General features: G+C 72.6%; 49 protein-coding genes (1 of these 49 running past the window's edge). 17 read left to right on the top strand and 32 right to left on the bottom strand.

Annotated elements, in window-relative coordinates; all coding sequences use genetic code 11:
• The 5 genes in view from ACGFZN_RS24300 to ACGFZN_RS24280 are tightly spaced (each overlapping or abutting the next) and all read left to right on the top strand, a layout consistent with a single transcriptional unit that may run on beyond the window.
• Positions 1–782, top strand: the 3' portion of a protein-coding gene (locus tag ACGFZN_RS24300) for a sugar phosphate isomerase/epimerase family protein (RefSeq protein ID WP_393860577.1). It extends 127 nt beyond the left edge of the window; 782 of the gene's 909 nt are visible here — the last part of the coding sequence; its start codon lies beyond the left edge, outside the window; its stop codon occupies positions 780–782.
• On the top strand, positions 779–2074 hold the full coding sequence (locus tag ACGFZN_RS24295; RefSeq protein ID WP_393860576.1) for a M20/M25/M40 family metallo-hydrolase: 1296 nt from the start codon (positions 779–781) through the stop codon (positions 2072–2074). The genes ACGFZN_RS24300 and ACGFZN_RS24295 overlap by 4 nt, the downstream gene beginning before the upstream one ends.
• Positions 2071–3231 carry an Ldh family oxidoreductase gene (locus ACGFZN_RS24290; RefSeq protein ID WP_393860575.1) on the top strand — a complete coding sequence of 387 codons (1161 nt, stop codon included), beginning with the start codon at positions 2071–2073 and terminating at the stop codon, positions 3229–3231. Before ACGFZN_RS24295 ends, ACGFZN_RS24290 begins: the two co-directional genes overlap by 4 nt.
• Positions 3228–4193 (top strand): Gfo/Idh/MocA family protein, encoded by a 966-nt coding sequence (locus ACGFZN_RS24285; protein ID WP_393860574.1) that lies wholly within the window; start codon positions 3228–3230, stop codon positions 4191–4193. The genes ACGFZN_RS24290 and ACGFZN_RS24285 overlap by 4 nt, the downstream gene beginning before the upstream one ends.
• Positions 4190–4624, top strand: a complete 435-nt coding sequence (locus ACGFZN_RS24280) for a DUF6917 domain-containing protein (RefSeq protein ID WP_393860573.1) — start codon at positions 4190–4192, stop codon at positions 4622–4624. The genes ACGFZN_RS24285 and ACGFZN_RS24280 overlap by 4 nt, the downstream gene beginning before the upstream one ends.
• A 91-nt stretch (positions 4625–4715) precedes the next feature.
• On the opposite strand, the gene ACGFZN_RS24275 is transcribed toward ACGFZN_RS24280, so the two are convergent.
• The 4 genes from ACGFZN_RS24275 to ACGFZN_RS24260 form a co-directional block, all read right to left on the bottom strand.
• Entirely contained in the window at positions 4716–5249 is a 534-nt protein-coding gene (locus ACGFZN_RS24275; protein ID WP_393860572.1) for an EF-hand domain-containing protein, read from the bottom strand.
• Positions 5250–5457: 208 nt separating this feature from the next.
• On the bottom strand, positions 5458–6717 hold the full coding sequence (locus ACGFZN_RS24270) for a nucleotide sugar dehydrogenase (RefSeq protein WP_393860571.1): 1260 nt from the start codon (positions 6715–6717) through the stop codon (positions 5458–5460).
• A 126-nt stretch (positions 6718–6843) separates the two neighbouring features.
• On the bottom strand, positions 6844–7152 hold the full coding sequence (locus tag ACGFZN_RS24265; RefSeq protein ID WP_393860570.1) for a hypothetical protein: 309 nt from the start codon (positions 7150–7152) through the stop codon (positions 6844–6846).
• 199 nt (positions 7153–7351) lie between these two features.
• Entirely contained in the window at positions 7352–9106 is a 1755-nt protein-coding gene (locus ACGFZN_RS24260; protein WP_393860569.1) for a tannase/feruloyl esterase family alpha/beta hydrolase, read from the bottom strand.
• Between the two features lie 288 nt (positions 9107–9394).
• Here ACGFZN_RS24260 and ACGFZN_RS24255 point away from each other — a divergent pair, with 288 nt between their 5' ends.
• Entirely contained in the window at positions 9395–10321 is a 927-nt protein-coding gene (locus ACGFZN_RS24255; RefSeq protein WP_393860568.1) for a hypothetical protein, read from the top strand.
• A gap of 32 nt (positions 10322–10353) precedes the next feature.
• On the opposite strand, the gene ACGFZN_RS24250 is transcribed toward ACGFZN_RS24255, so the two are convergent.
• From ACGFZN_RS24250 to ACGFZN_RS24195, 12 genes are all read right to left on the bottom strand, one after another.
• Positions 10354–11637, bottom strand: a complete 1284-nt coding sequence (locus tag ACGFZN_RS24250; RefSeq protein WP_393860567.1) for an FAD-dependent oxidoreductase — start codon at positions 11635–11637, stop codon at positions 10354–10356.
• Positions 11638–11855: 218 nt separating this feature from the next.
• Positions 11856–12830: an L-threonylcarbamoyladenylate synthase gene (locus tag ACGFZN_RS24245; protein ID WP_393860566.1), complete on the bottom strand. Its 975-nt coding sequence runs from the start codon at positions 12828–12830 to the stop codon at positions 11856–11858.
• 100 nt (positions 12831–12930) lie between these two features.
• A complete protein-coding gene (locus ACGFZN_RS24240) occupies positions 12931–13719 on the bottom strand; it encodes a gamma-glutamyl-gamma-aminobutyrate hydrolase family protein (RefSeq protein ID WP_393860565.1) in 789 nt (262 codons plus the stop codon).
• On the bottom strand, positions 13716–15233 hold the full coding sequence (locus tag ACGFZN_RS24235) for an aldehyde dehydrogenase (protein WP_393860564.1): 1518 nt from the start codon (positions 15231–15233) through the stop codon (positions 13716–13718). Before ACGFZN_RS24235 ends, ACGFZN_RS24240 begins: the two co-directional genes overlap by 4 nt.
• A complete protein-coding gene (locus tag ACGFZN_RS24230; RefSeq protein WP_393860563.1) occupies positions 15230–15949 on the bottom strand; it encodes a gamma-glutamyl-gamma-aminobutyrate hydrolase family protein in 720 nt (239 codons plus the stop codon). Before ACGFZN_RS24230 ends, ACGFZN_RS24235 begins: the two co-directional genes overlap by 4 nt.
• Positions 15946–16683, bottom strand: coding sequence for a substrate-binding periplasmic protein (locus ACGFZN_RS24225; RefSeq protein WP_393860562.1), 738 nt, complete (start codon positions 16681–16683; stop codon positions 15946–15948). Before ACGFZN_RS24225 ends, ACGFZN_RS24230 begins: the two co-directional genes overlap by 4 nt.
• Entirely contained in the window at positions 16680–18077 is a 1398-nt protein-coding gene (locus tag ACGFZN_RS24220; RefSeq protein WP_393860561.1) for a glutamine synthetase family protein, read from the bottom strand. The genes ACGFZN_RS24225 and ACGFZN_RS24220 overlap by 4 nt, the downstream gene beginning before the upstream one ends.
• A gap of 21 nt (positions 18078–18098) precedes the next feature.
• A complete protein-coding gene (locus ACGFZN_RS24215) occupies positions 18099–19319 on the bottom strand; it encodes an NAD(P)/FAD-dependent oxidoreductase (protein WP_393860560.1) in 1221 nt (406 codons plus the stop codon).
• Position 19320: 1 nt separating this feature from the next.
• Entirely contained in the window at positions 19321–19509 is a 189-nt protein-coding gene (locus ACGFZN_RS24210) for a ferredoxin (RefSeq protein WP_393860559.1), read from the bottom strand.
• Positions 19510–19562: 53 nt separating this feature from the next.
• A complete protein-coding gene (locus tag ACGFZN_RS24205) occupies positions 19563–20768 on the bottom strand; it encodes a cytochrome P450 (RefSeq protein WP_393860558.1) in 1206 nt (401 codons plus the stop codon).
• A 166-nt stretch (positions 20769–20934) separates the two neighbouring features.
• A complete protein-coding gene (locus ACGFZN_RS24200) occupies positions 20935–21684 on the bottom strand; it encodes a cache domain-containing protein (RefSeq protein WP_393860557.1) in 750 nt (249 codons plus the stop codon).
• Positions 21674–22447 (bottom strand): FadR/GntR family transcriptional regulator, encoded by a 774-nt coding sequence (locus tag ACGFZN_RS24195; RefSeq protein ID WP_393860556.1) that lies wholly within the window; start codon positions 22445–22447, stop codon positions 21674–21676. Before ACGFZN_RS24195 ends, ACGFZN_RS24200 begins: the two co-directional genes overlap by 11 nt.
• 200 nt (positions 22448–22647) lie before the next feature.
• On the opposite strand from ACGFZN_RS24195, the gene ACGFZN_RS24190 reads away from it, so the two are divergent.
• Positions 22648–24165: an APC family permease gene (locus ACGFZN_RS24190; RefSeq protein ID WP_393860555.1), complete on the top strand. Its 1518-nt coding sequence runs from the start codon at positions 22648–22650 to the stop codon at positions 24163–24165.
• 79 nt (positions 24166–24244) lie between these two features.
• Here ACGFZN_RS24190 and ACGFZN_RS24185 read toward each other — a convergent pair whose 3' ends face one another.
• Both ACGFZN_RS24185 and gabT read right to left on the bottom strand, forming a co-directional pair.
• Positions 24245–25768 (bottom strand): PucR family transcriptional regulator, encoded by a 1524-nt coding sequence (locus tag ACGFZN_RS24185; protein ID WP_393860554.1) that lies wholly within the window; start codon positions 25766–25768, stop codon positions 24245–24247.
• Between the two features lie 126 nt (positions 25769–25894).
• Positions 25895–27271, bottom strand: coding sequence for a 4-aminobutyrate--2-oxoglutarate transaminase (gene gabT, locus ACGFZN_RS24180; protein ID WP_393860553.1), 1377 nt, complete (start codon positions 27269–27271; stop codon positions 25895–25897).
• A 199-nt stretch (positions 27272–27470) separates the two neighbouring features.
• On the opposite strand from gabT, the gene ACGFZN_RS24175 reads away from it, so the two are divergent.
• The 4 genes from ACGFZN_RS24175 (at position 27471) to ACGFZN_RS24160 (ending at position 32336) form a co-directional block, all read left to right on the top strand.
• Positions 27471–28979, top strand: coding sequence for an aldehyde dehydrogenase family protein (locus tag ACGFZN_RS24175; protein ID WP_393860552.1), 1509 nt, complete (start codon positions 27471–27473; stop codon positions 28977–28979).
• Positions 28976–30130 carry a CaiB/BaiF CoA transferase family protein gene (locus ACGFZN_RS24170; RefSeq protein ID WP_393860551.1) on the top strand — a complete coding sequence of 385 codons (1155 nt, stop codon included), beginning with the start codon at positions 28976–28978 and terminating at the stop codon, positions 30128–30130. Before ACGFZN_RS24175 ends, ACGFZN_RS24170 begins: the two co-directional genes overlap by 4 nt.
• 31 nt (positions 30131–30161) lie before the next feature.
• Positions 30162–31340 (top strand): acyl-CoA dehydrogenase family protein, encoded by a 1179-nt coding sequence (locus ACGFZN_RS24165; RefSeq protein ID WP_393860550.1) that lies wholly within the window; start codon positions 30162–30164, stop codon positions 31338–31340.
• Between the two features lie 174 nt (positions 31341–31514).
• A complete protein-coding gene (locus ACGFZN_RS24160; RefSeq protein ID WP_393860784.1) occupies positions 31515–32336 on the top strand; it encodes a 3-hydroxybutyryl-CoA dehydrogenase in 822 nt (273 codons plus the stop codon).
• A gap of 66 nt (positions 32337–32402) precedes the next feature.
• Here ACGFZN_RS24160 and ACGFZN_RS24155 read toward each other — a convergent pair whose 3' ends face one another.
• The 3 genes from ACGFZN_RS24155 to ACGFZN_RS24145 all read right to left on the bottom strand — a co-directional run bounded on the left by ACGFZN_RS24155 (position 32403) and on the right by ACGFZN_RS24145 (position 34433).
• A complete protein-coding gene (locus ACGFZN_RS24155) occupies positions 32403–33230 on the bottom strand; it encodes an SAM-dependent methyltransferase (protein WP_393860549.1) in 828 nt (275 codons plus the stop codon).
• Between the two features lie 82 nt (positions 33231–33312).
• Positions 33313–33564, bottom strand: coding sequence for a DUF397 domain-containing protein (locus ACGFZN_RS24150; RefSeq protein ID WP_393860548.1), 252 nt, complete (start codon positions 33562–33564; stop codon positions 33313–33315).
• A complete protein-coding gene (locus ACGFZN_RS24145; RefSeq protein WP_393860547.1) occupies positions 33561–34433 on the bottom strand; it encodes a helix-turn-helix domain-containing protein in 873 nt (290 codons plus the stop codon). Before ACGFZN_RS24145 ends, ACGFZN_RS24150 begins: the two co-directional genes overlap by 4 nt.
• Before the next feature lie 311 nt (positions 34434–34744).
• Here ACGFZN_RS24145 and ACGFZN_RS24140 point away from each other — a divergent pair, with 311 nt between their 5' ends.
• From ACGFZN_RS24140 to ACGFZN_RS24130, 3 genes are all read left to right on the top strand, one after another.
• Positions 34745–35050 (top strand): hypothetical protein, encoded by a 306-nt coding sequence (locus tag ACGFZN_RS24140; protein WP_393860546.1) that lies wholly within the window; start codon positions 34745–34747, stop codon positions 35048–35050.
• A gap of 210 nt (positions 35051–35260) precedes the next feature.
• Entirely contained in the window at positions 35261–37771 is a 2511-nt protein-coding gene (locus ACGFZN_RS24135) for a Helicase associated domain protein (RefSeq protein WP_393860545.1), read from the top strand.
• Between the two features lie 118 nt (positions 37772–37889).
• The gene (locus ACGFZN_RS24130; protein ID WP_393860544.1) at positions 37890–38435 is read left to right on the top strand and encodes a hypothetical protein; all 546 of its coding nucleotides are present in this window, start codon (positions 37890–37892) and stop codon (positions 38433–38435) included.
• Between the two features lie 103 nt (positions 38436–38538).
• Here ACGFZN_RS24130 and ACGFZN_RS24125 read toward each other — a convergent pair whose 3' ends face one another.
• Entirely contained in the window at positions 38539–39198 is a 660-nt protein-coding gene (locus ACGFZN_RS24125) for a DUF1707 domain-containing protein (protein ID WP_393860543.1), read from the bottom strand.
• 504 nt (positions 39199–39702) lie between these two features.
• On the opposite strand from ACGFZN_RS24125, the gene ACGFZN_RS24120 reads away from it, so the two are divergent.
• Positions 39703–41880 (top strand): SpoIIE family protein phosphatase, encoded by a 2178-nt coding sequence (locus ACGFZN_RS24120; protein WP_393860542.1) that lies wholly within the window; start codon positions 39703–39705, stop codon positions 41878–41880.
• A gap of 33 nt (positions 41881–41913) precedes the next feature.
• Here ACGFZN_RS24120 and ACGFZN_RS24115 read toward each other — a convergent pair whose 3' ends face one another.
• The 5 genes from ACGFZN_RS24115 to kdpF all read right to left on the bottom strand — a co-directional run bounded on the left by ACGFZN_RS24115 (position 41914) and on the right by kdpF (position 48057).
• Positions 41914–43098 carry a type III polyketide synthase gene (locus ACGFZN_RS24115; RefSeq protein WP_393860541.1) on the bottom strand — a complete coding sequence of 395 codons (1185 nt, stop codon included), beginning with the start codon at positions 43096–43098 and terminating at the stop codon, positions 41914–41916.
• Positions 43099–43497: 399 nt separating this feature from the next.
• On the bottom strand, positions 43498–44166 hold the full coding sequence (locus ACGFZN_RS24110) for a potassium-transporting ATPase subunit C (protein ID WP_393860540.1): 669 nt from the start codon (positions 44164–44166) through the stop codon (positions 43498–43500).
• A 5-nt stretch (positions 44167–44171) separates the two neighbouring features.
• Complete coding sequence (gene kdpB / locus ACGFZN_RS24105; RefSeq protein WP_393860539.1) at positions 44172–46298, bottom strand: potassium-transporting ATPase subunit KdpB; 2127 nt, start codon at positions 46296–46298, stop codon at positions 44172–44174.
• Positions 46295–47959, bottom strand: a complete 1665-nt coding sequence (gene kdpA, locus ACGFZN_RS24100; RefSeq protein ID WP_393860538.1) for a potassium-transporting ATPase subunit KdpA — start codon at positions 47957–47959, stop codon at positions 46295–46297. The genes kdpB and kdpA overlap by 4 nt, the downstream gene beginning before the upstream one ends.
• A gap of 8 nt (positions 47960–47967) precedes the next feature.
• Complete coding sequence (gene kdpF / locus ACGFZN_RS24095) at positions 47968–48057, bottom strand: K(+)-transporting ATPase subunit F (protein WP_393860537.1); 90 nt, start codon at positions 48055–48057, stop codon at positions 47968–47970.
• 371 nt (positions 48058–48428) lie between these two features.
• Between kdpF and ACGFZN_RS24090 the strand changes: the two genes are divergently transcribed.
• Positions 48429–50006: a Na+/H+ antiporter gene (locus tag ACGFZN_RS24090; protein ID WP_393860536.1), complete on the top strand. Its 1578-nt coding sequence runs from the start codon at positions 48429–48431 to the stop codon at positions 50004–50006.
• A gap of 92 nt (positions 50007–50098) precedes the next feature.
• On the opposite strand, the gene ACGFZN_RS24085 is transcribed toward ACGFZN_RS24090, so the two are convergent.
• The gene (locus tag ACGFZN_RS24085; RefSeq protein ID WP_330336064.1) at positions 50099–50299 is read right to left on the bottom strand and encodes a cold-shock protein; all 201 of its coding nucleotides are present in this window, start codon (positions 50297–50299) and stop codon (positions 50099–50101) included.
• Between the two features lie 544 nt (positions 50300–50843).
• Between ACGFZN_RS24085 and ACGFZN_RS24080 the strand changes: the two genes are divergently transcribed.
• Positions 50844–51176: a hypothetical protein gene (locus ACGFZN_RS24080; RefSeq protein WP_393860535.1), complete on the top strand. Its 333-nt coding sequence runs from the start codon at positions 50844–50846 to the stop codon at positions 51174–51176.
• Positions 51177–51378: 202 nt separating this feature from the next.
• On the opposite strand, the gene ACGFZN_RS24075 is transcribed toward ACGFZN_RS24080, so the two are convergent.
• The 4 genes from ACGFZN_RS24075 to ACGFZN_RS24060 form a co-directional block, all read right to left on the bottom strand.
• Positions 51379–52470 (bottom strand): PP2C family protein-serine/threonine phosphatase, encoded by a 1092-nt coding sequence (locus ACGFZN_RS24075; protein WP_393860783.1) that lies wholly within the window; start codon positions 52468–52470, stop codon positions 51379–51381.
• An 87-nt stretch (positions 52471–52557) separates the two neighbouring features.
• A complete protein-coding gene (locus ACGFZN_RS24070; protein WP_393860534.1) occupies positions 52558–53178 on the bottom strand; it encodes a DUF6230 family protein in 621 nt (206 codons plus the stop codon).
• Between the two features lie 149 nt (positions 53179–53327).
• Complete coding sequence (locus tag ACGFZN_RS24065; RefSeq protein ID WP_393860533.1) at positions 53328–53552, bottom strand: hypothetical protein; 225 nt, start codon at positions 53550–53552, stop codon at positions 53328–53330.
• 125 nt (positions 53553–53677) lie between these two features.
• Positions 53678–57007 (bottom strand): lectin, encoded by a 3330-nt coding sequence (locus tag ACGFZN_RS24060; protein WP_393860532.1) that lies wholly within the window; start codon positions 57005–57007, stop codon positions 53678–53680.
• Positions 57008–57671 lie beyond the last annotated feature (664 nt).

Here is a 57671-nt window from a genome sequence, read left to right as displayed (position 1 = left end):
TCGAACTGCGATCGGTCGACGGCACCGCCCTGGCCGATCTGCCCCCACCCGACTTCCGCACGCTGACCCGGCGGCTTCAGGACGCCGGCGTCACGGTGGTCGCCGTGGCCTCCAGGATCGGCAACTGGTCCCGTCCCGTCACCGGCGACCTCGCCGCGGACCTCGCGGAACTGGACGTGCTCGCCGAGCGGTCCGCGGCGCTGGGCTGCCGGTTCGTGCGGATCATGTCGTACCCCAACGACGGCCTGGGCGAGACCGAGTGGGCCGACCGCGTGCTCGCCCGCGTCGCCGTTCTGGCCGACCGCGCCCGGCGCGCGGGCCTGGTGCTGGTGCACGAGAACTGCGCGGGCTGGGCCGCAGAGCGCGCCGACCGCACGCTCAGGCTGCTGCGCGCCGTCGACAGCCCGGCCCTGCGCCTGCTGTTCGACACCGGCAACGGCGTGCCGTACGGCTACCGGGCACTGGATCTGCTCCGCGAACTCGCCCCTTACGTGGCCCACGTCCACATCAAGGACGGCGTGCGCACCCCGGACGGGGACACCGCGTACACCCTGCCCGGTGACGGGGAGGCGGAGGTAGCCGCCTGCCTGCGGGTCCTCGCCGCCCACGGCTACACCGGCGCCCTCTCGCTCGAACCGCACCTCGCCGTACGCCCCCATGCGGGCCTGCTGCGGGCCGGTGCGGACGCCGCCGGCCTGTTCGTGCGGGCCGGGAAGGCGCTCACCCGGCTGCTGCGGACCCTGGAGCCGGCCCCCGCCCGCCGCCCGGACGGTACGGCGTGACCCCTCTGTTCACGGACCAGGACCGGAACCTGCTGCTGGAGCTGCTGCGGCTGCCCAGCGTCAACCCGCTGGAGGCCGGTCCGGACGATCCGCCGTCGCAGCTGCCCGGCGTCCTCGAACGGTACGCGGAGGCCGCGGCCGGGGCCGGGTTCCGCACCCTGTCTCTCGCCGCTCCGCCGGCCGCCTGCCTGGCACGCCCGGGAGTGCCCGCCACGGTCCGCGCCGCCGCGCGCGACCCGCGTTTCCTCGCCGGCCAGCCGAGCCTGCTGCTGCGGCTGGGGCCCGAACGGCCGCGCGCGGACACCGTGATGTTCAACGTCCATCTCGACACCGTCGCCGGGCACGTCCCGCCCGCCTTCGACGGCGTGACCTTCACCGGCCGGGGCGCGGTCGACGCCAAGGGCCCCGCCGTCGCCCTCCTCGCCGGGCTGCGGGCCGCCGCGGCGCACCCGGCCGTCGGACGGGACGTCACCGTGCTGATCCAGGCCGTCGCCGGCGAGGAGGGCGGCGCCCTCGGCACTTACGGCACCCGCCCGCTGCTGGAGGCCGGCCACCACGGGCGCCTCAACGTGTTCTGCGAGCCGACCGGGCTGCGCGCGCTGCCCCGGGCCACCGCCTCGATGACCGCCCGGATCACCGTCACCGGCGAGGACGCCGTGGACGACCACCCGGACGCCGGGCACAACGCCACCGTGCTGCTCGGCTTTCTCGCCCAGCACCTCGCCGCCCGCCTGGACGGGGCCGTGCCCGGCGCCCGGGTGTGCCTGGCCGGGCTGCACACCGGCCGCACCCACAACCGCGTCCACGGCACCGGCACCCTGCTGGTGAACCTCTCCTACCGCACCACCGAGGCCGGCCGGCGGCTCGGGGACGCGGTGGCCCGGCACGTCACCGGCGGCCTGGCCCGATTCGCCGAACTCTTCTCCGGCACGCGGGAGTTCGCCCGCACCGCACGGGACGCGGCGGACATCACCCGGCTCGACTGGGACAAGCGCGGTCTGCCCGCGCTGGACAACCGCGATCCCTGGGCCGAGGCCCTGCTGGCCCGCGCCGGCGCCCGCCCGGCGGCCGACGACCCCGGTTTCACCTGCGACGCCATCTGGGCCGCAGGCCTGGACGACGCCTTCACCGCCGTGCTCGGCCCGGGCGACCTGGCCGCCAACCGCGCGCACGCGCCCGGGGAGTTCGTCGCCCTCGCCGATCTGGAGGAGTTCGCGGGGGTCGTCCGCCACCTCGTCACGCTCTTCGCCGAAGACCGCCGACCCACCTCTCCCGTAAGGAACCCTGGATGACGGCACCCACCCGCTCCCCCGCACCCACCGCCTCCCCGGCACCCACTGCCTCCGCGGCGGTCGACGAGGCCCCCGCTGTCGTCGTCGGTCACGCCGAGCTGCGCGCCGCGCTCGCCGGTCTGTTCGCCGGGCACGGCATTCCGGAGCCGAGGGCCCGGCTCGCCGCCGACGCGCTGTGCCACGGAGACCTCAACGGCCTGGACTCGCACGGGGTGTTCAACCTCACCCGGCTCTACCTGCCGCTGCTGGAGTCGGGCCGCTGCGACCCCCGGGCCGAACCCCGGACCCTCACCGACCTGGGCGCCTGCGCCGTCGTCGACGCCCGCCGCGCCCTGGGCCTGTGGGTCGCGGCCGAGGCGATGGACGACGCCGTGGCCAGGGCCCGCCGGCACGGCGTGGGCCTGGTGTCCGTGCGCGGCGCCACCCACTTCGGGTGCGCCGGCTTCCACGCCGTGCGCGCCGCGCACGCCGGGATGATCGGCGTGGTCACGAGCAACTGCGGGGGCCAGCGCATCGCACGGCCCCCGGGCGGCGCCGTGGCGATGCTCGGCACCAACCCGCTGAGCGTCGCCGCCCCGGCCCTCGACGGCCACCCCTTCCTGCTGGACATGAGCACCACCGTCGCGCCGACCGGCCGGGTCCGTGTCGCCGCCCGCCGGGGAACCCCGGTGCCCGCGGGATGGCTGGAGGACGCCGCGGGCGACCCGATCACCGACCCGTCCGCCTTCGACCGCGGTGAGGCGTTCCTGCGCTGGCTCGGCGGTACGGCCGAGACCGGCGTCCACAAGGGCTACGGTCTCGGCATCGCGGTGGAGCTGCTGTCCGCGGTGGTCTCCGGGGCGGCCACGGGGCCGGCGCCCGCCGCCCTGGAGGGGGACGGCCGGCCGCACGGTCGGGACGACGACATCGGCTTCTTCCTCCTCGCGATCGCCCCTGGCGTGCTGCGTCCGGACGCGGACGTCACCGGTGCCGCCCGGTCGCTGTTCGGCGCGCTCACCGACTGCCCGCCGGTGCCGGGCGGCCCGCCGGTGCGCTACCCGGGCTGGTACGAGGCGGAACGCTCCGCCGAGCGCCGCCGCACCGGCATCCCGCTTCCCGCGCACCTGTACGACGAACTGGCCGGCCTCGGTCTCGTCGGCCCGGGGAAGCAGCGGTGACCCGGCCGCTGCGCCTGGGCGTCGTCGGGCTCGGCGCCATCTCGCCGTACTACCTGGCCGCCGCCGAACGGCTGCCCGGCTGGGAGCTGTCGGCGGTGTGCGACACCCGCGCCGAGGCCCTGGACCGGTACGCGGGCCCGGCCGCCCGGTTCCACGACCACGGCGCGCTGCTGGCCGGGGCCCGGCCGGACGCCGTGGTGGTAGCCGTGCCCAACCACGCGCATCTCGCGGTGTGCCGGGACGTGCTGGAGGCGGGTGTCCCCGTGTGCGTCGAGAAACCGCTCGCGCTCACCGTCGCCGAGGGCCGCCTGCTGACGGAGGCCGCCCGGCGTCGGGGCGTGCCGCTGATGACGGCGTTCCACCGCCGCTACAACGCCGCCGTCCGGGCCCTGGCGCGCCGGACGGGGGGCCGGGAGATCCGCGCCGTCCGCGTGCGGTACCTGGAGCGGATCGAGGAGCATCTCGTCGGCGAGGACTGGTATCTCGACCCCGCCCGCTGCGGCGGCGGCTGTGTGGCCGACAACGGCCCGAACGCCCTCGACCTGGTGCGGCTGCTGCTCGGCGAGGTCACGGTCACCGGCTGCGAGATCCAGCGCGACGGCGCGGGCGTCGACCGGCGGGCCGTGCTCCGCCTGCACAGCCGCGCCGGGGCCACAGCGTCGGTGGAGCTGGACTGGTCGTACCCGGGAGAGCTCAAGGACGTCCAGGTGACCATGGCCGGCGGGGAGGTCCTGTGCGCCGACATGCTGGCCGGCCACCCGGGCTTCAAGGCGTCGCTGTGGCACGAGTACGAGGCGATCCTCACGGAGTTCGCGGCGCTCGCCGCCGGCCGCGTTTCGGCCGGAGCGGGGGCGCACGGCGGCCTGCCGGCCCTGGAGCTGGTGGCGGAGGCCTACCGCCGGGCGCAGGGCCCGGTGCCCGGCGCGCGGACGCCCGAGCCGGCGGCGGAGGCGGACCGGTGAACCCGGCGGAGGACGGCGCCAAGCGCGTCGTGCGCGGCGCCGTGGTCAAGGTGCTCACCCACCACCGCACCGACCGCGGCATGCGGCTGGAGGAGCACGCGGCCCGCTGTGTGCGGCGGGGCGAGGTGCACGAACTGGTCAGCACCGACCAGTGGGATCCGCGGCCCGGCGCCCGGATCGACCGGGTGGGCTTCCTCGGCTTCGCGGAGCTGGTGTGCGGCGGTGTGATCGACCGCGGTGACCTGGTGAGCATCGGGGACAGGCTCGTCGGCACGGTCCTCGGCTTCGACGCCTGTCATCTTCCCAACCACTACAACATCCTCATCCACACCCCCCGCCCGGTCAGCGGTCGCGACCTGCGGCTGTCCCCCGAGGCCCGCGTCGCCTTCGTCCAGGGCGCTCCCCTGGGCGAAGGCGCGGCGCCCGGCTGACCCGGTACGGCGCCGGCCGTCCGGTCGCGGGCGCCGTACAGGGCTGTGACCCCGGAGGATCATCCTCCGGGGTCGCAGCCTGTCAGGCGGTTCAGCCGAGGAGCTCGACCTCCAGCCGGCCGAAGTGGAAGTCACGGACGACCTGGAGCAGTTCGTCCTCGGACAGGCGGCCGTCGCCGTTCGCGTCGACCTTGCGGAACATGTCGCCGGCCTGCGAGGCGGGTACACCGACGGCGGTGAGCCAGGCGCGGAACTCCCGGTCGTCGATCTGTCCGTCGTGGTTGTCGTCGCACAGGGTGATCAGCGCCTTGATGACCGGGGACAGGGCGCGGTTGAAGCCGGCCTCGCCCTCCTTGAACAGCATGTCCCCCGTGGCACTGAGGAACTGCTCCCGGCTGATGCCGCTCCCGGCGGGGACGCCGGCGCGGTCGGCCAGGTGCTCGTAGAGCCCCTGGAACGCGCTCACGAGCGCCTGGGCCTCCGGGGAGCCGGCGTCCCTGCCCAGGTTGTCGAGGATCCGGGCGGCCTCGCCCTGGAAGTCGCTGGGTTCGAGGACGCCGTTGCCGTCGGTGTCCCACTTCTCGAAACGCTTGACCAGACGGTCGTTGGCGACAGCGGTGCTCATGTGGTGTCTCCTTCTGTGCTTTCTCGGGTGGCCTCGTCCCGCGGGGACGACGGCTTCGCGGCGCCTGGTCAGGGGCCGCTGCCGCGCAGGGCGGTGCGCTGCGCGGAGTCTGGGGGTGCCGGCGGCACGCCGGCCGAAGGCGCCGTACGGCGGCGCCGGCTGAGGGAGCGACAGGCTGCGGCTGCGGGCGGCGCAGGGCCCGCCCGGGTCAGAGCAGCGTGACGTTGCTGCCCACGGCCTTGCCGCGGGTGTCCAGCAGGGCGCACCGGGCTCTGCCCAGCGCCTCCCTGGCGTAACAGGCGTGGTCCTGGAGCAGGACCGCCACGTCCGCCTCGTCGAGGGCGGCACGCAGATCCGTGGCGCGGGGCAGCGGCCGGCCGTCCACGGTGAAGTCGGTGACGTACGGGTCGTGGTACGACACGCGGACCCCGGCGGCGAGCAGTTCCGCGGCCACCGGTCTCGCCGGTGTCTCCCGTACGTCGGCCACGTCGGCCTTGTAGGTGACGCCGAGCAGGAGGACGTGTGTGCCCTCGGTCCGGCCGCGGGCCTCGCCGAGCAGGGCCAGGGCCCGGTCCACGACATGCCGCGGCATATGGGTGAGCACTTCGTGCGCGGCCGCCAGCATGCGGAAGGGGAAGCCCTGGGACTCGGCCCGCGCGGCCAGATAGCGGGGATCGACGGGGATGCAGTGCCCGCCTACGCCGGGGCCGGGGGTGAACGGTGCGAACCCGAAGGGTTTGGTCGCGGCGCAGTGCAGGACGTCCCAGACGTCGATGCCGGTCCGGTGGCAGAACAGCGCGACCTCGTCGGCCAGGGCGATGTTGACGTAGCGGTAGGTGTTCTCCAGGAGTTTGGCCATCTCCGCCTCCCGCGTGCCGCGGGCGACGACGAGCTGGTCGACGAACCGCCCGTAGAAGGCGGTGGCGTACTTGGTGCACAGCGCGGTGCAACCGCTCACGATCTTCGGGGTGTTGGCGACTCCCCAGGTGGGGTTGCCAGGGTCGATGCGCTGCGGCGAGTACGCCAGGTGGAAGTCCTCGCCCGCGCGCAGGCCGCTGCCGTGCTCCAGCAGCGGCCTGACGACGTCCTCGGTGGTGCCGGGGTAGCTGGTGGACTCCAGCACGACGAGCATGCCGGTCCGCAGCCGGGCCGCGACGGCCCTGGACGCGTCCTCCACCGCGGACAGGTCGGGTAACCCCTGCGGGGTGAGCCCGGTCGGCACACAGATCACCACGGTCTGCGCGCCGTCCAGGACCGCGGGGTCGGTGGTGGCGCGGAAACCGGCGCCCAGCATGGCCGCGACGTCCGTGTCCGAGACGCCGCCGACATGCGAGCGGCCCTCGGTGAGACCGGACACCACCGTGCCGGACACGTCGTATCCGGCGGTGGCGAGGCCGGCCGAGAGCGCGGCGCGGGCGAGCGGTAAGCCGACATGGCCGAGCCCCATGACGACGACGTCGACGGTCATGTGCAGCAGTTCTCCTGGTGTGAAGGGGAAACGCAGGGCGGACGGCGCCTGGTTGGGTGGGTCCGGGTGGTCCGGATGGTCCGGGTGGTGACTCGATCGGCGGAGGAGTTCTGTCCGCTTTTCACGTCAGGCGGAGAAGCTGCCGCTGCCGGGCGCCACGTGCGCTCCGTATCCCGGTTGCACGGTGAGGCCGGGGGTCAGACAGAACGGGTCGCCGTAGACCGTGACCGGGCGGTCGGTGCGGTTCGTCAGCACATGTGCGTCCACGGGGAGTTTTTGGCAGCCGTGCGGATCCTGATAAACGGACAGCGGCACGAATTCGTTTCTGAATACGACGACCTCATTGGAATCCGCCGCCACGGCCGTACCGGAAGCCGCAACTCCCGCGAGCAGCACGCTGCTCGCTGCAATCCCGAAAATCCTGGTGATGCGCACGGTCAACCTCCATCGGGGTGCGTCCCTGTGATCATTCTCCGCACGAGAAGGTCGACCTAATCTCCTGTTCTTCGGCATGCGCCCGAATCAGCTATATCGTCAAATCACATTGACGTATGCGGGGGGCTGACGCGACTTGAGGGTCTGGTGGGAATGGCGACGCCGCCGGAGATCCGGCGGCGTCGACGGTTCGTGTTGTTTACGCCTTGCCGTGAGTGACGACCCATGTGCCGTGCAGCCAGGCGCCCGTCGTCTCATAGCCGGAGCGGAAGGAGCCGAGCCAGTTCAGCGTCAGGCCGGACTCCGCCTGGGAGAGCACGGGTGTGTAGCTGCCGGCCTCGTCGGAGGGCCCGCCGGTGGTGTTCTTGGCGACGTAGGGGAAGGGGTAGGCCGGACGGGAGGCGGTGGCGGTGCCGTCGCTGCCGGCCGACGCGGTCAGCAGGCTCTTGGGGGCCGTTCCCTTGGTGACCCAGTCGACCAGGGCCGTCAGCGCGTCGAACGAGTCCGGGCCCTGTCCGCCGCCGCAGTGCGCGACGCCGGGCAGGAGGAAGAGCCGGGCGAAGTCCTCGGTCGCCGAAGTGCCGCCCATCGTCTTCGTCACCGCCTTGTAGTAGGCCAGGGTGCCGACGGCCGGGATGTGCTGGTCGGCCAGGCCGTGCCACAGGATGAGCTTGCCGCCGGAGGCCTTGAACGCCTTCAGATCGGGGTCCGTCGCGTCGTACATGCCCTCGTTCGGCGTCATGATCTTCTTGAAGGACGCGTCGGTGAACCGGACGTCCTTGTGCGTCAGTCCGGGACGCGGATCGTCGAAGACCAGGTAACGCAGCGCGTCCTGGACAAAGTTGATGTCGCCGGTGGTGCCCGTCGCCGTGGCCGGCACGATGATGCCGGCCCAGTTCAGCTCCGAGCCGCGCAGTTGGTAGCCCGGGTACAGCAGCCGCCCGCGTTCGTCGGTCGGCCCCGCGTAGATGCGGCGCAGGGTGGTGACCTGGTCCGCGGTCAGACAGAAGTCGCCGGCCGTGGCGGTCTGCCCGGCGGCGCACTTGATGGACGCGGGGTCCCAGGTGCAGGCGAGGGGAACGGCGATGATCCCGTCGGTGGCGCCGCAGCCCTTGAGCACCGCCTGGTGCAGCGGGGCCAGGTCGGCGATGGTGAGGGTGGCGGGCCCGCCGTGCAGGAAGACGGACTGGGCGGTCCAGGCGTGCGAGAAGGTGTTCAGCGCGGTGAAGTTGTTGGCCGGCGCCCCGGCGATGATGCCGTCGAAGTCGTCAGGGTAGCGCTGGGCCTCGGTCAGGCCCTGGTGGCCGCCCTGGGAGCAGCCGTCGAAATAGGAGTGCGCGGCAGAACGGCCGTAGTACTTCGCGATGATGGCCTTGGCCACCCGCACCAGCTGGTGGTCCGACTTGTAGCCGAAGTCCGCGCGCAGCGTCGGGTCGGTGCCGAACAGCCCGCCGCCCTGGGAGTGGCCCTCGTCGCTGGAGGCCACGGCGAAGGCGCCGTTGGTCAGCGGGACGCATCCCGCTGATGCCGCGGCTTTGTCCGTGCTCACGTTGCCGCACAGGCCGCCGCAGCCGAGCTGGAGGTAGTCGGCCTGCCAGCCGCTCTGGGGCAGCCGCAGCTCGAAGTGGATCTGGGGAGCGATCACGCCCTTGACGTCACAGGCCGCCCAGGAGCCGAGCTTGTTGCTGCCGGCGGCCAGCTGGGTGGCCGAAGTGATCTCGAACGGCGCGTCGGGCACGGCCGCGGCCAGGTCGAGGGAGGCGACGTCCGCGCACGGCATCGCCGGGGGGATGCCGGAGGACGCGTCGCTCACCGTGGCGGCGTGCGCGGGCGCGGAGGTGTGGGCACTGCCGGCCGTGGCGTCGGCGCGCGCCATGCTGATGGCGGCGACGAACACGAGGACGGCGAGAAGGACGGCGGATTTCCCTCTGCGCCAGGAGAAGAGCGCGGGCATGCGCGGGCTCCGTTCGGTGGTGGTGTCGGGATGCCGCCGGCGCCCTGGCCGGAGGTGGCGGGGGTACGGCGCCGGGTCCTGATCGGCGCGCCTCTCCCATGCTCGGGTTCGGCACGGATCTCGTCCCGGGCCTCCCTTTCGGCGTGGCAGCGGTCTGCTGCGGCGGCACGCCAGGAACGTAGTCCGCCGATCACCGTGAGGCAATAGTGTCGACGAGATTGTTGACGATTTGGAGGCTGAGTAGCAGTACTCATGTGCGTCGGCAGGCCGCCTGGCAGGCTCCGCGGCATGACACGTGGCAGAGGGGCGCGGACCGCCCTCCATCTCTTCCTGGTGTGGGCGGTGACGGCGGCCGCGATGCCCGTGCTCGGCTTCGAACTGCTGGTGTCGGCCTGGGGCGGCGGCACCGGGGCGGTGGTGCCGGTCCTCGCGTTGGGCGTGCCGCTGACGGTGGGGCTCCTGGCGCTGGCGGGTGCATCGGCGAGGACCGTGGTGCCGCTGTGCGGGTCGGTGCCGGGACGGCTCGGCTGGGCGGTCCTGGTGTTCGGCCTCGGCACGCTCGGCGTCCTGGCCGGCCTGGCCGGCTACGGCAAGCAGGTCGATCTGGGAAGCGCGGGCACCCGGGTCGCGCTGACGGGCGTGCCCTACGCGGTCGCCGCGGCGTTCTTCGTGCCCGGCCGATGGGTCCGGCTGGGAGCGGTGGCCGCGCTGGCGGTCGGCGTGGTCTACGGGGGCTTCGTCGGCCCGGCGCAGGCGCAGCACCGCCGGCACACGGCTCAGATGGCGCGCTACCGGGAACATCGCCAACTGCTCTACACCGGCGCCGCACCACCCGGAATGCGCATGTCCCGTGCCGTGGTCGGGCCCGCCTACTTCAGCGTCGACTACCGGCCCGTACGGGCGGGTTACGAGTCGGGGTACGTGGGCCTCGTGGTGCGTCCGCCGCTCACGCCGGCACTGCGCTGTCCGCGCCCCGCGCAGAAGGGCGAGACCTGCACCGTGGACGTGCACGGCGAGATGCGCGTCGTCCGCAGCTTCCCCGGCGGCGCCCGCGCGTTCACTCTCACCCGCCGCCACCACGGCGCGGAGTTCGAAGTCACCAGCCAGTCCGTCGGCGAACCTGCCCTGCGCCGTCTCCTGGACACACTCCACCCGCTGTCGGACGCGGAGTTGGAGGCACTGATGCGGGACAAGGCGATCAGCGAGGGCTACTGAGCCACGCGGGGCCTTCGCTGATCGCCGGTCGGTCAGGTGCGGATCGCTCGCGCGAGGGCGTCGTGCGCGATGCGTGTGGCCGCGAAGCGGGTTCCCGCCACGAAGCGCAGCATCGGGCCGAACGTGGGGGCGGCGAGGGAGCCGGTGAAGTACAGGCCGGGTACGGAGGACTCGAACCGGCTGCTCAGCCGGGGCGCGTTCGAACCGGGTACGCACTCGACGTCGCGGAGCACCGCCGGGCGGAGGAAGGGAAGGGTGGCGAGGTCGAGGCGGTATCCGGTGGCGGCCAGCACATGATCGACGGTCAGGGTCTCCGGCTCGCCGCCCGGCCCGGCCAGTTCCAGGCGGGCTTCCGTCCCGGCCGCCTCGGCGCGGACGACGCGGCATGCGGTGCGGACCGGCACCACGCCCTCGACCCGGTCGCGCAGCCACCAGCCGCCCGACGGTCCGAGCGCCCGCCGGAACAGCAGCATGCGCGCCGCGGCCGGCAGGCGCCGCACGGCCCCGGGCGCCCCGCACACCGCCGCCAGCGTCCAGCCGGGCCCCAGCGGAGAAGCGGGCCGGGCGAGCCGTCGCAGGGTGGGCCTGCCCGGCTGCGGCACCGATCCCCAGCGGACCTTCCGCTCCCGCACCAGCACCTGCACCCGGGCCCCGGCTTCGTGCATGAGCGCGGCGCTCTCGAGTGCGGACTGACCGCCCCCGACGACCGCGACCCGTTGTCCGGCGAAGCAGGAGAGGTCGCTGTGGTGACTGGTGTGCGACAGCAGGGCCCCGGGGCCGATCCCCTCGGGGGCCAGGTGCTGTAATGCGGCGGGCACGTGCGCCAGCCCGTTCAGGCCGGTGGCCACCACCACGGCGGCCGCCGCGATGTTCCGGCCGTCCTCCAGCCGGACGCTCAGGCCGCTGAGGTCCTCCGCGTGGTCGACGCCCACGACGCGGACCGGATCGACGTCACCGACGTACTGTTTCTGAAACCACTGGCCGTAGCGTACGAACACCTCGCAGGGGATCGGCGTCAGTTCGGTCAGCTCCGGCTCGCCGTGCAGGCGCCGGAACTCCGCCAGCCGGCCGCCGGGCTCCGGGGCCGACAGATCCACGGCGTCCGGCGTGGACTTCAGGAACATCCCGGTGGCCATCGCATGCCGCCAGCTGCCCATCACCTCGCCGAGGACCTGTACGGAGACCCCGGCGGCCCGTAGATGTGCCGCCACCGACAGCCCGTAGGGGCCGGCGCCCACCACGACCCACGGAAGCCCGCGGTGGCCGTCGGCCACCCCCCTGCGGGCAGGGCGCTGCCCGGAAAGCGACTGCGTCATGCATCCCCCACCGATCGACCGCCGCCCCTCCCCAGGGCCGCGCGTCACCTCGGGACGCCCTGCCGGTCCGTCACCGGCGCAGGGCTCCCCCCTCCGCGCCTCAGTCTGCCCGGACTCGCGGAACACACCCGCGGAATGAACACGCCTTGACCAAAATCTGGTCGAAGCGCCACAACCGCCCCGGCGCGCCGGTGGTGAACAGGGAGGGTACGACCGCCTCAGGAGGGCCGGGGTCCCGCAGCGCGGCGGAGCCGGTTGGCGATCGCCAGGCCCAGTCCCTCCTCCACCGGCAGGGACGCGACGATGAGGTCGCACCCGCGCTCGTCCAGCTCGCGCAGGAACCCGTACAGCCGCTGCGCGTAGGCGGCCGTCGAACCGGGGACCGCCACCACCGCGTGCGCCTTCACCGGGGCGTCGGCGAGGGACGGGGGAAGGAAGACGCCGACCTTGTGCCCCAGCTCCTGCGCGAGCTCCGCCTCGATGACGACCTTCTCCGGCTCGACGAGGACGACCCGCGCCCGCGGCGCGTAGTGCGAGGGATGCTGGCCCGGCACCCGGACACGGCTCGTCGAGGGCACCGCGATCGGGCGGCCCAGGACCGCTTCGAGGTCCTCGCGCGTCACCCCGCCCGGCCGGAGGATGCTCGGTGTGTCGCCCGTCATGTCGACGATGGTCGACTCGACGCCGACCTCGCAGGAGCCGCCCTCCAGCACGAAGTCGACGGCGTCGCCGAGTTCCGCCCGGACGTGGTCCGCCGTGGTGGGGCTGACCGAGCCGAAGCGGTTGGCGGACGGAGCCGTGACACCGCCGCCGAACGCCGACAGCAGCGCGAGAGCGACGGGATGGTCGGGGACGCGCACGGCCACCGTCTCCAGTCCGCCCGTGGCCTCCAGGGGCACCCGCCGGCCGCGCCGCAGGACCAGCGTGAGGGGACCCGGCCAGAAGTGTTCGGCCAGCAGGCGCGCGGTCGCGGGCACGTCCGCGACCCAGTCGTCCAGGTGCTGGGCGCCGCCGATGTGGACGATCAGCGGGTGGGACGGCGGGCGTCCCTTCACCTGGAAGATGCGCGCGACGGCGGCGGGGTCCTCGGCGTTGGCGCCCAGGCCGTAGACGGTTTCGGTCGGGAGAGCCACGAGGCCCCCGGCGCGCAGGACCTCGGCCGCCTTCTCGATGTCACTGGTTCGTGCTGTCACTCTGCCGATTCTCTCACTGTTCCGCACCCCCTCTGCCTGCACCGCCGACGGACGCGGCGGGCTCGCGGAACCGCGGCCCCGGAAGGCCCGTCCGCCGGTCTCAGGCCGTGTGCGGCCGGTCCGCGCAGGCGTCCACGAACCCGGCGAAGAGGCGGCGCCGGTGATCGTCGGACCCGTCCGGGTCCTCGGGGTGCCACTGCACGCCCACCACCCACCGCTCGAGGTGCTCGACCGCCTCGATCACCCCGTCCTCCGCGTGCGCCACCGCGACGAGCCCGTCGCCGGTCCCGGCCACCGCCTGGTGGTGGCCGGAGCGCACGGTCAGCGGGCCGGCGCCGGCGAGCGTGGCCAGGCGCGAGTCCTGAGCCACGGTCACCTTCTCGTCCAGAAAGAGGGGCTCCCCCGGACCGCCGCGGTGCAGCCGGTGGTCCTCCAGGTCGGGGACCAGCGTGCCGCCGAAGGCGACGTTGATCAGCTGCGAGCCACGGCAGACACCGAGCACCGGTCGCCGCGCGGCGGTCGCCGCCCGGACGGCGGCGATGCAGTGGTCGTCCGCCCGGCGGTCCACGCCGTAGGAGTTGGGCAGCGGCCCGGCGGCCCCGTACAGCTCCCCGTCCACGTCACCGCCGCCGAGGAGCAGCAGTCCGTCGAAGCCGGCGGTCTCCGCCGGGTCGCCCAGGGCGCCGGCGGAGGTGTCCACCAGCTCGTAGCGGGCGCCCAGGGCGCGCAGCGTGCCCAGCGCGGTGCGGGTGAAGCGCCGTACGAGGTCGGCAACAGGCTCGGTCAGATCCGGGAAGTTCAGCGAGACCAGGACCGCGATCCGCGGACCGCCGGCCGGGGCCGCGCCGTGCGGCTCGACCTCCCGCCGGCGCACGACCGCGGCGGTCACAGCTTGATCCAGGTGGTCTTGAGCTGGGTGTACTTCTCCAGCGCGTGCAGCGACTTGTCACGGCCGAAGCCGGACTGGGCGTAGCCACCGAACGGCACCGTGATGTCACTGTCGTCGAAGCAGTTGACCCAGACCGTGCCGGCCCGAACGGCCCGCGCCATCCGGTGCGCGGTGGACAGGTCCCGGGTCCACACCGCGGCGGCCAGGCCGTAGTCGGTGCCGTTGGCGATCCGCACGGCGTCCTCGGCGTCCTCGAACTCGATGACCGCGAGCACCGGGCCGAACACCTCCTGCCGGGCGATGCGCATCCCGGGGTCGACCCGGTCGAAGACGGTCGGCTCCACGTAGCAGCCGCCGGTCCCGGTGAGCACCCGGTTGCCGCCGAGCACCGTCCGCGCGCCGTCCTCCACGGCCCCCCGGACATGGCCGAGGACCCGCTCCAGGTGCTTCTCCTCCACCAGGGCGCCGACCTCGGTCCGCGGGTCGAGCGGGTCGCCCACCACGGTCCGGCTCGCCTCCCGCACCACCAGGTCGAGCAGCTCGTCCTTGACGGAGCGGTGCACCAGCAGGCGTGAGCCCGCCGAGCACACCTCGCCCTGGTTGAAGAAGATGCCCCCCGCGACCGCCTTGGCGACCACCGCCAGGTCGGGCGCGTCGGGGAGCACGATCTGCGGCGACTTCCCGCCCAGCTCGAGAGAGACCTGCTTGAGGTTCGACTCGGCCGCGTACCGCATGAACAGCCGCCCGACCTCCCCGGACCCGGTGAAGGTGATCGCGTCGACGTCCGGGTGGCGGCCGAGCGCGGCACCGGCCGTCGGGCCGAAGCCGGTCACCACGTTGAGGATGCCGTCCGGGACGCCGGCCTCGGTGGCCAGTTCGGCGAAGCGCAGCGCGGTGAGCGGGGACTGCTCGGCCGGCTTGAGGACCACCGCGTTGCCCACGGCGAGGGCGGGCGCGATCTTCCAGACGGCCATCATGAGCGGGAAGTTCCAGGGCACCACGGCGCCGACGACGCCGAGCGGCTCCCGGGTGACCGTGGCGAGGACGTCCCGTGCGGTGGGCGCCACCTCGTCGTACTGCTTGTCGGCGGCCTCGGCGTAGAAGTCCAGGGTCTGCACCGTCACCCGCAGGTCCACCGCGAGGGCGTGGGCGAAGGGCTTGCCCATGTCGACGCTCTCCAGCAGCGCCAGTTCCTCGGCGTGCTCCTCGACCAGCCGGGCCAGCCGCTGCAGCACCACCCGGCGCTGCCTGGGGTGCAGGCCGGACCACACGCCGCTGTCGAAGGCGCGGCGGGCGTCGGCCACGGCGCGGTCGACGTCCTGGGCGCCGCCCTCGGCGACCCGTGCGATCACGCGCCCGTCGCGCGGCGAGATCCGCTCGAAGGTCGCGCCGTCGAGGGCGTCCACCCGCTGTCCGCCGATGTAGAGCCGGGTCGCCGGGGACAGGCCGGCGAACCGCTGGTGAAGTTCGTCACGCCGAGCCAGGGCCTCGGCGGTGTCGAGGGTCGCGGTCATGCGGCGACCTCCTTTCGGTCTCGGGCACGGTCGATCAGGTCGGCGAAGAGCGCGGCGTCCTGCGGGGAGGTGGCCGCCAGGTCCTCCGGGTGCCACTGCACGGCCAGCAGGTCGGCGGTGGTGTGCTCCAGGGCCTCTACACAGCCGTCGGCGGACCGGGCCGTCACGCGCAGTCCACGGCCGACCCGGTCCACCGCCTGGTGGTGGTACGAGGAGACAGTGAAGGTCCGCGGGCCGACCACCGCTTCCAGGCGTGAGCCGGGGACGGGCGTGACCTCGTGCGCCGCGTCGAGGTGCTCGACCCGACCCGGCGGAAGGTGCTGGACCAGGGTGCCGCCGCAGACGGTGTTGACCGCCTGCAGACCGCGGCAGATCGCCAGCGCAGGAAGTCCGAGGTCCAGCACGGCGCGGGCGGCGGCCAGGTCGAGCGCGTCCTGCTCGGCGTGGTCGGGGGACGTCCGCGGGTGCCGGTCCTGGCCGTAGTGCGCGGGGTCGAGGTCGGATCCGCCGGGCAGGACCACGCCGGCGAAGCGGGACAACCGCAGGGGCAGTTCGGGCAGCCGGCCGCGGTCGGCGCCGTGCAGGACGAGGGGTTCGCCGCCGTTCGCGAAGACCGCCTCGCAGACCGCCTCGGCCGCGACGGTGGCGCTGAACCGCAGCCCGGAGACGGCGGCGGCGCGCCGGCCGACGACGAGGATCAGCGGCCGTGCGCTCACCGCTCCCCCTCGCCGTCGAAGGGGTGCTCCCGCTCGCCGTCGAAGGGGTACTCCAGCGCCGGCAGCCATTGCGCCCAGGCCTTGGCCAGCCGTCCGTCCGCGATGATCCGGCCGAGCGCGGCGTCCAGTTGCTCCCGCAGCTCGGGCCGGTCCTTGGCGGTGCCGATGGCCCACCGGTTGCCGGTGCGCACGGTGAAGGCGAGGGCGAAGTCCGGATGGCCGCCGAGCGGGACGAACACCACGTCGTCGTCGACGACCGCGTCCACCTCTCCGGTGCGCAGCGCCCGCAGCATGTCGCCGAAGACGTCGTCCGAGCCGCCGCCGAAGGCCACGGTGACCGCGCCGGCGAAGGTCTCGGCCAGCGCCATGTTGGTGGAGCCCTCGATCGCGGCGACCCTGCGGCCCTCCAGGTCGGCCGCACCGCGCACGGGATCGCCCCGGCGGACGAGGACCGACTCGTGGAAGACGGCGTACGGGCGGGTGAAGTCCACCAGCGCGGCGCGGGCCTCGGTGACGCCCTGCCCGCACAGCACGGCGTCCGCCTCGCCGCGCCGTACGGCGGGGAGCATCTCCGCCCAGGGCAGGCAGACCCATTCCAGCGGGCGTCCCAGCTCGGCGGCGACCAGTTCGCCGACCGCCGGCTCGTAGCCGCGCCGGCCGGCCACCGGGTCGGCGAGGTGGAACAGCGGCGGCGCATCGGAGTCGATGCAGGCCAGGCGCAGCGGCGCGGTCACGGGGCCTCCTCCGCGTACATCATGTGCTCCCAGTCGGTGACGGCGCCGCAGAACCGGGCCCACTCGTCGCGCTTCAACTCGCTGTAGAGCTCGACGAGTTCCGAGCCGAGCGCGGTCTTGACGACCTCGTCGGCGGCGAACGCGTCCAGCGCCTCCCCGAGGGTCAGCGGCAGCTTCGCGAAGGCGACCTCGCCGGCATAGCTGGAGCCGCGCTGGGCCGGTCCCGGGTCGATCCGGTTGTCCAGTCCGTCCTCGATGGCGGCGAGCAGCACGGCGTGCGACAGATACGGGTTGACCATGGCGTCCGGCAGCTTGAACTCCAGCCGCCCGTTGGCGGACAGGCGCACGGTGCAGGTCTTGTTGTCCATGCCCCAGTTGATCTGGGACGGCGCGAACTGGCCCGAATCCCAGTACCGCTTGTAGGAGTTGACGGTGGGGCCCATGACGGCCATGGCGCCCGCGGCGTGGGTGAGGATGCCGCCGAGGGCGTGCCGTCCGGTCTCGGTGAGGTGCAGTTCCCGCACTCCCGGTTCGGCGAGCACGTTCTGCTCGCCGCGCCACAGGCTGAGGTTGTGGTGGCAGCCGTTGCCCATCATGCCGGTGGCGGGCTTGGGCATGAAGCTCGCCGTCACGCCGAGTTCGCGGGCCACCTGGCGGCAGATCTGCCGGTAGACGATCAGCCGGTCTGCGGTGAGGTCGGCGTGGTCGTACATCCAGTTCAGTTCGAGCTGGCCGGGGTCCTCGTAGTCGCCCTCGATCATGTCCAGGCCGAGGGCACGGGCGTAGCCGATGACCTTCTGGTAGATCGGGCGGTACCGCTCCAGGTGGTCCACGTGGTAGGCCGGGCTGGAGCCGGGGCGGAACCGGGCGTCCAGGCCGGGGCCGCTCCAGGTCATCTCGGGCTCGCAGCCGGTGCGCAGTTCCAGGCCGGTGCGCTCGGTGAAGCCGGCGTGCAGCCGCAGCAGGTTGCCGCGCACGTCGGTGGCGAGCGGCTGCCCGCCGACGCCGGGCCGGTGACCGGGCTCGTAGAGCCGGCAGAAGAAGCGGCCGACGCTGGTGTCCCACGGCAGGACGGCGAAGGTGTCGAGGTCGGGTACGGCGGTGAACTCGGCCGCCTCGACGCCGCCGCCCAGCAGGGTGCCGGCCCGGTCGACCTGGAGGTCGCTGACGGCGGTGCGGTGCAGTTGGACGCCCTTCTCGGCGTTGCGCGCCAGGTGGCCGGCGGGGACGACCTTGCCGACGACACGGCCGGTGACGGTGACGGCCTGGTAGTAGAGGTACTGCACGCCGGACTCGGCGATGCAGGCCTGGATCTCGGCGATCGCGGCCCGGTCGGTGTTGCGCTCGCGGTGCCTGTCCAGCGCGGTCGCGCCTGAGATGACGGTCGATGTCATGGGGTTCCTCGCGGGTGAGGGTCAAGCGGCGGGGACGAGGGCGGTGAAGGCCTCTCGCAGCTCGCGCTGACGGGCGGGAGGGAGGTTGATCGCGACGGTGCCCACGTGCGCGGACCGCCGGTGGTAGGTGGCCAGCACGCCGCCGGCGAGGTGGTCCGGGTCGCCCTCGTGCCAGCGCACCTCGTCGGCGAGGGCGGGCGAGCCGAAGCTCTGGAACCGCAGGTCCAGCTGATCGCTCCAGAAGGAGGGGACCGGGGTGAAGGGGGCGGGGTCGGGTTCCCGGCCGGCCAGCTGCGCGGTCAGGGTGGCCGCCGCCCGCTTGGCCGTGTCGGCGGGGATGGACCAGTGCTCGACGCGGCGCGGCAGGTCGTCGAAGAGGGGGTTGGGGAAGCGGGCGATGTCGCCGACGGCGACCATCCGGTCGGCGCCGGCGGCCCGGAGCAGGTTGTCGCAGAGGATGCCGTCGCCGAGGTCGAGTCCGGGGTTCCCGGCCAGCCACTCGGTGTTCGGCAGGGAGCCCACGGCTTCGATCACGACGTCGGCGCCGAGGGTGGTGCCGTCGTCGAGGTCGACCGCCGATACCCGGTCCCGGCCGAGGATGCCGGCGACGCACCGGCCGGTGTGGAAGCGGATGCCGGCCGCCTCGTGGTGCCGTTGCACCGCCCGTGCCAGCTCCGCGCCGAGGACCCGGCTCATCGGCGCCCCCGCGGGCTCGATGACGCCGACCCGGCAGCCCAGCCGGAGTGCGGTCGCGGCGACTTCGCAGCCGACGAAGCCGGCGCCGACCACGACCACGCGGGCCTCGGGGCGCAGTGCGCCGCGCAGCGCGACGCAGTCCTCCAGGGTGCGCAGGACGTACCGGCCGGCCGTCGGGCCGGGAAGCGGCAGCCGGCGCGGGCGCAGTCCGGTCGCCGCGACCAGGCCGTCGAAGCCGAGGTCGGTGCCGTCGGACAGGGTCAGCCGGCGCTGCTCCAGGTCGGCGGCGGTGACGGCCCGGCCGAGCCGGAAGTCGACGTCGTCCACCAGGGCCCGGCGCCGGAAGGCCACCGAGGCGTGCAGCTGTTCGGTGGAGCGCTCGCCGGGTGCGGCGAGCGTCTCCTTGGACAGCGGGGGGCGGTTGTAGGGGAGGTGGGGTTCGTCGCCGAGGACGGTGATCGGGCCGGTGTGTCCGGCCGCCCTGAGCTGCTCGGCCGTGCGCAGGCCGGCCAGGGAGGCGCCGACGACGGCGATGCGGGCGGGCATCTCAGTCCTTGACGAGGATGGCCTGGACGGGGCAGACGTCCGCCGCTTCCTCGACCTCGAGGCGCTGGGAGTCGTCGGGGCTGCCGTTCCAGACGAGCTTGCCCTCCTCGTCCATCTGGAAGACGACGGGCGCGGCGATCGCGCACTGGCCGTGGTCCTGGCACTTGGCCAGGTCGACGATGACCTGCATGGCAGGGCTCCTCTCGGAGGGCCGCCGGGGCGGCCGGGGTCGGGGTGGGCCGCTCAGGCGGCCGGGGTGAAGGTGAGGGGCAGGCGGATCGGGCCGGTGTTGCCGGAGTCCGGCAGCCATGCGTCCCCGCCGGCCGGGCGCGGGTCGCGCAGGCGCCGGGCGAGCAGCGGCAGCGCCTCGCTCATGTCGCTGCGGGCGACGAAGTGGCCGAGGCAGTGGTGCGCGCCGCCGCCGAAGCCGAAGTGCGGCTTGCGTTCGGCGGTGATGTCGAAGGAGGGGTCGCCGAAGACCCGGGGGTCGGTGCCGGCGGACTCGCTGAAGAGGTGGACGGTGGTGCCCGCCGTGATCTCGAGGTCCTGGAAGGTGAAGTCCTCGCGGGCCTCGCGGGTCACCCAGGTGACGGTGGGGTTGACCCGCATGACCTCCTCGACGGCCTTGCCGCCCAGCTCCGGCCGTTCGGCGAGCAGCCGCCACTGGCCGGGGTGGCGCATGAAGGTCTGCATGGCCAGTCCGAGCTGGTTGCGGGTGGTGTCGAAGCCGCCGAAGATCAGCAGCAGCAGTCCGTCGCGCAGCTCCGTGGCGGTGAGGCTGTCGGAGTCGCGGTGGGCGCGGACCAGTGCGGAGACGAAGTCGTCGCGCTCGCTTCGCCGCCGGTCGGCGATCAGCTCGTCCGCGTAGGCGTAGAGGTTCGCCAGCGCCGCCTCGATCTTCGGCAGGTCCTGGCGGATGGTCACGCCCATGGCGAGGCCGATCGTGGCGGACTCGCGGGCGATCACCGGCCACTCGGACTCGGGGATGCCCAGCATGATGGCGATCACGCGGGCCGCGTAGGGCTCGGCGAACTCGGAGACGAACTCGCAGCGGCCGGGCTCGCGGAAACCGTCGATCAGCTCGCCGGCGAGCGCCTGGAACCGGGGTACCAGTCCGCCGATCAGCTTGGGAGAGAACGCGGGGTTCATCAGCCGGCGGAGCCGGTGGTGTTCCTCGCCCTCCTTGTTGAGCACCCAGCTGGCCCACCAGTCGGCGAACGGGCCCTCGGTGATGCCGTGGTGCGCGGGCCAGGCGGCGGATCCCTGGCGCAGCTTGGGGTGTTTGAGGAGCCGGCTGACCTCGTCGTAGCGCAGGACGGCCAGGCCGTAGTTGGTCCGCGCGTACCAACTGCGTTCGCGTGCCTCGTGCACGGCGTCGGACTTGATGGAGAAGTGCGGGTCGGTGACGTCGAAGTACGGCGCTGCGTCCACTGCGGCGGTGCCCGTCACGGGGCCTCCAGCTGATGGTCGGGGCGGGGTGAGTGGGCCAAATACTCTAAAGCTAGAGTTTGGATGTCAAGGGTGCGATGAAAAAGCGGGGATGAAAAAAGACCGCCACCGCCTGTACGGCGGCGACGGTCAGAGGCGTCGGGTGGGACGCGGCGCGGAAGACCCCCTACTCGGGCCCGGCCAGGCCCAGCACCCAGCCGCTGTCCAGCCCGACCTCGCCAGCCGCGAGGAACTCCCCGTCCCGCGCCTGCGGCACCCGCGCCAGCCGGGACCCCACCAGCCAGCGGGAGGTGTTCGCGGCCACCACCCGGCGTTCCGCGCCGACCAGCACGGCGTCGTGGCCGGCCCGGCGCAGCAGCGCCAGCAGCTGGGGCTCCAGGTCGCTCATGCGCAGGTCCGTCCCGGCCACACCGAGGAAGTCGGCGCCGTCGACCACGGGCACGGTGAAGGTGCAGATGTAGCTGTCCGCGGCGGAGTAGTCCACATAGGGGCCGAACACCGCGCGCGCGAGGTGGTCGCGGGCGGCGGCGTACCAGTCCATCTCGAAGTAGTCGTACACGTCCACGCAGGTCGGGTCCAGGTTGAGCCGCATCGGGACGAAGCCGGCGGCGCCGCGCTGCCACCACTCGATGTGCCGCTCGCGGTCCGGCAGCAGCCCCGGCGCCGCCAGGAAGCCCAGCCCGTCCGCCTCCGGGTGCCCGGTCAGCCACCGCACGACGACCGGTTTGATCCCCGCCAGGTCGGCCACCGAGAAGACGCCGTCCGCCGCCCGCACCTCGCGGCGCCGGCGGACGACCTCGGCGGCGACCTCCTGCGGACCGGCGAACACCTCTCCGAGCAGGTCCCGCACCTGCCGCAGCAGGGTGTCCAGCACCGTGCCCGCGGTGCCGTGCGGCGTGCCGGGCTCAGACTTCATCAGGCACCTCCACAGACTCCTGCTCGACCACCCGGAGATGCAGTTCGATGAGCCGGCGCAGATTGCGCTGCACGTGGCGCTCCGCCAGGGCGCGGGCCCGGTCCCCGTCCTCCTCGGCGATCGCGGTGGCGATGGCGTGGTGCTCGGCGACCACCTCGTCCAGCTCGGCCTCCGACTCGTACGACAGCCAGAGTAGGCCCGCCGTCGAGGACTGCAGATCGACCTCGAGCCGGGTCAGCCGCTCCGACTGCGAGGCGATCGCCACCTCGATGTGGAACCGGCTGTCCGCACGGATGCGCTCGCCGAGCCCCTGGGCCTTGGGCAGCTGTCCGACCAGGCTCAGCAGCCGCCGCAGACTGGCGGCCGAGGCCCGCTCGGCCGCCAGCCGGGCCGAGGCGCCGGACACGGCGAACTGCTCGTCGGCGAGATCCCGCAGCTGGGAGACGGTGACCGCCCGGATGCGGTCCAGCATCGGCTTGCGCGGTGGATTCGCGGGGCGGCGCACGAAGGTGCCGCCCGTGCGGCCGCGGCGGGTCTCCACCAGCCCCTGCTCCCGCAGCACCGCCAGCGCCTCCCGCAGGGTCATCGGCGACACCCCGAGCTGATGGGCGAACTCCACCTCGGTCGGCAGCTGCTCGCCGTCCACCACCAGCCCCAGGTGGATGGCCTCGGTTATCCGCTGCACGACCTCCTCGGTGCGCCCGGCCGCCCTGAGCGGGGAGATCAGCGAAGCACGCATCACGGGTGCGCCCTGTGTCGCCATTTCCCCTCCCCAGGTCAATCCGTCACGGGAAACCCTTGTGCGATAACCCATGCGCTTGTAGCTTTTCGCCACACGTCGCGCCGAGTCCCCGCATCATAGCCAGCCCCGGTCGATGAGTCGGCATCTCATGCCGCCCCAGGACTCGCGCCCCATCTCTGGACTGCCGCCCCATCCTCTGGCACGAGAAAACGGGAGCCAGCATGAGTTCCACCACCCCACCGGACCCCGTCGACAGCGACGCCGCGCAGCTCGCCTCGCTCGGGTACGAGTCCGAGTTCAAACGGGACATGAGCCCCTGGGCCAACTTCTCCCTCGGATTCACCTACCTGTCCCCGGTCGTCGGGGTGTACTCGCTCTTCGCCTACGCGCTGGCGAGCGGCGGCCCGCCGATGATCTGGAGCTTCGTGATCGTCGGTCTCGGCCAGCTGCTCGTCGCCCTGGTGTTCAGCGAGGTCGTCGCGCAGTACCCGGTGGCGGGCGGCGTCTACCCCTGGGCGCGCCGGCTGTGGGGGCGCCGGTGGGCCTGGATGACCGGATGGGTCTATCTGATCGCGCTGATGTGCACCATCGCCAGCGTGGTGTACGGCGCGGGCCCCTACATCGCCGCCACCTTCGGTTTCACCCCCACGGTCGACACCACCATCATCTGCTCCCTCGCGATCCTCGCCCTGGCCACCCTGATCAACTTCCTGGGCACCCGGGTGCTCGCGGCGGCTGCCGTCATCGGCTTCTCCGCCGAGATCGTCGGCGCGCTCGCGGTCGGCGGCTGGCTGCTCGTGTCCCACCGGCACCACAACCTCGGGGTGCTCTTCGACTCCTTCGGTGCCCAGGGCAGCCACAGCTACCTGTGGGCGTTCGCGGCGGCCGGCCTGATCGGCGTCTACCAGTACTACGGCTTCGAGGCCTGCGGCGACGTCGCCGAGGAGGTGCCCGACCCGGGCCGCCTGATCCCGAAGGCCATGCGCCGCACCATCTACATCGGCGGCGCCGCGGCCACCTTCGTCTGCCTGGCCCTGGTGCTCTCCGTCGCCGACATCCCGGCGGTGATCGCGGGCAAGGACGTCGACCCGGTGACCACGCTGCTGGACGGCGCCTTCGGCTCGGTCGGCTCCAAGATCGTGCTCGGCGTCGTGCTGCTGTCCTTCCTCTCGTGCGCCATGAGCCTGCAGGCGGCGGCCAGCCGGCTGGCCTTCAGTTACGGCCGCGACGAGATGATCATGGGCAGCCGTCTGCTGCGGAAGTTCTCGGAGGCCCGGCACGTCCCGCCGTACGCCCTGCTGCTCGCGGCCGTCCTGCCGGCGCTGATCGTCGTCGGCTCCAAGGTCTCCACCGACGCCCTGGCCAAGGTCATCAGCTTCGCCGCGGTCGGCATCTACCTGGGCTTCCAGATGGTGGTGCTCGCCGCGCTGCGGGCCCGGCTCAAGGGCTGGCGGCCCAGCGGCAAGTACCGGCTCGGCAGGTGGGGTCTGCCGGTGAACATCGCCGCCCTGGCCTACGGCGTCCTGGCCATCGTCAACATGTGCTGGCCGCGCACCCCGGACGCGCCGTGGTACGACGACTACATCGTGCCGCTGTCCGCGGTGGTCGTCGTCGGCGCGGGCCTGCTCTACATGGCCGTCCACCGCAGCTACGGCCACAGCGACGCCCCCTACGACGACGCCATCCCCAAGCCCGCCGAGGCACGGGCGGTCACCGAACCGGAACCGTCCCAGGCCTGATCCGACGGAAGGCGCCCGGCGCGGACACCGCGCCGGGCGCCTTCCTTCGTGCGCGGTCCGGGCGCCTGCCGAAGCGGCCTCAGCGGCCGTGGTCCTGCCAGGCCGAGAGGGCCAGCAGCAGTTCGGCGCGTACGTGCGCGGAGTCGAGGCCCACGCCGAGCACGGACTGGGCCCGTTCCATCCTGCTGCGCAAGGTGTGGCGGTGGACGCCGAGCGAGGCGGAGGCGGCTTCCCACTGGCCGTTGTGCTCGAGGAACGCGCGCAGCGAGCCGAGCAGTTCGGTTCCGTTGGCCGAGTCGTAGGCGGCGAGCGGGGCCAGCCGTGTCCGGGCGATCGTCTCCAGCACCGTGCGGGTGCCGGGCGTGGCCAGCAGGACGTGCCCGGCGAGCGACTCGAAGCGGACCACCTCCGGACAGCCGCGGGCCTGGGCGGCCGACACCGCGCTCAGCGCCTCCCGCAGGGCCGCCGGCCCCGCGTCCAGGTCGTGCGGGCTGCTGAGGCCGGCCCGCAGACTGGCGCGCGTCCGGGCGGTCAGGCCGTCCAGCACCGACTGGGCGGTCATCGCATGGCCGCCGGGGACCAGCAGCACCGCGCACTCCTCGCGGACGGTGCCGAACAGCGGCAGACCGCGCTCCCCCAGGTGCTCGCCGGCGGCGTCGAGGACGCGGCGCGGGCTGCCGCCGCGCAGGGCCAGGACCCGCACCCCGTCACGGACCGGGAAACCGGCCTCGGAGAGGTGGCCGAGCGCGGCCGGCGCGGCGACCGACCCGTCCAGGAGCATCCGGAAGAACAGGCTGTTCACGCGGTTCTGCTCGTCACGCAGCCGCAGCGGCTTCTCGGCCTCCAGGGCGACCAGCGACGCGGCGTGGCCGAGCAGCAGGTGGTCGACCGGTGTCAGCTCCCGGTCGGTGACCAGCACCAGCCGCCCGTGCACCCGCGGGCCCACCCGGACCTGCTGCACCGCCACCCCGGCGCCGGGACCGCAGCTGACCGCCGCGGCCGCCTCGTCCACCGTGCGCAGCGCCGCCAGCACGTCCGGGGCGGGCGCCGCGGCGCCCGCCGGATGCGCGGCGCGCGTGCGGCCCTCGTGGTCCAGGTAGAGCACGGCGGTGCCGGTGGAGACGGCCAGTTCCCGGACCACGGCCTGCGCCCCGCCGTGCAGGGCGGCCCGGGTCATGCGCGGCTGGATGCGGGAGGCCTGGACGACGCCGTCGTACTGCTGCTCGGCGAGCCGGGCCATGACGGCCTTGGTGACGGCGGCGAACGGCGTGGGCAGCGGCACCTCCAGCAACGGCAGGCCGGTCTCCTGGGCGGCCGACACGACGGCGGCGGGCACCGCGTCGTGCGACAGGCCGACGCCGAAACCCAGTGCCGCCACGCCGGCGGCGGCGAGGCGCTCGACGTACGACCGCTGGGCACCGGCCTCGGCGGGCAGGCGCAGGCCGGTGGTCAGGAGCAGTTCTCCGCCGCTGATCCAGGCCACGGGGTCGGCCAGTTCGATGCTGTGCGCCCAGAGCACCTCGCGGTCGAGCCGCTCACGCGCGGCCAGGACCCGCAGGCCCAGCTCCGTACGCCCGAGCAGCCAGCGCAGGGGTACGCCCACCGCTCGCCCACCCCCCTTCGCCGTTGACCTCTAAAACCGTAGGTCAGGCTATTTCATGGGGCCGGCCCCGGGAAGGCCGGAAGGGCGGGCGGTGGGCGTACCGCGATGTGAGGTGGGCGACGGTGGTCAGGCCGCGCAGGCGGTTTCCTCGGCGATGGCCTTCCCCAGCAGCGCCAGGCCCTCGTCCAGCAGGCTGTCGGAGATCGACAGCGGCGGCAGGAACCGCAGGACGTTGCCGTAGCTGCCCGCCGTCAGCACGAGCAGACCCTCCGCGTGACAGCGCCGGGCGATGCCCGCGGCCAGGTCGGGCGCGGGCGTGCGGTCGCCGTGCGGCTCCACGAGTTCCACGGCCGTCATCGCCCCCCGGCCGCGCACCTCGCCGATGACCGGGTGGGCGTCGGCGAACGCCCTGAGACGCTCGATCATGGTGTCCCCGATCGCGCGGGCGCGTGCGAGCAGATCGTTGCTCTCGATCTCGTCGAAGACGCCGAGCGCCGCCTCGCAGGCGACCGGGTTGCCGCTGAAGGTGCCGCCCAGGCCGCCCGCGGGGGCTGCGTCCATCAACTCGGCGCGGCCGGTCACCGCGCCCAGCGGCAGACCGCCCGCCAGGCCTTTCGCCGTGGTCACCAGGTCGGGCTCGATGCCCTCGTGTTCGCACGCGAACATCCGGCCGGTGCGGGCGATGCCCGTCTGCACCTCGTCGGCGATCAGCAGGATCCCGCGCGCCCGGCAGATCTCGGCCACGCGCGGGAGGAACCCCGGCGCGGGCACGATGAAGCCTCCCTCGCCCTGGATCGGCTCCACGACCACCGCCGCGACGTTGTCCGCGCCGACCTGCCGGTCGAGCAGGTCCGCGAGGGCGGCCGCGGCCTCCTCCGCGCAGCGTTCGGGCCCGGTGGGCCAGCGGTAGGGATAGGCCATCGGGGCACGGTGGACCTCCGGCGCGAACGGGCCGAAGCCGTGCTTGTAGGGGCGGTTCTTGGCGGTCAGGGTCATCGTCAGCAGCGTGCGGCCGTGGAAGGCGTGGTCGAGGACCACGACCGCCGGGCGGCCGGTGGCGGCGCGGGCGATCTTCACGGCGTTCTCCACCGCCTCCGCGCCGGAGTTGACCAGGAGGGTCCGCTTCTCGCCGGGGACGGGCGCGAGGGCGTTGAGCCGCTCGCACACGTCCAGGTAGGACGCGTACGGGTTCACCAGGAAGCAGGTGTGGGTGAAGCGCCGCAGCTGCGCGGCGGCCCGCTCGGCCACGGCCGGCGCGGAGTTGCCGACGGTGGTGACGGCGATGCCGCTGCCGAAGTCGATGAAGGAGTTGCCGTCCGCGTCCACGAGCACGCCGCCGCCGGCGGCCTCCACGAAGACGGGCAGGGTGGCGCCGATCCCGGCGGGCACCAGTCGGCGCCGGCGGGCCAGCAGTTCGCGTGAGCGGGGACCGGGGATCTCGGTGACGATCCGGCGGACCTGCTCGAGGCCGGGACCGCCGGCCGGTCGGGAATCACCGGGCATGGGACGTCCTCCGGGAGGTCGGGGGCTTAGGGGACGCCGAGCCAACCACCGCGGTGCGCACCGCACCATCGACGGATCGGCGTGCCCGGACGGCGCGCGGCACTCCATCGCGTCCAGTGCGCACGGTGCCCGGCCCCTCGCAGAATGACGGCCTCACCCGGCCCGCGACGGCGTCACGGGTGTCCCGAAAGGAGTGCGGATGCGACCCACCGCAGACAGCAGCGCGAAGGAGGCCGAGGCGGCCCCGCCGATCCGTTCGCTGCGCCACCTCGTCGCAGGGCAGTGGCGGACCGGCGACGGCGAGGAACTCGTCGACCTCAACCCGGCCCGCCCCCACGAGACCGTGGCCGTGGGACGGCTCGCCCGGGACCGCGACCTCGACGAGGCCGTCACCGCGGCGCGGGAAGCCTTCCCCCGCTGGGCCGCCACCCCGCCCCACGCACGCGGCCGGATCCTCGACCGCGCCGCCGGCGTCATCGAGGCGCACGCCGACCAGTGGGGAGAGGAACTCGCCCGGGAGGAGGGCAAGACCCGCGACGAAGGCGTCGGCGAGGTGCGCCGGGCCGCGGAGATCTTCCGCTACTACGCCGGCGAGGCATCCCGCCCGGTCGGGGAGGTCTTCGCCTCGCCCCGGCCCGGCGAGCAGATCCACGTGGTCCACCGGCCCGTCGGCACCGTCGCGGTCGTCACCCCCTTCAACTTCCCTGCCGCGATCCCCGCGTGGAAGATCGCCCCCGCGCTCGGCTACGGCAACACCGTCGTGTGGAAGCCCGCCAGCCTGGTGCCGCTGCTGGCCGTACGGCTGGCCGAGGCGCTGGTGGAGGCCGGGCTGCCGGACGGCGTCCTGTCCCTGCTCATCGGCGACGGGAGCCTGGGCGGCCGGCTGGTCGAGCACCCCGGTGTGGACGCGGTCACCTTCACCGGGTCGACCGGAGTGGGCCGCGGCCTGATCGCCGCCTGCGGGCGCATGGCGCGGCCGGTGCAGACCGAGATGGGCGGCAAGAACGCGGCCGTCGTGCTCGCCGACGCCGACCTCGAACTCGCCGTGCGGGAGGTGCTCGCCGGCGCCTTCCGTGCCACCGGCCAGAAGTGCACCGCCACCTCCCGGCTCATCGTGCAGGAGCCCGTCGCCGACGCGTTCCTGGCGCAGCTGACCAAGCGTGCCGCCGCGCTGCGGGTCGGCGACCCCCTGGACCCCGCCACCGAGATGGGCCCCGTGGTGACGCTGGAGGCCCGCGACCGGATCCAGCACGCCGTGGACGCCGCGGCGGCCCGCCCGGGCGTGGACGTCCTCACCGGCGGCCGGCGCTACGACGACGACCGCACGGCCGGGGCCTTCGTCCCGCCCACCGTGGTCGAGCTGGCCGGCGACGACCCGCTGTGGCGCGAGGAACTGTTCGGCCCCGTCCTCGCCGTCCGCCGGGCCGGGGACACCCGGGAGGCGCTGGCGCTGGCCGACGACAGCGAGTTCGGGCTCTCCGCCGCCGTCTTCACCGACGACCTGCGTGCCGTCACCGCCGCGATGGACGGCCTGGAGGTGGGCGTGCTGCACATCAACTCCGAGACGGCGGGCGCCGATCCGCACGTGCCGTTCGGCGGGGCCAGGCAGAGCGCCTACGGGCCGAAGGAACAGGGGCGGGCGGCACGCGAGTTCTTCACCCGCACCACGACCGTGTACCTGCGCGGCTCCGGAGGTCCGCTGCTGTGACCACGCCCTCCCCGCTGCCCCTGAGCGGCGTCCTCGTCGCCGACTTCGGCCGCGTGCTCGCCGCGCCCTACGCCACCATGCTCCTCGCCGACCTGGGCGCCGACGTCATCAAGGTCGAGCACCCCTCGCGGGGCGACGACACCCGCGCCTGGGGCCCGCCGCACGCGCACGGCGAGGCCACCTACTACCTCTCCGTCAACCGCAACAAGCGCTCCGTCGCCCTCGACCTGGCCGACGAGGCCGACCGGCGCCGCGCCGCCGAACTGGCCCGCCGGGCCGATGTGCTCTTCGAGAACTTCCGCCCCGGCACCCTGCGCAAGTACGGGCTCGGCTACGACGAGGTCCGTGCCGCGAACCCGGGAGTCGTCTACTGCTCGATCACCGGGTTCGGATCCGGTCCCGGAGCCGGCCTGCCCGGGTACGACCTGCTGATCCAGGCCGTCGGCGGGCTGATGAGCGTCACCGGACCCGCTCCCGGAGAGCCGGTCAAGACGGGCGTGGCCCTGGTCGACGTCCTCACCGGCCTGCACGCCGCGGTCGGCGTGCTCGCCGCGCTGCGCCACCGGGAGGCGAGCGGAGAGGGACAGCACGTCGAGGTCAACCTGCTCTCCACGCTGCTGTCGAGCCTGGTCAACCAGTCCGCCGGGTACACCCTGGCCGGCCGGGTGCCGGGCATCCTGGGCAACCGGCACCCGTCCATCGCGCCGTACGAGGTGTACCGGGCCAAGGACCGCCCGCTGGTGATCGCGGTGGGCAACGACCGCCAGTTCGCGGCGCTGTGCCGCGGCACCGGCGCACCGGAGCTGGCCGACGACCCGCGGTTCGCCACCAACGCCGACCGGGTGGCGCACGTCGACGAACTGGCCGGTGAACTCGGCGAGTTGCTCGCCACCCGTACGGCCGCCGAATGGTTCGAGCGCCTCACGCCCCTGGGCGTGCCCTGCGGCCCCGTCAACGACCTGGCCCAGGCGTTCGCCCTCGCCGACCGCCTCGGCCTGGCGCCCCGGGCCGTGATCGCGGACGGCACGCACTCCCCCATGGACCTCGTGGCCAACCCGATCTCCCTGTCCGGCACCCCGCCGCGTTACGACCGCCGCCCGCCGCGGCTCGGTGAGCACACCGGCGAGATCGCGGACTGGCTCGACTCCTGACCCCACTCGACTCGACTCCCTGGAGCACATGATGAGCGGCACCAAGCCGATGAAGGACCCGCTGGACCTGCTCGACCTCGCCTCCGTCCTCTCGGACGAGGAGCGCGAGATCCAGGCCACCGTCGCCAAGTTCCTCGCCGACCGGGTGCGCCCGCACATCGGCGAGTGGTTCGAGAACGCCCGCTTCGCCCGCGAACTCGCCCCCGAACTGGGCAAGCTCGGCGTGCTGGGCATGCATCTGGAGGGCTACGGCTGCGCCGGCACCAACGCCGTCAGCTACGGGCTCGCCTGCCTGGAGCTGGAGGCCGCCGACTCCGGGTTCCGCAGCTTCGTCTCGGTGCAGGGCTCGCTGTCGATGTACTCCATCTGGAAGTGGGGCTCCGAGGAGCAGAAGCAGCAGTGGCTGCCGCGGCTGGCCGCGGGCGAGGCCATCGGCTGCTTCGGCCTGACCGAGCCGGACTTCGGCAGCAACCCGGCGGGCATGCGCACCCGGGCGGTGCGCGACGGGGGCGACTGGGTGCTCAACGGCTCCAAGATGTGGATCACCAACGGCGGTATCGCCGACGTCGCCACCGTCTGGGCGCAGACCGAGGACGGCGTGCGCGGCTTCCTGGTGCCGCGCGGCACCCCGGGCTTCACCACGCAGGACATCAAGCAGAAGATGTCGCTGCGCGCCTCGATCACCTCCGAGCTGCACTTCGACGACGTGCGGCTGCCCGACTCGGCGCGCCTGCCGCACGCCGAGGGCCTGCGCGGGCCGCTGTCCTGCCTGAACGAGGCGCGGTTCGGGATCCTCTTCGGCGCGGTCGGGGCCGCCCGCGACTCCCTCGTGGCGGCCCTGGAGTACGCCGGCTCCCGCGTCCAGTTCGGCCGGCCGATCAGCGCCTTCCAGCTGACGCAGAAGAAGCTCGCCGACATGAGTGTGTCGCTGGGCGGCGCGGCCCTGCTCGCCGTGCACCTGGGCCGGCTCAAGGACCGGGGCCGGCTGCGTCCCGAGCAGGTCAGCGTCGGCAAGCTCAACAACGTCCGAGAGGCCCTGGCCATCGCCCGCGAGTGCCGGACCGTCCTCGGCGCCAACGGCATCTCGCTGGAGTACCCGCCGCTGCGCCACGCCAACAACCTGGAGTCCGTCCTGACGTACGAGGGCACCAGCGAGATCCACACGCTCGTCATCGGACAGGCCCTCACCGGCCAGGCCGCCTACCGCTGACCCTCGGTCCCCTCGGCAGAAGGACGCACCATGACACCATCGACAGCCGGCCGTGCCGGGAAGCCGGGGCCCGGCCCGCGGCCCGGGCGCCGGCGCACGTCACAGCCGGCCTGCTCCGGCGCCCGCCCTGCCTCCGACGGCATCCGGCGCGTCGGCGTCGTCGGAGCGGGGCTGATGGGCAGCGGTATCGCGGAGGTCTGCGCCCGGGCGGGCCTGGACGTGCTGGTGCGGGAGACCGGCCCGGACACCGTCCGGGCCGGCCGCGACCGCATCACCGCGTCCCTGGACCGCGGCGTCGGCAGCGGAAGGCTCACCGCATCGGAGCGGGACGCGGCACTCGCAAGGATCCGCTTCACCACCGACCTGGCGGACTTCGCCGACCGCGACGCGGCGATCGAAGCCGTGGCCGAGGACGAGCAGCTCAAGACGGAGGTGTTCACCGCTCTGGACGAGGTTCTGGCCCGGCGGGACGCGATCCTCGCCACCAACACCTCGTCCATCCCCGTGATCAAGCTCGCCGCGGCCACCGGCCGGCCGGAGCAGGTCGTCGGCATCCACTTCTTCAACCCGGTGCCGGTGATGCCCCTGGTCGAGATCGTGCCCTCGCTGCTGACCGGCCACCGAACCCGGTCCACGGCCGAGGACTTCGCGGCCGCCAGGCTGGGCAAGCACGTCATCGTGTCGCAGGACCGGGCCGGCTTCGTCGTCAACTCCCTGCTCGTGCCCTACCTGTTGTCCGCGATCCGCATGCTCGAATCGGGCTTCGCCGGCGCCGAGGACATCGACGACGGCATGGTACTCGGCTGCGCCCACCCCATGGGCCCGCTGCGGCTGGCGGACCTGATCGGCCTGGACACGCTCAAGGCCATCGCCGACTCCCTGTACCAGGAGTCCAAGGAGCCGTCGCACTCCCCGCCGGCCCTGCTGCTGCGGATGGTCGACGCGGGCCTGCTCGGCAGGAAGAGCGGCCGCGGCTTCCACGACTACGCCCGCTGAGTCGGGCACAGCGCTCCCCGAGGCGCCACCACCGCGGTGCCGCCTCGGGAAACGCCGACGGGATCGCTACGGCTTGATGCCGACACCCGTCCACAGGCTGACCTCGGCGTCCGTGGGCGGCTCGGCGGCGGTGGCGTCCTCGCTCGGCGGGTCGGGACGCCAGCGGTGGCCCAGCGCGATGCCGGGGTCGAGGAGTTCCAGACCGTCGAAGAAGCGGGCGACGTCGGCGCGGGTGCGGAACTGCACCGGGGTTCCCGCGTTGACGTAGATGTCGGTGACCTTCTGCCAGGTGTCCGGATCGAAGTCGGGCGTGCAGTGGCTCAGGGCCAGGGCGCTGCCGGAGGGCAGGACGTCGAGCAGACGGCTGACGATGCCGTACGGGTCCTGCCGGTCCGGGACGAAGTGCATCAGGGCGTTGAGGGACAGCGCCACCGGCTTGCTCAGGTCCAGCACCTCGGTGAGGACGGGGGCCTCCAGCAAGGCGGCGGGGTCGTTGACGTCGGCCTCGATGTACGCGGTGCGGCCCTGGACCGTGCTGCGCATCAGGCGCTCGGCGTACTTCAGCACGAGCGGGTCGTTGTCGGCGTAGACGACCCGGGCGTCGGGGACGACGGACTGGGCCACCTGGTGCAGGTTCGGCTCGGTCGGGATGCCGGTGCCGATGTCCAGCCACTGGCGGATGCCGTACTCCCGCGCCAGCACGCGAGTCGCCCGGTGCATGAACGACCGGTTCTCACGGGCGCACACGAAGATCCCGGGATAGACCGACGCCACTGCCTCGGCCGCCTGCTTGTCCACCTCGAAGTGGTCCTTGCCGCCGAGGTAGTAGTCGTACATGCGTGCGGAGTGGGGCCTGCTGGTGTCGATGTCCCGCGAGGCCGACGTGCTGCTCATGCTCTTCCCTTCCGATGGTTGCGTGGCGTTGAGGGCGAGGGGTCGGCCTCGTGGCGGCGGCTTCTCCCGGTCGCGCTGGGGTTCAGCCGGCCACCAGGTGATCGGCTAGGCCCTTCTTGACTCCGTCGAGGAACGCGCTGATCTCCGCGGTGGTGTAGATCAGCGCGGGCCCCGAGGGATCCGTCGACTGCCGCAGCGCGACGCGGCCGTCGGCGAGTTGCTTGGTCTCCACGCACTGGCCCCCGTTGGGTCCGCTCCACGGGCACTCCCAGCCGTGTTCCCCGAGGTCGGAAGCGGGCATCCCGTTGTAGACACTGCCATGGCTTGTGGTCATGAGTACTCCTTGCGCATGTGATGCAAGAGCGCCCTGCTGTCCGCCGACGAGGTCAGCAGCGACATCCGGTTGTGCGCTTCCAGATGGGCGGCGACGTCGGAACGCTGGTCGAGGTACATCGAGGCGGTGAGGATCTCGCTGTAGACGACGTCGGGCAGCTCCGGCTCCTCGAACCGGAAGTAGGTGAAGGGCGCGCACGCGCCGACGTGGGCGCCCGCGGAGAACGGAACGACGTCGATGCTGACGTGTTCCAGCTCCGAGGCCTCGAGGAGCCGGTCGATCTGCGCGCGCATCACCTCCGCACCGCCGACGACGCGGTGCAGCACGGCCTCCTCCATCACCACCCACAGCGTGGGAGCGTCCTCGCCCTCCAGCAGGTCCTGCCGGCGCAGCCGCGCCTGGACGCGCCGTTCGAGGTCTTCCTCGCTGTCGTTCGGGAACCCGCCGCGCAGGACTGCGCGCGCGTAGTCGTACGTCTGCAGGAGCCCGGTGACATAGTGCGGCTCGTAGGTGCGCAGGGTCCTGGCGCTGCTCTCCAGGCTGACGTAGGCGGAGAACCAGCTGGGCAGGACATCGCGGTACGCGTGCCACCAGCCCGGCTCGTTGGCCCGCTCGGCGAGGGCGACGAACTCGTCGATCTCCTGCCGGTCGGCGCCGTACGCCTCCAGCAGCTTCTCCACGTACAGGGGCTTGAGAGCGACCTCCGCCTTCTCCAGGCGCCGGATCGTCAGCGGCTTCACCCGCAGGGCCCTGGCGGCGTCCTCCAGCGACACGTCGGCGCTCTGCCGCCTCTCCCGCAACCGCCGGCCGAGGATCATCCGAAGCACTGTCGGCGCGCTGGTCCCCGCCCCCGAACGGCCCTCCATCACGCAGACCCCATTCCCTGACGGTCAGTCACCATGACGCGCAGCATAGCGCTTTGGCGGTGTTACCAACTGGATACCGCCTGGCTGAAATTATCAGGGAAGCAGTTGCAGCGTGAAGTCGACTGCGAGCATAGTTACATCATGAGCGGTCCAGCCGGACGCCCCGGGCCCCCATCGCCAACGACCCGCACATCAGGGGAAGTTGATACGCCCGGACGTTCGACGGCTCGCACATCGAATCGAACACAGCTGTCTGGAAGGCATCACGCCGCTCCACATCCTCGCGTCCCGGCCCCGGATGGAAGGCAATCACCATGTCCCCCCACAGAGCGCTCCTCACCACCCCGCCGACGAGCACCGGCACCGGGTCCCCGCGGGGAGCGGCCGTGACCTCCACGGGCCTGATGCACCGCTCCCATCCGTGGCTCGGTCACCTGGTGACGGACTCCGCGACGGGCCGGCGCGGAATCCTGCGCGCCATCGCCCCCGAGGGCACGGCACCGACCCCGGTCGCCTGGCTGGCCCCGCGGCGAGGCGGCATCGAGTGGACGACGGCGCCGGAGAACCTCACCGACCCCACGCCGATCACGCCGGCCGGCCGCCCGGAAGAGAGGTTCTGAGGCGACTGGCCGAAACACCCGCTCGAGGTTCACGACAGCCTGCGCGAGGCTGCGCGACAGGCCGTCGACGCCGGACGCGACGCAGCGGGGCACGGCCGCCCGTACGTCGCGGCCGGCCCGTGCGCATGCGTGACCACCCGCTAGCCTCCGACCTGGCCGCCTGCATGCTTGAAGGCGCAGGCGCAAGCCCAGGACGCCGAGGACGGGAACGTGACGAAGACTCTGCGCGCTCACCAGCGCGAGGCGGTTGACGCGGTGCTCCGCGCGCTCGAGCTGCCCGCGGATCACACCGTCCCCGAGCGCGGGCTGCGCACCCAGGTGGTCATGGCGACCGGCTCGGGAAAGACGCTCGTCGCCGTCCGCAGCGCCGAGGAGCTGCGGGCCGGCCGTGTGCTGGTGCTCGTGCCCTCGCTGGACCTGCTCGCGCAGACCGAGGCCGCGTGGCGCGACGGCGGCCGTACGGGGCCGATGATCGGAGTGTCCTCCCTGCGCGGGGAACAGGCGGCGTTCCCCAACACCACGGACCCGGGCGAGCTGGTCGACTGGGTGCGGCCGTTCGACAAGGTGACCGTGTTCGCCACGTACGCCTCGCTCGGACTGGGCACGCTGGAACGCGCGCACGCCGCCGGCCTGCCGGGCTGGGACCTGATCGTGGTCGACGAGGCGCACCGGACGTCCGGGCGGATCGGCAAGCCCTGGGCCGTCGTCCACGACAACACCCGCATCCCCGCCCTGCGGCGCCTGTACACGACGGCCACGCCCCGGCTGTGGCAGCTCGACGAGGACGGCGAGCCCGGGGTGCCGGGCGAGCTGGTGGCCTCGATGGAGGACGACCCCGCCGGGCCGTTCGGGGCGCGCTGCCACACCCTGACGCTCTCGGAGGCGATCGACCGGGGGATCTGCGCGCCGTACCAGGTCGTGTGCCTGGACATCACCGACACCCAGCTGCAGGCCGCCCAGCTCCTGGGCATCGAAGGCCGCTCGGACCGGGTGCGCGGGGCGCGGCTCGCCGCTCTGCAGGCCGCGCTGGTGAAGGCGTCGGCCGAGGAGGACTTCCGCCGCACGCTCGTCTTCCACCACCTGGTGAAGGAAGCGGAGGCGTTCGCCGCCGGCCTTCCCGGCGTCGCCGCGCGCCTGCACGCTCAGGACCCTGCGCTGTACCCAGAGACGGTCCGGGCCGACTGGCTGTGCGGCGATCACCCCCCGGCACACCGCAAGCGCGTCCTCACCGAGTTCGCCCGCGACGTCGCGGCCGACGGCACCGCGGTGGACCGGAGCTTCCTCGGATCCGTGAAGGTCCTGGGCGAGGGGGTCGACACCCGCGACTGCGACTCGGTCTACTTCGCCGACGTACGCGGCTCCATGCCCGACCTCGTCCAGGCCGTCGGCCGGGCTCTGCGCATGCGGCCCGGCGAAGGCAAGACCGCCTCCCTCGTCGTACCCGTCCTGCTCGGGCCCGGAGAGACACCGGACACCATGCTGACCAGCAGGGCGTACGGCGGCCTCGCCAAGCTCCTGGAGGCGCTCCGGGCGCACGACGCCCGTGTCGTGGAACAGCTCGCCCAGCCGCAGGCCCAGAGCCGGGTCCGGGGCGTGCAGAGCCGCAGCGGGGGCGAGGAGGACGAGGGCGCCGGCAGCGGCGGAAGCGACCGGCTGTCCGCGCCGGCCCGGCAGCTGCTGAAGTTCTCCACCCCACGTGACCCCGCCCGGCTGGCCGCCTTCATCAACCTGCGGGTCCTCGATCCCGAGCACGCCCACTGGCGGCGCGGCGTCGAAGCCGCCTCCCTCTACGCCCGCGCGCACGGTGACCTGAGGGTCCCCTTCACCTACCGCGTGCCCGGCCGCGACGATCCGGAGGCGGAGGCCGAGGGCTGGCCGCCCTCGCTCGCCGGGTTCCCGCTGGGGCAGTGGATCGCCGACGCCCGCAGGTTCCACGCCCGCGGGACGCTGGACGCCGGCCGTGTCGAGCAGCTGGAACGGCTCGGCATGATCTGGAGCCACTTCGACGTCGCCTGGGAGGAGGGCCTGGCCGCCGCGCGGGGGTGGGCCGAGGAGAACGGGCACCTCCTGGCCCCGCTGGACGCCACGTACCAGGGGTACAAGGTCGGCATCTGGCTGAAGAACCAGCGGGCCGCCGCGCGCAGGGCCGCGGACACCGAGCAGCAGGACGCCGAGGACCTGCCGGCGCCGGCGACGGGCGGGGTGCTGTCCCCGGAGCGGCGCGAGCAGCTGGAGGACATCGACCCGTCGTGGTGCCCGGCCTGGCCCGTGGCGTGGCAGCGCTGCTTCCACCTGGTCCGGCTGCACCTGGAGGCGGGCGGCACCCTGCCCGTGGCACCCGGCGAGGTCGTACGCCAGGGCGAGGACCTCGGGCGATGGGTACGCGCCCAGCGGCTCGGCTGGGACCGGCTCGCGGCCCCGCAGCAGTGGCTGTGCGAGCACGTCCTCGGCATCGGGCCCGCCGCCCGGGACGAGAAACCCGCGCCGCGCCGCAGCCACGCCGACAAGTGGGCCCTCAACTACGCCGCTGCCCGGCAGTTCTACCAGCGCGAGGGCCACCTGCGGGTACCGCGCAAGCACATCGAACGCATCGTCCTCGAGGCCCGGGAGACCCGGGAACTCAGACTGGGCGCGTGGATCAGCAACCAGCGCAGCAGGGCCGCGACCCTCTCCCCCGAACGGATCAAGAAACTGTCGGCCATCGGCATGCGCTGGACGTAGCAAGTCGTCGTCGACGGCGCGGCACGGCCAACATCCCGCTGGTCTGGGTGGTGGAACTCGGCTCGGATTCGAACGTGCTGCGCGGGCGAGTGTCGCTTCGCTGGGTGAAGCTGAAAGCGTGAGCATCAGTAGCGAGCACCCGGTAAGTGCCGAGCAGATCCGCGCAGCGCTCGCCGCACTGGCGGCCGAGCCCGCGGCAGAGCCGGAGCGGCGGCCCGAGGCGGCGCCGGAGGACGACCGTCTGCAGCTCCTGGGCCGGCTGCTGGCGAAGACGGAGCTCGAGATCACGGCCGCGACGCGGCTCACCGAGGAAGGGGAGATCGAGGACGTCCTGGAGACGTTGCTCGGCTGGGGCGAACAGCTGAGCGGTGATCCGGGCCTGGCGGTCAACGTCCTGACGAACCGGTTGCAGCGCACCGCGGTGCAGGTCTCCGAACCCGAGGACGAAGAGCTGCCGCCGGGCCGGGAGGCCGCCTTCGCCGCCGTCATGACCGCGGTGTACGTGCTCGGCGCCCAGGTTCACGCCGACCGCGGCGACGCGGAAGGCACCCGGCACGCGCTGAGCGGAGCGGAAGAGGCTCTCATCGACATCCTGCAAGGCGTGCACGACCTGCGCGTGGCCATCGGCGACGCGCCCGGGCCCGATGAGGAGGCCGGCGACTGAAGCCGGCGACCGACCCGCTCGCCACCGGACCGGGCACCGGGCACTGTGCCCCCCGTCGTCCCGCCCGCCGTGCAGGATTCGGCGGCGGTTCCCGGCGAGGGAGTCAACCGCCTGACGAAGCGAGCGCGGGCCTGCGCAGCAGCCACTGTGCGAACGTCCGGCGCGGGGGCCGTACCACGACGCGGCCGTGGGCCTTCTCACCGGCGAGTTCCACGCGCAGGGTGACCGGAGTGCCCGGAACCGTCGGGGTGTGACCGTGCTTGATCTTGCAGTGCACGAGCCGCAGGCCGTCGACGTCGACCACGACGCCCGGCGGCGTCACCAGCGTCAGGGTCTTCCCGGCCATGTGCACGTCGATCCGCAAGGTGTCGTGCATGATCACGGCCTCGGTGAAGTCGAGCGTGACGTCGCAGTAGGTCACCGCGAGTTCCAGCTTCCGCGGCACCACCCAGCGCCCCGAGCGCTCGATCGCGCCGCTGAAGACCTGTTCGATCCGGACGACGTCCTTGACCTCGGCGCCCGTCACCCCGGCCGTGGCCGGCACGGGCGGCAGGTCGGCGGTGAGTGCGGTCAGCTCGCCGACAGTACGCGCCGACAGGGCGGCTTCCACGCGCTCGTCCAGTTCCTCGGCGGTGAGCATGCCGTCCCCCGCCGCGATGCGCAGCACATCGACCACGCGGTCCCGGTCCGCGTGCGAGGCCCGCAGCCCAGGCGGCGCGCCGGGGCCGGAGGGCTTCCGGGTGGGCGGCATCTCTCCCGGCATGCTTCCGTCCTGGTCTGGTCCGAACGTCTCCGAGCGGCGCTCGCGGCGGCGCGAGGGAAAGAGTAACGCTATATCGCGTCTGGGACACGGCCCTGCTCACGCAGAAGCGGGCAGCCGCCGGGGACCAGCCGCCGGGGGGCGCGCGACCCGGTCGCGCCCGAGCCGGTCGCGGGCGACGATGAGGGGGAGGACCGAGCATCACCCGGCACGGGACCGGCACGGGCCGCAGGCGTGGTCGCCGTACGCGGCCGTGCCGTCGGCCGGCTCCGTGGCGTCCGGCGCCGCCCCGCCACCCCATGGCGGCCGGGCCCCACGGGATGCCGCCGTGGCGTGTACCGGTGGCGCACGGCCCTCCCGGGGTTCAGCCCTCGCCTCCGTCTCTTCGGCGGGCAGGGTATGTGTGCTATTCAGGAGGTGTGCGGTAAGGGATCTCGGGGCTTGATCGCACGGACTCGGGAACGCTTTCCGGCACGCGCCGGGAGTCAGTGAGCTGGGTGGAGCTGCATGGACCCCACACCCTCCGCTTCCTCTGGTTCGCCGTTCGACATGGTCAGCGGCGCCCTGGCGAACTACATCCCCAGGGGCGGAAAGAGGGCGGGCACCGGCGCTGCCGCTCCCCCGGACGACCATCGTGACGTCCGGCCCGCACGCGCCGAGCCGGACAACGGGGGGCAGGAACAGATCCTCGGGGCGGTCACTCTCGACCGGGACCTGCGGATCACCGGCTGCAATCTGGACGCCGCCCCTTTCGAGGGCGTGAAGGCCGCGCCGGGAACCGCTTTCGCCGATCTGCTGCCGCCCGGCGACGTACCGACGGTCACGCAGCGGTTGCGGCGGGTCCTCGAGACGCGGGAGGCGCACGTCGCCCGCGTCCAGCGCCTGCGGCGGGACGACGGGAGGGAGCTGGTGGTCTCGATGAGCATCCTGCCGGCCGCGCCACCGCAGGAGGGCCTGACGGTCTCGCTGATCGCCATGGCCAAGCGGCTGCACCTGTACGCCTCGGCGACCGCGATCGGTACGTCCCTGGACATCGGCGAGACCGCGCAGTCCCTGGCCCAGTCCCTGCTGGCGTGGGGGGACGTGGCCGCCGTCGACCTCGACTACGCGGTGTGGACGGGAGAGGCCGTCACCGAGCAGGCGCAGGACCGCATCCGGTTGCGGCGCGCGGCCCTGGTGCCGGACCGCGCCTGGCCCGAGGGATATCTGACGCCCGGGGACAACCTGCCCCGCGAGGCGAGCCGTCTGCTGGCCGGTGCGGTCATGCGCGACGACGTACCGCAGCCCATCGTCATCCCCGACCGGGAGGCGATCGAGCGGACGCTGAAGGATCCGAAGCTGGTGCGTGCCCTGGTGCCCGGCGACCGGCCGATGAGCGTCGCGTGCATACCGCTGGTCGTGGAAGGACCGGAGGGCTCGTCGGGGCCCATCGTGCTGGGCGTGACGGAGGTGTGGCGGCGGCCGGAGCGCCTCTTCCGCGACAGTGAGCTGCTCGATCTGCAGGAACTCGTGGCGAAGACCGCCCGTCACGTGGACCTGGCCCGCCAGCATCAGCGTGAGCACGCCCAGGTCCTGGCGCTGCAGCGCCGGCTGCTGCCGCGGGCCGGCAGCGACACAATCGAGGTCGCCAGCGTCTACGAACCCACCACGCCCGACAGTGCCGGCGTGGGCGGTGACTGGGTGAACAGCTTTCCGCTGCCTGGCGACCGCACCGCGCTGGTGGTCGGCGACGTCGTCGGGCACGGTCTCGGGGCGGCGGCGGCCATGGGCCAGCTCAGCATGGAGGCCCGCGCGCTGCTGTCGGCGGGGCTGGGCCCCGGGGAGGTGCTGGAGCGCCTGGACGAGACGGTCACGCTCCTCGACGACACGGAGTCGGGCCTGGCGGCCGGCTACAGCGCGCTCGGCTCGACGTGCTGCATCGCGGTCTACGATCCGGTCGACCACCGGATCGTGATGTCCAACGCCGGGCACCTGCCCCCGGTCCTCGTGCATCCCGACGGCTCCGCCAAGACGGTCGCGGCGCAGCCCCATCCGGGGCTGGGGGCCGAGTTCGCCGTGCGGGAGCCGTTCGACGTGCAGGAGTTCGCCGTTCCGCCCGGCTCTCTTCTCGCCCTCTACACCGACGGCTTGGTGGAGGATCCCACCGCCTCGATCGACGAGGGCATCGGCCGGCTGACGGACGTGGTGCGCGAGGTGCATCCCTGGGACGATCTGCAGTCGGCCGCGCGTCGCGTGGTCGCCGCGCTGGCACCGCAGGGGCGCCTCCGGGACGATGTGACGCTGCTGCTCGCCCGTATGTCCGGCCGCCGCAGCCGGGACGCCGCGACCTGGCGCCTGCCGGCCCGCGGCGACACCGCCGCCCGCAGCCGCAAGCTGGCCTCCCCGCTGCTGCGGCGGTGGGACATCAGCGACCCGGTGCGGGACAGTGCGCTGCTGGTGATCAGCGAACTGGTCACCAATGCCGTCCGGTTCGGCACCGGCCCCGTCTCGCTGCGGCTGGTGCGGGCCGGGGGGCGTCTGTCGTGCGAGGTCGGCGACAACGGCAACGGCCTGCCGCGCCTGCGCCGTGGTGAGCTGCTCGACGACAGCGGGCGCGGCCTGCACGTCGTCCACAAGCTCACCACGCGCTGGGGCGTGCGGTGGACCGAGACCGGCAAGGCCGTCTGGGCGGAACTGGGCGCCTGACGCCCCGGCCGGTATGACAGCGGAGGGCCCCGGTTAGAGCCACTCCCCTTCCAGGGCGGTGGCCGTCAGTCCGGGCGCGGCCGCGTACAGGACCGTACGGCTGCCCGTCTTCTGGCCGGCGTCGCACGCGCGCCGCAGGATGTCGAGCACGGCGGCGCCGCCGCGGTTGCCGGTGGTGTAGCTGTCCCGGCTGTAGGCCAGCAGTCCCTCCGGCCACGTGTCCGGCATCGTCTGCTCCATGTACTCCAGCACCCGGGTGCCGCCGGGGTGCGCGAGCAGCAGATCGGGATGCCATGCCTCGGCGTCGTCCTGGTGGCGTTCGCGCAGCCACTTCCACATCGCGGCGACCGTCTCCTGCACGGCACGCGGCCCGCGGCGGTCCATCACGAAGTGCGTGCCGTCGGCCCGGGTGTCCAGCCGGTGCAGGTCCGAGGTGCCGGGCAGGGTGTGGTGCCAGGCCGCGTCGAGCCGCAGGACCGACTCCGTCCTGGGGCGGCCGGTGACCACCGCGGCCACGGCGGTGTCCGCGAACAGCAGCCGGACGATCAGGGACTCCAGCGTGTCGTCGGCGGGCTGGTAGGTGGTGCTCAGCGCCTCCGATATCACGACCAGCACCACCCGGTCGGGGTCCGCGGCGACCAGTTCCGCCGCCAGCGCCAGCGACCGGGTGCCGGCGATGCAGGCCCACTGGGTGGCCGGCAGCAGCAGCACGTCGTCGCGCAGCGGGAGCCGGTTGAGCAGGGACAGGTCAAGGCCGGGCAGGGCCGGGGTGGTGGAGTGGCTGGTGATCAGGCAGTCGACGTCGCCGGCGTCCAGTCCGGCGGTCTCCAGTGCCTGCCGGGCGGCGCGCTCACCGTACGACTGCACGGCCGCCCAGGCCGGCGCGGTGCGCTCCTCGATGGTCTGCGGCGCCGGTATCGCTTCCAGTGCGGCGATCACGCGGTTCACCTCCTGGTCGGTGAACCCGTCGCGGGCCAGTGCCTCACGGGCCGGGCCGACGCCCGGAGTTCGCAGTCCGCTCCCGCCGCCGGGTGCGGTGGCGGCCTCCAGCGGCAGCATCCACCCGCGGGAGACGATGCCCGTGCTCGCGGCGATGCTGTCGATGCGCGGGAGCCACGGAGCCTGCGGATGCCGGCTCCGCACCTCTGCCAGTATCTGGCCGGTTTCCACTGCGTGTTCGCCGTGTATCACGGCCGGAGGACACAAGTAGGCGCCCACGATATGCACCTTTCTCCCGAAATCTCATGGTTGGCAGAAAGCGCCCGAATTTCCACCTTCTTTGGCGGAGTAGGGTCAAGACGCGGTCATCGCACTCTACTTCGCATTAGACACTCATTGGACTGTGTGACGAGTGAACGACGTCACGACCGTTCTGTCCTATATGGGCGCGTGACCGAAGAGATGACATACCATCAGCAAACGGACCGTCAGCCACTCCGCCGACCTCGGGGTTCACCACAGCGCTCGGTCCGCAGCCGGCGCCGGGCGCGGTGTGGGCCCGCAGACCCGCCGCGGGCATGACATGGCTGTGGTCCGGCGTGAGTCATCACACGCTGAGTGATGTGCGCCGGACCACTGCGCCTCGAAGCCCTTCGGTGTACCGGGCCGGCAGAGCCGTCAGTGCTTCGCGGTGAGGTCCTCCAGCGCGATGTTCAGCTCCAGGACGTTCACCCGGGGCTCGCCGATGAAGCCGAGGGTGCGGCCGGCCGTGTGGTCCCGGACCAGCTTCTCGACCGTCGCGACCGGCAGGTGGTTGCGGGCGGCGACGCGGTGCACCTGGAGCCGTGCGTAGGCCGGGGAGATGTCCGGGTCGAGGCCGGAGCCGGAGGAGGTCACCGCGTCCGCGGGGACGTCGGCGGGTTCGACGCGGTGGCCGGGCACCGAGTTGTCCCTGACGACGGCGGCCCTGGCGTCCCGCACCTGCTCGAGCAGGACCTCGCTGTCCGCGGACAGGTTGGTGGCGCCGGACAGGACCAGCTTGTACCGCGTGTTCACGCTGTTCGTGCCGAGGCCGTTCACGGGGCGGCCCTGGAACCACTTCAGGTCCGCCTCCGGGGTCTGCTGCCCCTTCTTCAGCGGCAGGTGGTACGACTGGCCGATCAGGGACGAGCCGACGACCTTGCCGTCCGCGGTGATCTCCGAGCCGTTCGCCTTGTCGGGGAACGCCGCCTGGGCGATGCCGGTGACCACGAGCGGATAGACGACGCCGGTCACCAGGGTGAGGACGAGCAGGGCCCGCAGACCCGCGCCCAGCAACCGGGCCGTGTTCATGAAGGAGTTGTTCATGGCGGTCAGCCGACTCCGGGGATGAGGGAGATGAGCAGGTCGATGAGCTTGATGCCGGCGAAGGGCGCGATCAGGCCGCCGAGGCCGTAGAGGCCGAGGTTGCGCCGCAGCATCCGGTCCGCGCTCATCGGCCGGTAGCGCACGCCCTTCAGGGACAGCGGCACCAGCGCGATGATGATCAGCGCGTTGAAGACGACGGCGGACAGGATCGCGGAGTCCGGCGAGGACAGGTGCATGATGTTCAGCTTGTCCAGGCCGGGGTAGACCGCCGCGAACAGCGCTGGGATGATCGCGAAGTACTTCGCGACGTCGTTGGCGATGGAGAACGTCGTGAGCGCGCCCCGGGTGATCAGGAGCTGCTTGCCTATCTCGACGATCTCGATCAGCTTGGTGGGGTCGGAGTCGAGGTCGACCATGTTGCCGGCCTCCTTGGCCGCCGACGTGCCGGTGTTCATCGCCACGCCGACGTCCGCCTGTGCGAGCGCGGGGGCGTCGTTGGTGCCGTCACCGGTCATGGCGACCAGCTTGCCGCCGGCCTGCTCCCGCTTGATGAGGGCCATCTTGTCCTCGGGGGTGGCCTCGGCGAGGAAGTCGTCGACGCCCGCCTCCTCGGCGATCGCCTTGGCGGTCAGCGGGTTGTCGCCCGTGATCATGACCGTCTTGATGCCCATACGGCGCAGTTCCTCGAACCGCTCCCGCATGCCTTCCTTGACGACGTCCTTGAGATGGATGACGCCCAGCACCCGGGCGCCCCGGTCGTCCTGGACGGCGACCAGCAGCGGAGTGCCGCCGGCCTCGGATATGCGGTCCGCGAGCTCTCGGGCGTCCGCGGCGACGTCGCCGCCCTGTTCGGTCACCCAGGTGAGGACCGAGGCCGTGGCGCCCTTGCGCACCCTGCGACCGTCGACGTCGACGCCCGACATCCTGGTCTGGGCGGTGAAGGCGATCCACTCGGCGTGCGCCAGTTCGCCCCGGCGGCGTTCGCGCAGCCCGTACCTCTCCTTGGCGAGCACGACGACGGAGCGGCCCTCGGGCGTCTCGTCCGCCAGCGAGGACAGCTGGGCGGCGTCGGCGAGTTCCGCCCGCGTCGTGCCGCGCACCGGAACGAACTCGGCCGCCCGGCGGTTGCCGAGGGTGATGGTGCCCGTCTTGTCCAGCAGCAGGGTCGACACGTCACCGGCGGCCTCGACCGCGCGCCCGGACATCGCCAGCACGTTGCGCTGCACCAGCCGGTCCATGCCCGCGATGCCGATCGCGGAGAGCAGGGCGCCGATCGTGGTCGGGATCAGGCACACCAGCAGGGCCACCAGCACGACCATGGTCAGGTGCGTGCCCGCGTAGTCCGCGAACGGCGGCAGCGTGGCGCAGGCCAGCAGGAAGACGATCGTCAGCGACGCGAGCAGGATGTTCAGGGCGATCTCGTTGGGCGTCTTCTGCCGGGCCGCGCCCTCGACCAGGTGGATCATGCGGTCGATGAAGGTCTCGCCGGGCTTCGTCGTGATCTTGATGACGATCCGGTCGGACAGGACCTTCGTACCGCCCGTGACGGCGCTGCGGTCGCCGCCGGACTCCCGGATGACCGGGGCGGACTCGCCGGTGATCGCCGACTCGTCCACCGAGGCGACACCCTCGACGACGTCGCCGTCACCGGGGATGACGTCACCGGCCTCGCAGACCACCAGGTCGCCGATCCTCAACCCGGTGCCGGGGACCCGCTCCTCGGACGCCCCCACGATCCGGCGGGCCACGGTGTCCGTCCTGGCCCTGCGCAGGGTGTCGGCCTGCGCCTTGCCGCGGCCCTCGGCCACCGCCTCCGCCAGGTTGGCGAAGAGCACGGTGAGCCACAGCCAGGCGCTGATGGTCCAGCCGAACCAGTCGCCCGGGTCCGCGCAGGAGAACCCGGTGGTCAGGACCGAGCCGATCCACACCACGAACATCACGGGCGACTTGACCATCACCCGCGGATCGAGCTTGCGGAACGCCTCCGGCAGACACTTCACAAGCTGCCCGGGTTCGAAGAGGCCCGCGCCGACACGGCCCGGTGCGGGCGTGTGCCCGGTCGGCGTGTCCTGGTGGGGCGCAAGGGTGGAAGTGGACATCGCGTCCTCGTGCTTCTCGGTCTCGGTGGTCATGACGCCAGCCCCTCGGCGAGCGGGCCCAGCGCCAGCGCAGGGAAGTACGTCAGACCGGTGATGATCAGGATCGCGCCCGTCAGCAGGCCGGTGAACAGCGGCTTCTCGGTGCGCAGGGTGCCCGCCGTCACCGGCACCGGTCGCTGCCCGGCGAGGGATCCCGCGAGCGCGAGGACGAACACCATCGGCAGGAAGCGGCCCAGCAGCATCGCCAGCCCGGTCGTGGTGTTGAACCAGTCGGTGTTCGCGTTCAGGCCGGCGAAGGCCGAACCGTTGTTGTTCGACGCGGAGGTGAAGGCGTACAGCACCTCGGAGAACCCGTGCGCGCCGGAGTTGAGCATCGAGTGCGGCGGAGTCGGCAGCGCCATCGAGGCCGCCGTGAAGACCAGCACCAGCGCCGGGGTGACCAGGATGTAGCAGGCGGCCAGCTTCATCTCGCGGCCGCCGATCTTCTTGCCCAGGTACTCGGGCGTACGGCCCACCATCAGACCGGCGATGAACACCGCGATCACCGCCATGACCAGCATGCCGTACAGGCCGGAGCCGACACCGCCGGGCGCGATCTCGCCGAGCATCATGCCGAGCAGGGCGATGCCGCCGCCGAGCCCGGTGAAGGAGGAGTGGAAGGCGTCGACCGCACCGGTGGAGGTGAGCGTGGTCGACGCCGCGAAGATCGAGGAGGAGCCCACGCCGAAGCGGACCTCCTTGCCCTCCATCGCGCCGCCCGCCGCCTGCAGCGCCGGGCCGTGGTGGGCGAACTCGGTCCACATCATCAGCGCGACGAAGCCGGCCCAGATGACGGCCATGGTCGCGAGGATCGCGTAGCCCTGCCTCACCGAGCCGACCATCAGGCCGAAGGTGCGGGTCAGCGAGAACGGGATGACGAGGATCAGGAAGATCTCGAAGAGGTTGGTCAAGGGGGTCGGGTTCTCGAAGGGATGGGCGGAGTTGGCGTTGAAGTAGCCGCCGCCGTTGGTGCCCAGCTCCTTGATGGCCTCCTGGGAGGCGACCGCGCCGCCGTTCCACTGCCGCGAACCGCCCATGAACTGGCCGACCTCGTGGATGCCGGAGAAGTTCTGGATCGCACCGCACGCCACCAGGACGACGGCGGCGCCCGCGGCGGCCGGCAGCAGGATGCGCACCGTGCCCCGCACCAAGTCGGCCCAGAAGTTGCCCAGTTCACCGGTGCGGGACCTGGCGAAGCCGCGCACCAGGGCCACGGCGACCGCCATGCCCACGGCGGCCGACACGAAGTTCTGCACGGCCAGACCGGCGGTCTGCACGACGTGCCCCATGGTCTGCTCGCCGTAGTACGACTGCCAGTTGGTGTTGGTCACGAACGACACGGCCGTGTTGAACGACTGCGCCGGGCCGACCGAGGAGAAGCCCATCGAGCCGGGCAGGAGGCCCTGGAGCCGCTGGAGCAGGTACAGGAAGAGGACGCCGACGGCGGAGAAGGCGAGCACACCGCGCAGATACGCGGGCCATGCCATCTCGGCGTCGGGGTCGGCGCCGATGGCCTTGTAGAGCCACTGCTCGGCACGCAGGTGCGTCTTCGAGGAGTAGACCCTGGCCATCCAGGCGCCGGCGGGGACGTGGACGAGCGACAGCGCGCCCACCAGGGCGAGCAGTTGGAGCACGCCCGCGAGTACGGGACCCATGTCTGTGCTCAGAACCTCTCCGGGAAGATCAGGGCGAGGACGAGATAGCCCAGCAGGGCGGCGGCCACGACCAGGCCGACGATGTGCTCGGCGGTCACAGCTTCGTCACCCCCCGGGCGGCGAGGGCCACCAGTGCGAAAGCCGCGAGCGCGGTGACGACGAAGGCCAGATCGGCCATCGCGAACTCCTGGAGTGAGGTTCGGCGGAAACGGACGTTCCGAGGAAACCGCTTCCGCGTCGGGATCCGGCCACCGTTGACGACCCCCTTACGGCGGCCCCGGCGCCTTTGACGGGACCCATACGGCTCCCGCTTCGCACCGGCCGGCTGCCGCGCGGCGCCGGTCGGCGACCTTGACGCTTTGTTGACGTGGCCTGACCCGATAGGGTGAAGCCAGGTGTGCCGGGAAGTCTGGTCGGCCGGGAGCCGGGGCGGCTTCCGCAATTCCCTTCCGCATCCCCGGGGGACGGCATGCGCAGCGTCGGTACGGTTCTCTCCCTCGTGGTCCTCGCCACGGTGGTCGCCACCTTCGCGCGCCGCTGGCGGATTCCAGCCCCCTCCCTGCTCGTGGTCGCCGGTCTCGCCGTGGCGCTGCTGCCGGGCACCCCGCAGATCGAGATCAGCCCGGACGTCATCGGGCTCGTGGTGCTGCCGCCGCTGCTGTACGCGAGCGCCGAGGACATGCCGTGGCGGGAGCTGCGCGCGGTGTGGAAACCGGTCGGGATCCTCGCCATCGGCCTGGTGCTGGCGTCCGCGGCGGCCGTCGGCGTGGTGGCGTCCCTGGTGACCCCGCTGTCCTGGCAGATGGCGTTCGTCCTGGGCGCGGTGCTGGCCAGCACCGATCCGGTGGCGGTGACCGCGCTCGGCCGCCGGCTCGCCCTGCCGCCCAGGGTGCAGGTGCTGGTCCAGGCGGAGAGCCTGTTCAACGACGCCACCTCGCTGGTGCTCGTGCGGGTGGCGGCCGGCATCGCGGTCGCCTCGGCGGCCGTGCACTGGGATGCGGCCGGCGGCGAGTTCCTGCTGCTCGCCGGCGGCGGCACGGTGATCGGGTCGGCGGTGGCCGGAGTGATCACCCTGATCCGGCGCCGTACCGAGGACCCGGTGCTGGAGACGGTGATCGCGCTGGTCACCCCGTACGCCGCCTACCTGCTGGCCGAGGCGGCGCACACGTCCGGCGTCACCTCGTGCGTGGTGGCCGGTGTCGTCCTCGGCGGCCGGGGCGACCGGCTCACCAACGCCCGCATCCGGCTCCAGCTGCACGCCGTGTACGGCACGGTGGTGTTCCTGCTGGAGAGCGTGGTCTTCAGCCTGATCGGGCTGGCCCTCCCCGGCGAGGTGCGCGCCCTGCCGCACAGCGACCGGGCCTGGCCGCTGTACGCCCTCGCCGTGGCCGCGACGCTGGTCGCCGTACGCCTGCTGTGGCTGGCGCCGCTGTCGGCGGTCGTCCAGCGCAAGGGCGGGATCGGCAGGCTGAACTGGCGGATACCGATGGTGCTGACCTGGGCGGGGACGCGCGGGGTGATGCCGCTGGCGGCGGCGCTGTCCATCCCGGAGGTGACGAGGCACGGCACACCGCTGGCCGACCGGCCGCTGGTGCTGGTCCTGACCACGTCGGTCGTGGTCGTCACCCTGGTCGGCCAGGGCTTCACCCTCGCACCGGTCGTGCGCGCCTCCGGCATCGCCCTGGAGCCCGCGCACACCGCGCGGGAGGAGGCCGAGGCCCGCGCCCACCTGGCACACGCGGGCCTGGCCCGCCTGGAGGAACTCGCGGAGCTCGAGGTGGTGCCCGAGGTGGTCCTCGACCGGCTACGGCGCGGCCTGACCGCCCGCCTCGACGACGCCCGCGACCGCCTCGCCGAGAACGACGGCGCCGAGGGCGCGGCCGTGGAGTCCGCCGACCTCGTCTACCGCCAGTTGCGCCGCGACCTGATCACCGTGGAGGCCGGCGAACTCCAGCGCCTCTACGACGCCCACGCCATCAGCGACACCACGCGGCGCCGGCTCCAGCGCGCGCTGGACCTGGAGGAGGCCCGGCTGACGGACGTGTGACGGCGCGGCCGAGCGGCCCGGGACATGCCGAGGGCCGGCGCCTTGCGGCACCGGCCCCGGTCGTCGGGTGGGCAGGTCGGACCCGCCGTACCTCAGAGCGCGCGAACGTGCGCGGCCTGCGGGCCCTTGGGGCCCTGGACGACGTCGAACTCCACGGGCTGGTTCTCCTCGAGGCTACGGAAGCCGCGGCCCTCGATCTCGGAGTAGTGGACGAAGAGGTCCGGACCGTCGGCCTGGGCGATGAAGCCGAAGCCCTTCTCGGCGTTGAACCACTTGACGGTTCCCTGAGTCATTTCTTGCTCCTTGCAGGGGCGGGGTACGGGACCCGCACCGTGCGGAGTCCCGGGCCGGCCTGGACGCGACTTCTCCAGTTCCCTGAAGGAAGGCGGCGCCCGCGACATCGTTCTTCGCGAGCGTGCGGTGAAACACAGACACAAAAACTACGACCACGCGCTACAACGGGCCCCCCGCCGGATTCATTCCCGGTCGCGCGTCCCCCGGGCGGAGGCCCGCCCGTCGTTACGGAAGCGGCTGGGCCGTTCGGGGGAGGCGGGGCGCGCGGGACGGCGAGGGGTGTCCGGGGGCGTCCGTCGTGTTTTCGCTGCTCACAGGGCATTCCGGAGCCGGGACGGACTGATGGCCGAGCCCCGCCCCGGATGAATGGCCCATACAAGGGAGAGTTACGGATATATGCGTGCTTTGTAACGCGAATCCTGTCGCCGCTCCGGCGCCGCCGCACCCGGCCACAGTGTGGGGCCTCGGCACCGAGCCGGGAATGTCGGATCGCACACCGGCCCTGACCGGGGTCGCTGTGCACGAACGTGAGGTGACAGATTCATGTCTGTGTCTCGTACGGCGGTCCGTCTGATCGCCACCTGTGTGGCTTCGGGCGCTCTCGTCGCCGCGGCCGCCATGCCGGCCCTGGCCGCCGGAGGCGACCACGACCGCGACCACGGGAGGAGCTACTCGCACAGCCGCTGGAGCGGCCATGACCACGACGGCCGCTTCGGCGACCGGGACCGGGACCGGCATCACGGCTGGAGCCGGCACCACGACCGGGGCCGGCACTGGCACCACGGCTGGTACGGCGAGCACCGGGGCTGGTACGGCGAGCACCGGGGCTGGCACGGCGAGCACCGGGGCTACGACCGTCACCCCGGCCGCCGCTAGCCGGACCACCTCGGGCCGTGCGGCGGCGCGGAGGCCGGCGACGGCCTGAGCCGCCCACGTCGTGACCGGCACGACCGGACACACCCCGCCGGAGGGCCGGAGCGCGTTCCTCGAACGCGCTCCGGCCCTCCCCTCTTGCAGAGGGGCGTGGCGCCTTCACGGTGAGGGGCCGGCACCCGCACAGGCGACGGCGGCGGACGGCTCAGGCGGTCTCCCCGCGCGGGCTGTCGCGGATGCGCACGGCGAGGGCCGCGACATCATCGTTCAGTCCGCCGCCGTGCCGCAGGAGAGCCTGGTGGAGCCGGTCGAGCAGTGCCCTGGGGCCGTCCGGGGCCTGGCGACGCATCCAGTCCTGCAGGGCGAAGAACTCCCCTTCGCAGTTGCGGCTCTCGATGACGCCGTCGGTGTAGAAGAGCAGCTGGTCACCGGGGGCGCAGACGATCGTGTCGGTGGTGTACTCGGTGCCGATGAGCGTCGCGAGGTTGAGCATCGGCGAGGCCGTGCTCGGCGCCAGGACGCGCAGCTCGCCGCCGCGCACCAGCAGGGGCGGTGGATGGCCGCAGTTCAGCAGCCTGAGGCAGTCGCCCTGGTGCGGGAACTCGGCGAGCACCACGGTGGTGAACTGCTCCAGCAGGTCCTCCCCCGGCTGTGTGCAGCTGTGCCGGGTGCTGCTGGTGTCGAGGCGGCGGACGATGTCCTCCAGGGTCGGCTCGTCGTAGGCGGCCTCCCGGAAGCAGTTGACCACCGCCGCGGCCGCTCCCACGGCGGGCAGGCCCTTGCCGCGCACGTCGCCGATGATCAGTCGCACGCCGTACGGGGTGGCGACGACCTCGTAGAAGTCCCCGCCGATGCGGGCCTGCGCCGCGGCCGCCACGTACATCGACTCGATCTCGAGGCGGCCGACCCGGCGTGGCAGCGGACGCAGGAGCACTTTCTGCGCCGCGTCGGCGACCAGCCGTAGCTGGAGAAAGGCCTGTTCCCGCAGGATACGGACACGGCAGGCGTAGGCGGCGGCCACCGTGACGGCGGCGATGGCGCCCACGGTGAACCAGGTGCCCAGGTCGGGGTAGACAAGGCTCAGCCCGATCATGATCGCGATGCAGACCGCTCCCAGCAGAACGGTGGGCAGCACGGGCCAGACGGACGCGGCGAGGGCCGGCACGGCGGTCAGCAGCCGGCTGAAGGCGACCTTTCTCGGAGTGGAGAACGCCAGGCACGTGATGACCACAGTCAGGATCAGCGGTGCGAGCAGGGCGGGACTCCACCGCTTACGAAGCGGACGTCGAGGCCGCATCCACCCGATCCAGGGCATAAAAGGGAGCATAACGGCATATGCCACTCATACGACTTAAGGCGCGTCGCGTGTGGGTGGCATCAGCGGTCAGGGGCAGGCGTGGTTGCCGTGCTCGAGCCGTACGCGCAGACCGGGGATGCTGAAGGTGCCGGCGGAGAGCGCCACGGCGTTCGACCGCACGTCCGTCAGGGTGGTCGACACGGCCTGCTGGGCGACGCCGTCGGGATCGAAGAACCGCGAGCCGCGGTCTTCGGGCCTGACAGGGCCTTTCGTGATGGCACCCTGGGCGACGCCGATGTCCAGGCCGGTGAAGTTCGCGTCCGTGGCCGCCTGGGAGGTGGCGTCGATGAACAGGTCCGACGCCTCGGCCGGCCGCCCGCTGCCGGTGAGCCGCAGGGTCTGCGTGCCCAGCAGCGGGATGTCGACGACGTAGGACTGGCACAGCCCGCGGATCGTGGCACGCCGGAAGCCGCTGACCATGACAGGCACGAGCTCGCGCTTCCGGGTGACGTCGACCATTCCGTAGAGGCTGAACCCGCGGGCGGTCAGCGAGTCGGCGGTGACCTGGAACGACCGGCCGGAGATGAGGAAGGAGGCGGCGAGCGCTCCTTGCCCCATGGCGATGCAGATCGCCGCGCACGCCGCGACGCTCGGCAGCAGGACCACCGCGAAACGCCTCCAGCGGGTTCTCCCGGCGCAGTGCGACATCCCGTCTCCTCTTGTTGCGCGGTCACCCCACCCATGCCGCACATGGGCATGAAGATCACATTTGTCCGGTAATGGATCCTAGGGTTCCGGCTGCCGCAACGGGATGCACCCCACGCCCGCTGTACGAGTGACGGCGGGTCCGGCCGGCGCTACACCTCGCCGGTGGCGAACAGCTCCAGGTGCCCGCACTTGGGGCACCGGAACGCCTCTATCTGGCGGCGGGGCCGGCCCATCCGCTTGGCACCCCCGAAGATGCCCCGCTCCAGCGCACCCTCGATCCAGCGCGCGTAGCCGCGCGAGTGCTCGCCGGCGTCCTCGATGAAACCTTCCATCAGCCCGACGGTGCCGCAGTGGGTGCAGGTGTAGTTGGTCATCAGGCGAGTGTAGGAGACGGTGTGCATGTCCATGACGCCGATCAGCGGCCCCGCACACGCACGACGGGCCAGCTCCAGGGCTCGCGCCCCGGGAACCGGCCCGCCGTCTCGGCGTCCGACGGGTCCTACTGGCCGAAGCCGTAGGCGAACAGGTGGTCGGTGCCCGTCGAGCCCGTCACGGGGAGGGTGATCGACGCGACCTGCTTGGCGGCGTCGAGCGGGACCTTGGTGGCGAAGACATAGGTCTTCACGCCGTCCCGGCCTCCGCTGCCGGTGTTGCGGTAGGCCGTCGTGACGGCCGTGGTGTCACCGGGGAGCGGCTTGCTCGAACCGGCGTTGAGCGTCCAGTCGGAGAAGCCGACCGTCGCCTTCGAGGTGCTGCCGTCGGTGTAGGTGACGGTCAGCGTCCCCGAGACCCCGCTGCCGTCGGTCGGTGCGTTGGTCGCCGTGCCCAGCAGGCCCAGCGACGCGCCCGACGTGCCGGCCGGCATCGGGATGGTCTGGCCGGCCATCTCCAGGTTGTCCAGCCGGCCGGAGGCCACCGTCGGCCAGGTGTACGCGATGCCGTCGACCGTGACGGCGGAGCCGCTCGTGACGCCGGCCGCCGACAGCGCGTTCTGCGAGAACGCCCAGCCGCCGCCGTCGAAGCCGCCCGAGAACTTCGCGCCGTCGGGGTAGATGCCTTCGTTGGTGTCGTACGGCCACAGCTCGCCGGCCTTCGCCACGGCCACGCGGAGCGCCGCCCCGTTCAGGGCCGTCCCGGTGCCGTGGTCGGTCAGCGCGAAGGTGACCGGGAACGTCCCTTCGTCGCCGCCCGCCGTCACGTGGATCTTCGCCTCGGCACTGCCCGAGGCGGGCACGTCCACCGAGCCCGAGGAGGTCGCCAACGTGACGCCGGAGGGCGCGGTCGCCTTCCAGTCGACGGTGACGTCCTTGCCGCCGAGGTTGGTGAGGTCGAGCGTGGCGTCACCGGACGCGCCCGGCTGGAGCACCAGTCCGTCGGACGGGCCGGTCGCGGCCAGCACCCGGTCGCCGCCCGTGGTGTCCGACGGCGGCGCCGCCGACGGGCCGGACGCCCAGGACGTGTCGGGCTGGGTGCCGAGGGTGAAGTCGAGCGTGCCCGCGTTCTCGAACTGCTGGTAGGTCAGCCAGGCGTTCTTCCACTCCTTGCCCTTGACGTCGAGGGACTGCACGTACGGTGCGTCGGGCGCCGCCTGCGGCGCCTTGATCTGCACCGTCCTGCCGCCCGCGAGGGCCACCTCGGCGACCGGGAAGACCGGGCTGCCGAGCGCCAGGGTGTCCGTGCCCGGGGTCTCGGGGTACATGCCCAGCTCGGACCAGACGTACCAGGAACTCATCGCGCCGAGGTCGTCGTTGCCGAAGGAGCCGACCGGAGCATTGAAGTACAGCTTCTGCTGGGCCTCGCGGACGGCCGCCTGGGTCTTCCACGGCCGGCCCGTGTAGTCGTACTCCCAGGGGATCTCCACGCTGGGCTCGTTGCTCAGGTTGGCGTCGGTGTTGCCGGGGTCGGTGATGTCGTCGAGCAGGCTGTCCAGATAGGACGAGTACGCCTTGTCACCGCCGCGTGCCTGGATGAGCTGCCGCAGGTTGAACGGGACCATCGGGGTGTACTGGGCGGAGGTGCCCTCCACGAAGCCGTTGGAGGTGCCGGGGGTGAAACCGCCCGCGAACTGGCCGTCCTTGTCCTTCGCCTGCATGTAGCCGGTCTGCGGGTTGAAGACGTTCATCCAGTCCTGGGCTCGGGTGGCGAACTTCGTGTAGACGTCCGTCTTCCCCAGCGACTTGGCGAAGGCGGCGAGGGCGTAGTCGGCGGAGTCGTACTCCAGCTGCGTGGAGACCGGGCCGTAGAAGTTGCAGCAGCCGTAGTCGTTCTCGTCCACCGGGAGGTAGCCCTTGGCATCGCGGACCGACTCGCCGGGGCGGTCGTTGTTCGGCACGGTGGCCTCGTGCTGCAGGGCGGCGAGCGCCTTGGCCGTGTCGAAGCCGCGGGCGCCGAAGGCGTACGCGTCGGCGATGATGCCGGCGGCCGGGTCGCCGACCATGACGTAGCTCTCGCCGTTGTTCGAGGCCCACTTGGGCAACAGGCCCGTCTGGTCGTAGCCGTTGAGCATCGAGGTGACGACGTCACTGGTGACCTTGGGCTCGACCATGGCCATCAGCTGGGTCTGGGAGCGGTAGGTGTCCCAGCCGGAGTAGTTGGCGTACTGGGCCTGCTGGCCCCTGGCCAGCTTGTGGATCTGGTTGTCCATGCCCATGTACTGGCCGTTGACGTCCGAGAAGACGTTGGGGTGCAGCAGCGCGTGGTAGAGGGCGGTGTAGAACTGCACCTGCTGGTCCGTGGTGCCGCCGCCGATCCGGACCTTGTCCAGCACCGCGTTCCAGGCGTCGTGGTTCGCCTGGCGCAGGGCGTCGAAGTTCCAGCTCTTGATCTCGGCGGCCAGGTTGCCCGCCGCGTTGGCGTCGCTGGTGTAGGAGATGCCGACCTTCGCCTTGACCGTCGTGTCCGACGAGGTGTCGAAGGTCAGGTACATGCCGTTCGCGCCCGTCGTCGGGGGCTCGGCCGCCGAGGTGCGGGGGGCCGCACCGGTGCTCGGGGCCGGTGACGGGGTCCCGGAGGACCTGGCTGCGCTCCCGTGCACCGTCGGGGACGGAGCCGCCGGCACGGTGAAGTGCTTTTCCTTCAGCGGTTCGGACGGGCGCGTCTGCGGGGTCTGGCGGACCTTCCCGGCTTTCAGCGTGGTCGCGCCGGGGTTGATGGTGCTGCCGACCCAGGTGCCCTGCGCGGTGAACGGCTGGTCGAACTTGATGTCGAAATGCAGGGTGTAGTGGTTGTTCGCCCCGCAGAAGTGGCCGCTGTCGACCGAGCCGCTGATCTCCTTGTCGTTCACCACCTGGACGCGGGTGCCGTCCACCTGCGTGGCACCGCCGCTCAGCTTGAACAGCAGGTTCGCCTGCTTGCCCGCGGGGAAGGTGAAGGCGCCCAGGCCGGCTCGGGTGGTGTCGGTCAGCTGGGTCGTGACCCCGTTCGCGTCGGTGACCTTGTAGTACCCGATGCCGGTCTGCTCGTCGTCGTGGCGGAAGCCGACGGACGCGCTGCCGAGGTTGCCGGACAGCGTGCCGGTGACCGGCAGGACGGGCAGGTCGCCCGCGACGCCGCAGCCGGGTCCGGAGACATGAGTGAGGCTGAAGCCCGTTATTTTGTCGTCGTTGTACTCGTAGCCGCCGCCGGAGGGACGATCGGGCGTCGTGTCGGGGCCCCACTGCATCATGCCGGCCGGCATGTCGGGGCCGGGGAAGGTGTCCACCTCTCCGGAGGTGCCGATGAGGGGGTTGACGAGGGACGCCGGGTCGTTCACCAGAGCCGGTGCCGCGGCGCCGGCGGCGTAGGCGGTCGCGGGCAGCGGCAGTGCCGCCATGCCCAGGACGCAGATCACGGCCAGGCGTTGGCGGAGTCTTCTTCGGTTGGGTGGCGCAGCTGGACGTCGAGGTCGGACCATCGGTTGCCTCCGCAGCGGTTTGTGCATCGCACCGGTGCTGACGTGCCGGGGAAGCGGGCACGCCAGTGACGGGCAACGGAACCGGGCGCCCGGGAAGCGCCTGACAACGTTGCCATTCACGAGTGTCGAGTGAAACGCGTGGGCTCACGGCCTGTCAACGAGGCCAACAGCGGTTTCTGAGCGCGAAGTTCGCAATGAGGCTCGGGGACCTGCGCCACCACGGCCCGCCGGCCCGGTCGCGCGGCGGGGGCCGGCGCCTGCCAGGGCCCGCCGGGACGACGAGCGGCTTGCGCGCCCCAGAAGCCCGCCGACCACGAAGAGTTGCCGTACTCCCCCCTTCGCCGTCCTGGCGCCCTCCCCGGGACGGACCCCGCCGAAGGCGACCGGCCCGCCCCGGCATCGGCTCGTCCGAGGTGCGCCGGCTGCGCGTCCACGCCGCCCGCGACTTCGCGGCTGAAAACCCCGTCACAGGGCAAGCCGCGCTGCCGCGTCGCCGCACGGGCGCACCTAGTACTCCAGCAGCGGTTCGCTATCTGGCCTGGTCAGAGGCATCGTCGGGAGTCTAGTGGGCTGGTGGCATGTCAGGGGCGGTCTTGGCGGA

This window comes from Streptomyces sp. NPDC048192, from assembly GCF_043202415.1.
Lineage (GTDB): Bacteria > Actinomycetota > Actinomycetes > Streptomycetales > Streptomycetaceae > Streptomyces.
This window is presented reverse-complemented; position numbering and strand designations above follow the sequence as displayed.

Coding starts and splice junctions, on each gene's coding strand:
- ACGFZN_RS24290 (WP_393860575.1), top strand. CDS start 2,071: ATGACGGCACCCACCCGCTCCCCCGCACCCACCGCCTCCCCGGCACCC.
- ACGFZN_RS24275 (WP_393860572.1), bottom strand. CDS start 5,249: ATGAGCACCGCTGTCGCCAACGACCGTCTGGTCAAGCGTTTCGAGAAG.
- ACGFZN_RS24270 (WP_393860571.1), bottom strand. CDS start 6,717: ATGACCGTCGACGTCGTCGTCATGGGGCTCGGCCATGTCGGCTTACCG.
- ACGFZN_RS24260 (WP_393860569.1), bottom strand. CDS start 9,106: ATGCCCGCGCTCTTCTCCTGGCGCAGAGGGAAATCCGCCGTCCTTCTC.
- ACGFZN_RS24255 (WP_393860568.1), top strand. CDS start 9,395: ATGACACGTGGCAGAGGGGCGCGGACCGCCCTCCATCTCTTCCTGGTG.
- ACGFZN_RS24250 (WP_393860567.1), bottom strand. CDS start 11,637: ATGACGCAGTCGCTTTCCGGGCAGCGCCCTGCCCGCAGGGGGGTGGCC.
- ACGFZN_RS24235 (WP_393860564.1), bottom strand. CDS start 15,233: ATGACCGCGACCCTCGACACCGCCGAGGCCCTGGCTCGGCGTGACGAA.
- ACGFZN_RS24220 (WP_393860561.1), bottom strand. CDS start 18,077: ATGACATCGACCGTCATCTCAGGCGCGACCGCGCTGGACAGGCACCGC.
- ACGFZN_RS24215 (WP_393860560.1), bottom strand. CDS start 19,319: ATGCCCGCCCGCATCGCCGTCGTCGGCGCCTCCCTGGCCGGCCTGCGC.
- ACGFZN_RS24210 (WP_393860559.1), bottom strand. CDS start 19,509: ATGCAGGTCATCGTCGACCTGGCCAAGTGCCAGGACCACGGCCAGTGC.
- ACGFZN_RS24200 (WP_393860557.1), bottom strand. CDS start 21,684: ATGAAGTCTGAGCCCGGCACGCCGCACGGCACCGCGGGCACGGTGCTG.
- ACGFZN_RS24195 (WP_393860556.1), bottom strand. CDS start 22,447: ATGGCGACACAGGGCGCACCCGTGATGCGTGCTTCGCTGATCTCCCCG.
- ACGFZN_RS24190 (WP_393860555.1), top strand. CDS start 22,648: ATGAGTTCCACCACCCCACCGGACCCCGTCGACAGCGACGCCGCGCAG.
- gabT (WP_393860553.1), bottom strand. CDS start 27,271: ATGCCCGGTGATTCCCGACCGGCCGGCGGTCCCGGCCTCGAGCAGGTC.
- ACGFZN_RS24175 (WP_393860552.1), top strand. CDS start 27,471: ATGCGACCCACCGCAGACAGCAGCGCGAAGGAGGCCGAGGCGGCCCCG.
- ACGFZN_RS24165 (WP_393860550.1), top strand. CDS start 30,162: ATGAGCGGCACCAAGCCGATGAAGGACCCGCTGGACCTGCTCGACCTC.
- ACGFZN_RS24160 (WP_393860784.1), top strand. CDS start 31,515: ATGGGCAGCGGTATCGCGGAGGTCTGCGCCCGGGCGGGCCTGGACGTG.
- ACGFZN_RS24155 (WP_393860549.1), bottom strand. CDS start 33,230: ATGAGCAGCACGTCGGCCTCGCGGGACATCGACACCAGCAGGCCCCAC.
- ACGFZN_RS24150 (WP_393860548.1), bottom strand. CDS start 33,564: ATGACCACAAGCCATGGCAGTGTCTACAACGGGATGCCCGCTTCCGAC.
- ACGFZN_RS24140 (WP_393860546.1), top strand. CDS start 34,745: ATGTCCCCCCACAGAGCGCTCCTCACCACCCCGCCGACGAGCACCGGC.
- ACGFZN_RS24125 (WP_393860543.1), bottom strand. CDS start 39,198: ATGCCGGGAGAGATGCCGCCCACCCGGAAGCCCTCCGGCCCCGGCGCG.
- ACGFZN_RS24120 (WP_393860542.1), top strand. CDS start 39,703: ATGGACCCCACACCCTCCGCTTCCTCTGGTTCGCCGTTCGACATGGTC.
- ACGFZN_RS24110 (WP_393860540.1), bottom strand. CDS start 44,166: ATGAACAACTCCTTCATGAACACGGCCCGGTTGCTGGGCGCGGGTCTG.
- kdpB (WP_393860539.1), bottom strand. CDS start 46,298: ATGACCACCGAGACCGAGAAGCACGAGGACGCGATGTCCACTTCCACC.
- kdpA (WP_393860538.1), bottom strand. CDS start 47,959: ATGGGTCCCGTACTCGCGGGCGTGCTCCAACTGCTCGCCCTGGTGGGC.
- ACGFZN_RS24090 (WP_393860536.1), top strand. CDS start 48,429: ATGCGCAGCGTCGGTACGGTTCTCTCCCTCGTGGTCCTCGCCACGGTG.
- ACGFZN_RS24085 (WP_330336064.1), bottom strand. CDS start 50,299: ATGACTCAGGGAACCGTCAAGTGGTTCAACGCCGAGAAGGGCTTCGGC.
- ACGFZN_RS24080 (WP_393860535.1), top strand. CDS start 50,844: ATGTCTGTGTCTCGTACGGCGGTCCGTCTGATCGCCACCTGTGTGGCT.
- ACGFZN_RS24075 (WP_393860783.1), bottom strand. CDS start 52,470: ATGCGGCCTCGACGTCCGCTTCGTAAGCGGTGGAGTCCCGCCCTGCTC.
- ACGFZN_RS24070 (WP_393860534.1), bottom strand. CDS start 53,178: ATGTCGCACTGCGCCGGGAGAACCCGCTGGAGGCGTTTCGCGGTGGTC.
- ACGFZN_RS24065 (WP_393860533.1), bottom strand. CDS start 53,552: ATGACCAACTACACCTGCACCCACTGCGGCACCGTCGGGCTGATGGAA.